Here is a 57,671-nt window from a genome sequence, read left to right on the forward strand (position 1 = left end):
GGTGCAGCCTTTGCCCTCGGCCACCATGGCGGCGTCCTCGGCCAGCACACCCACCACCTTGTTCAAGTCAATGGGCGTTGGGCACAGCTCGAACTTGCCCGCTTCGGCCTTGGAGAAATCGAGGATATCGTTCACCCGGTTCATCAAGCGCAATGCGTTGCGTTGGGCGCGGTCGATTTGCACATGCCAGTCCGCCGGCGGGGTGGGCGCCGCCGAGAGCTGCTCCAGGGGGGCGAGAATGAGGGTCAGGGGGGTGCGCAGTTCGTGGCTGACCGTGGCCACGAAATCGCTCTTTGCCTGGTTAGCCGTCTCGGCCTGGTTGCGCGCCTGAATGAGTTCGATGGCCTGCGCCTCCAGCACCTCGGTCTGGTGGTGCAGCGCGTCGGTCCGTTCGGCGACCATTCTTTCCAAAGAGGCCTGGACTTGCTGTCGCTCGGCCTCGGCCTCGGCCTCCAACACCCGGATGCGCAGGGCATTCTCCTGGAACACCCGTACGGCGCGGGTCATGATTCCAATCTCGTCGCCGCGTCCGGCGCTGGCGATCTCGGCGTTCAGGTCGCCAGCCGCAAGCCGGCGCATGACCGAAGCCAGGGCCACGATGGGCTGCGCGACAAATCGCGACGTGCTCCAGGCGATGGCGCCGGCCAGCAGGATGGCGACGGTCCCTGCAACTATGGTCGCAAGCATGCCGCGATCATTGTGGACCACAGCGTCGGAACGCGCTTGACCTGCGAAGCGCGCCACCAACAGGCCGGCGCTCCGAGCCTCGTTGCGAACCTGGTCGCGCGCGTCGCTCAAGGCGTTGCTCGCCTGATGGAATCTGGCGAATGCCGCCCGGTAGCCGGCAATCTGCTCGCTGACCGTCAGAGGCGTAGCCTTGGCCTGCAGCCCCACGGACGCCGGGAGAACCCGAGAGAGCCGGGAGAGCTCGTCCAGGATGTGGCCGACAGAGCCGGCAACCTCGGCCGACGGAGACAGGCGAAACGACAAGGTCTGCGCCTCCAGCGTGGCAACACGCTCGGCGAAACGCTTGGACAACGCGGCGGCATTTCGCAGCAGACCGGTTGCTGCCTGAATGTCGCTGGCGTCATGGGCAACGTGTTGTTCCACTTCACCCAACATTGCCTCGAGGCGCTCGGCCGTATCCCCGACGGCGGCGAGATACCGCAAAGCCTCGCCTCCCCGGAGCTTGGGCGCCTCGCCAAGATGCTCGACCGCCACGCTGGCAGCGTCGAGCGCCGCGGCCAACTGGTCCAGGGCCTCTCTCTCCTGCGGTGCTCCCATCAACTCGCGCAATTGTTCGACCACGGGCCGGAGTGCCAAGCTTGCGTTCCGCGCCGCAGTGGCGGCCGTCCCGTCACCGGTCACCAGCATCCTGGCCACGTTGGTGGTGATGATCCGTTCGCCGTTGCGCAGGATATCCAGGATGCGATGGGCACTTTCAATGTCGCTCACCCGCGCCTCGTGCTCAGCGGTACGGGACTCAAGCCCCTTCAACCCAGCGGCGATGCCCTGTTCAACGAAGATCGTCGCCTCTCGCATCCGACCGTAGTGGGCTGTCATGTTCTCTGTTTCGCCATCCATGGTCAGGCTCGCCGCCCGCAAGGCGGCGATCGCCGTGGCGAGCCTTTCCAGACTGCCCTTGAGCGATTGCGCCTCTGCCACCGCAATGGCGGAGAGGCCGGCGATAGCCGTCGCCACCATGCCTTCGGCCTGGGACAGACTTTCCTGGTCACGGGTGGCGATGAAGTTCTCTACCCGCCCGGTGGCCCCGTTGACCGAGGCCAGGATTTCCGCGGAATGGCTGGCGGAATCCACCGCACGTACCATGCCGCGCAGGCCGTAGAGATTCACCAGCGACACCGCTAGCATCAGGAACACCAGCGCGGCGACCGCCAGGCCAATCCTGACGGCAATGGGCCTGTCCGTGGCGGGTCTGAATGTCGACATGGCGCCGCGCCCCCCGTCCGCCATTACTGCGTCGTCACCTCCGGCAAAGGCGTCGGCGGGGCCGTATTGTTGATGGCCGCGTCGATCATCGCCACCACGGAAGCCTGGTCATAGGAAGGATTGGCGGCACCGCCCACCGGCATAGTGGCGAGCCAGGCGTCCAGGTCTTTCCCATCGATACGCACCAGCGGCACTTCGACGAACTTCGGCACCTGCTTGCCCGCCAGAATCTGCTGTGCCACCCAGAAACCCACCTGGGAGACGCTTGGGGAGGCGGAGACCGAGACGGTCTCGTAGCCATTGGCATCGCGCTCCTGTTTCCACAGGGCAAGTTCGTCCTGACGATTTCCCATCACGATGATCGGCAAAGGGCGTCCTGCCGCCTTGAACGCCATGGCCGCGCCATAACCGTCGCCCCCTTGAGTCGCGACGGCATCGATGCTGGGCAGCGACGGCAGCGCCAGCGCCACCTCCTTGCGTGCCACGGAAGCGGTCCAGTTGCCGTAGACGGTCTTGGCGAATTTCAGGCCCGGATAATCACTGGCGGCCTTGCGAATGCCGTCGCTGATGTTTTTATCGGTGGCATCGCCGGCTATGCCGCGGATCTCCAGCAGCGTTCCGTTCCCTTTGAGGCGCTCGGCGATATAATCCATTTCCACGCGGCCCATGGCGGACCAGTTGTAATCCACGGTATAGGCGCAGCTTTCGGTGACGAGGCTGGCCATGACCACCACCACGATGCCGGCGTTGCAGGCGTCGCGGATCACCCCGTTGAGGGCCGTGTCGGACGCGGCCAGGATGACGATGGCGTTCACGCCCTTGACGACCAGGTCCTGGATATGGGCCGCTTGTTCCGACGCCGAGTTGTTCGCGCTGACCACCGGAGCCTCGCGAATCAAGCCATCTTTTTGCGCCTGGGCCGCAATCTCCTGCCAGTTGCGCACCATCACCTTGCGAAAATCGCTGCCCGCGTAGGAATTGCTGAAAGCAATGCTATAGCTTGCGGTAGGGGCGCGGGCGACGCCGCCATCGGCTGCGTGGACTGGACTGGTGGCAACCATCGCCAGCCCGGTCACGCAGCCAGCGAAGCGCCACAAGATTTTGTGGATCGGTTTGGTGTTCATGTTGTTCTCCATCGTGCTTGGGATTTACCAAACGTAATCCACCTGCACCTGCCGACAGCCTGGATCGACTGTTTGATCTGGTTTGGAGAAGTCGGCCTGCAGATTGGAGATCGTCGTCCCTGTGAAATTGGAGCGGGTATTCAACTTGAGCTCGTAGTCGAGCGGCCTTTAGCGGCCAGACCAAAAGTCTCACGCAAATGCTCACGAACTGACGATGGGTCGCCCAGGGATCAAAATGCGCCGATGGACACCTGCTGCCAGATTGCTCATTCGGTCATTCCAACAATGGAACCGGACATGTAGAACCAGACACATACAGACTCCTTCCCTTGGCGGCCGATCACTGAAACCCATACATTGCCTGCAGTGGCAATGAGCATAGTCGCAACGAGCCCGCTTCGCTCGCGACCGTGGAGGATTTCAGCCAACTGAGCGCCTCACAAGGTCACCCGGGCTACAACGCCCGGGTGGACGAGCGCGGCATCAAGCTTGATTTCGGATAGCTTCCCAGAGAAGGACTGGGTTGATCGCCTCAGGGGCAGGTAGCCAGGGGCCAACCGATGCGCGCTGCACGCAGGAGGCTGGCCCTGACAACCAAACGGTGAAATGGGGCAATAACGAAGATGTAGGCCCGGCCGAGCCGGTTGTGGCACTGGACCACGGTTGAAAAAACCAGTTGGCGACTGCCTTCTGGCTCTGTCTCTCCAGCACATAGGATCGATAGCCGGAAGTCGAGGTGCTTGTCGTCCTCCCCCAACACGATTTCAGTCTGGTTGGTGCTGTAGACCTTGAAGGGTCCAATCCGATGAGCCAGTGATGCCAGATGTCTGGCTGTCTTGAGACCAAAACAAGCAACGGCAATGTCTCGGACTTTCATCAGCCAACCGATCCAGGATGGCTGGTGAGAGAGGATGAAGCGAGCCAGCAAATCCGGATCGCTGGATGTGCCCGCAGGGAGCCGAATCGCAAAAGCGTCCGCCAGGTCCATCGACTTGTAAAGGTGGGTGATGCCGGACCTTGAGGGGACTGGCACGGACATTATGAGCTCAAACTCTCGGTGCATCGGGGATCTCTCCTGAGTGCTGACGACTGATTGGACGACATGCCATGTCACGTTTCTGGTTGCGATGGTTTGTCGTGAAACGCTCCTTGTCGCCCTGTGGGTGCGTGCCTGGTTTAGAAGTGGCTGGATGTTGTTGAGGCGCCCACTTTTCCTTGCCGGATACTGAGATCGATCAAGGCATCATAGAGCGCTTGCTGTCCAGCGGGCAGAACAGGGCACAACGTCGCACGGCGCTTGGCAACATCGAACCAGGACTCAACCAACCACCCCACCAGATGGAGCGCCGAAAGGCATCCGCCCGCGGTTGCAATGTTTCCCTGGCATACAAGAGGCTGGTCCACGGGCTCGAGCCCCAGTGCTTGCAAGCTTGATCGTGCATCCGGGTGTGTAGTTGCCTGGCCGCTGAGCAGCCCGAGCCGTTCGAGAATGAAAGCGCCGGCACATATGGAGCCGATCCGCTGGCGCCTGGCGTCAAGTTCAAACGACGGCAGGAAATCCGGGGCGGCAAGTGCAGCGGGTACCCCTTCCTTGCCGCTGACGAACAATACCGCGTCGGCACTATTGGCCTCGGAAAGCGGACCGTGCACCGAAACAGGCAGACCGTGCGCCGACCGCACGACAGCACTGGAAGCCAATATCCGGACGTGCCAGTCCTCAGTGTTTCGGCCTAGAATGTCCCACATCAGGAACAGGTCGATATCCGTGAATTGGTCGAAAGCAACCAGAACGATTTTCTTCAAGGCGAGCTCCATGGAAAGTGCTGGCGTGCTAAACGCAACGGCCATCTTTGCGGGTGTTCGCAGCGTATCAACCGGTTGCGCACCATACACAGTCTGTATGGCACTCACTTTGGAGCGAAATAACGGGTGAAAAAACTAACTCGTCACCATTGGATCGCGGCTGGTTTTGAGGCCCTCGACCAAATAGGGCATGTTGGCGTTTCCGCCGAGAGCCTATCGCGCCGATTGAATGTGACCCGCGGATCGTTCTATCACCATTTCCGCAATCGCGAAGACTTTGTCCGCACCTTGCTGACCGCTTGGGAAAAAGACTACACGGAACGCATGCTCGCTTACGCGGCCCAGGGTCGCAGCGCGGGCGAAATCTTGAAACGCTACTTGAGCATTGCCGCAGAGAAACAACCTGGGCGGGAAGTTTCCATCCGAGTCTGGTCGCTGCACGATCCGTTGGTAAGCGAGTTTCAGCAGCGCGTGGACACAAGACGACTGGACTTCGCGATACAGTCGTGTCGCCGCTTGGTGCCTATGGGCGAAGCAGAAGTGATTGGTCAACTGGCTCATCTGTGCCTGATTGGTGGTCAACAGGCAGGGCTGCGGCGTGATGCCGCTCGCTTCAACGGTTTCCTGCATCGAGCCTTTTCACTTTTCGAAGGGACTCTTGCACCGTGGCGGGCCGATTCCCGCCCTCAAGCCGTCGATGACATTTAAGAACCCATCGACATGCAGTGCGGCATTCGGCTCAAGCCGGATTGGAAACAGCCAACTTGAGCCCAAACGCGACAAAAACACCGCCCGTGAGCCGGTCAAGCGCCTTCAGGGCCGCCGGGCGCTTCAGGAAATTGCTCAGTGGCACCGTAGCCGCTACCAGAATGCCGAACCAGGCCAGCGTCAACAGCACGTGTAACACCGCAAGGAAGAAGGAGTAACTGGCCACGCTCGCGCCACTCGGGACAAACTGGGGGAGGAACGTGATGTAGAAGACACCTATCTTGGGGTTCAGCAGGTTCGTCAGTAAACCGCGAACAAAGGCGCCACGCGCAGAGGCCGCCATGTTCTCGTCCCCCTGCCCTTGCAGCGTCGTCCTGGGTCGCAGCAACAGTTTTACACCCAACCAGACGAGATACGCTGCACCGACAATTTTCAACGTAAGGTAAGCCCACTCCGAAGCTTGCAACAGGGCACCGAGGCCCAGTGACACCGCGGCTCCCCACACCAGACACCCGAGCACGATACCGATAGCAGCCATCACAGCCGACCGTCGACCGCCGGTCGCTGTAGCGCGAAGCACCATGGCGGTGTCCACGCCGGGGGTCACCGTGAGCACTGACGCGGCAGCGATGAAGGCAAGCAGCAGGGATAGGTCGTTCATTTGGATGTCCAGGGCAGTCGGCAGCCGTACGGTTATCCACTCTAGTTAGCCACTTGGCGTTCGGTCAAACGTTCTATGTAGTCGGCCGAAGACATGTACACCAGGAACATCCCGACAGCTCGTCGTTTTAGAACACTCAAACCACGGCAGGTCGTACGTGAGCTGTTTTGGCGTTCAATTGTCTGCGAGGTTTTCCCGAGCCCACTGCTCGGCGGTGGTGACTTGAATCGATTGCTGCTCGTTGAACGTGGCAGCTTTAGGCCACGCCACACCTCTGCCTTGTGCAAACACAGCGCGGTACTTTTTGATGTGATGGGTGAGGTCTTTCTCCAACTCCTGGATCAGGTACGGAACAGTCCACACGTTACGTTTGAATGGGCGTCCCAGGACCCGTTCAAGGATGCTCGCAACCTGCCCATACGTCACAGTGTCGCCAGAAAGGTAGACGATTTGATTGCGCAAGCGAGGTTCGAAGAAAACGGTTTCCGCTGTCAGCGTACCGATGTCGTCTGGTGTCGTGAGCGTCACGCTGTTCTCGAGGCTGCCCAGGGCGTTCACTGTGTCGTTTTCGAAGTCAACAACCTCAAATACAGGCTCGAAAAGGAAGCTGGTGAACATACCCGTCGAGATGATGACCCATTCAGTTCTGTCTTGGGCGCGAAGCAGCTCGCGCACATCGAGCTGAGCATCGAATAGATCCTGAGGACTGCCCCGACCAATCACCTCGAAATCGACACCAAACTGCCAAGGGAAGTAGCGTTTCACGCCGGACTTGAGCGCTGCCGTAGCCAACTTCATCGGGGTTTCTCGACCCGCGACCATGCCTGCGCAGCCTATTACGGTATCGAATCGTGCGAAGACTTCAGCAAGCTGATCGATTGAATCATTCACCAAGTCTGCAGCAACCATTTGGATACCCAGGCTACGAAGCTCATCGATTTCAGCCTTTTTCCCGGGCACCTGAGTGTTGATGGTCGAACCCCTGAGCAAAACGCTGATTCTGGAGCCGGGCGCGCGCTTCGCCACCCGCGCAAGATTGCGCAAAACCGGCAGGCCAAGTTCACCGGCGCCTAGGACGAGAATCGATTGGGGGGGAAGCTGGGTCGCTTCGGTCATAATGTCTCCTGAGACCTGTTGCCTGAAAGATGAGCAAATGCTTGCACGATTCGGCAGCGCTCGTAAGAAGGCACACGCGTGATACCAGGGGGGAGAAATGACCGATCATGAAACTCTCAGCCAGGTAGCCATTGCCGCTTCGGCCAGTGCTGCTCCAATCGCGTTGCCTCAGCACGCTCAGCGAAACGACACAACATAGAGTCCGACCGTTAGATTGGCTCACGGCCATTTGGACAGTCTCCGCACTTTGCCGGGCCTGCTCGTATTGATCGCAGCAAAGATCACCACTGGCTGCCCATGGTCGTTTCGTGACTCAAGCTAAAGCGCCATGGACAACCTCATCCCGTCATAAATCGCGGCGTGAATATCCCGGCTGTTCACCGCGTCGCCAATCCTGAACAGCTGAAACCCAGGACCACCCTCCCCCAGCAATTGGGGTTTTATGTCGATAAAGGCTTGATGATCCAGTTCGCCACGATTGCGCGACAGCGCCTTGAGTTCGAAGTACAAATCGTCCAGCGGCAGGATACCGTGTTCAACCACGACCTGGTCCACCACCCGTTCGCTGGTGATATCCGCGTATCTGTTGCGCAAGGTCGCCACCAATCTGCCGTTTTCACGCCGCACACCCGTTAGTTGATGGCTCAAGGTCTGTTGCACGCCATGTTCGGCAAAGGCCTTCAGATAAGGCGGCGTGTTCAAACCACCAATGTCAGGGCCGAGCATGCGTTCGGGCGTAACGATTTCCAGCTCGCGGCAATGATCAAGCATGAACTCCGCAGCGGTCAGCGCCTGATGGCCGCCGTTATAGTCAAACACCAGTGCCGATTCTGCCGGCTTGACGTCGCCAGCAAGGATATCCCAAGTACTGACGACCCATTCGTTGCCGTACTCAAGAACCTCGGTATTCGGCAATCCTCCGGTGGCAATGATCACTACGTCCGGTGACAGCGCCAACACCTCCTCTTTCCCGGCATAGCAGTTGTAGCGAAATTGCACGCCCAAGCGCTCGCATTCACTGACGCGCCAGCCCACCACGCCGATCAATTCGCGACGGCGCAATGGCACGGATGCCAAACGGACCTGCCCGCCTGCCCGGCTGTTGGCCTCAATCACCGTCACCTGATGTCCGCGTTCGGCAGATACCCGTGCCGCCTCCAGTCCGGCAGGACCGGCACCGACGATCAGTACCTTGCGAACGGGGCCGCCCGACGGGGTGACCTCATGAGGCAACTTGCTCTCTCGCCCAATCGCCGGGTTATGCAGGCAGTGAGCCTGGCCGGAGATATAGATCTGGTCCATGCAATAACTGGCCCCCACGCAGGGACGAATCCTCTCTTCGTGGCCGGCCAAGACTTTGGCAATCAAGTGCGGGTCGGCGATCTGCGGACGGGTTAGCCCCACCAGATCCACCAGCCCTTCACGTAGGGCGTGACGGGCTGTGGCGACATCGCTGATCCGTGCCGCCTGCATCACCGGCACCGACACCGCACGTCTCACGGCACCCGCCAATTCCAAGTGCGGTCCGGCAGGGGTGCCCATACCGGGAATCACTTTGGCTATGCCGACATCGTTGTCGATACGCCCCTTGATGACGCTGATGAAGTCGATGCCGTGATCGACCAGGGTCTGCGCGATGGTCAAGCCCTCCTCACGGCCCAGCCCGCCGGGCATATCATCCTCGACCACCATGCGAATGCCGACGATGAACTCAGTGCCCACAACCTTGCGGATCGCCCGCAACACCTCCAGCGAGAAATGCATGCGTCCTTCCAGACTGCCCCCCCACCCATCGTCACGTTGGTTTGCCGGAAGCCAGAACGAATCCATCAAATGGCCGTAGGCTTCCAGTTCGATGCCGTCCAATCCCCCCGCCTTGCAGCGTTCGGCGGCGTCGGCGTAATGCTGAATGATTCGCGCCAGATCCCAGTCTTCGGCTTTTTTGGTGAAACTGCGGTGGGTCGGTTCACGTCCATGGCCAGGCCACACCAGCGGCAGCCAGTCAGCGTGAAAATTACTGCCTCGCCAGCCAAGATGGGTGAGCTGGCACATGACCGCGCTGCCATGCTGATGCCCGCCATCACAGAGCTCGCGCAACCAGGGCACGATTTCGTCGCGGTACATCTCAAGGTTGCCGAAGGCCGGTGGACTGTCCGGTGCCACGATGGAGGAACCTCCGATCATGGTCAGTGCGACACCGCCCTTGGCCTTCTCTTCGTGATAGAGCCGGTAGCGCTGTCGTGGCATGCCCTGGTCGGTATACGCGGGTTCATGTGACGTGCTGACGACGCGATTGCGCAACTGCAGATGCTTGATGGCGAAGGGTTGCAGCAGCGGATCATTACTGGACATGGCGGTGCTCATACTGGAATCCGAGATGGCCGAAGCCTTGAGGCTTGGGCTTGTAGACGAAGGCCCCATCAGGCGATCACTGCGCGGCGGCTGTCGCCTGGGGCGCAAACATCGCATCGAACGTCGGCTTGTTGGTCGCGTAATAAGCTTTTACCGCGGCGTCGGCCGAGCTGTCCTTGGCTTGCAATAACAGCGCTTCAAGCTGCGGCAGCGGTAATTTGAAGTTTTTCAGGAAGGCTGCGACGGCCGGCTCCGCTTCGCGCAAACCTGGGCGACCGATGACATGCACCTGCTCGGTGCTGCCGAAAACGCCTTTGGGGTCATCCAGATAGCGCAGCTTCCATTTGGCGAACATCCAATGCGGGTTCCAGCCATTGAGCAGACTCCAACGCCCGCGCTCGATTTCCCGGGCGAACTGCGCCACTTCCGCTGCGCCGGACGACGACACCAACTTGTAGCCAGTGATGCCATAGACATCCATGGCCTTTTGCGACAACGTCGATTGGCCAGTGCCTGGTTCCGGCCCGAGAATCGTGCCGCGCAAATTCTCACGTACTTCTGGCTTGTTCAGGTCGGCAATGCTGCTCAGGGTTTCGCGGGGGATGGAATCAGGAATGGTCCATCCTATGCGCCCTTCGTAGAGCACACCGAGGTCTTCCAGCTTGTCCTGGTATTTGTCCCAATATCCCTTGTGCGTGGTGGGCAGCCATACCATTGGAATGAAATCGATGTCGCCACTTTCCATGGCCTTGAATTGGATTCCGATATCGGCCATCACCAGTTTCACGGGGCGCTGCAATTGCTGTTCGATGGCGTAAGCCGCGAGCTTGGCGCTGATTTCAGCATCGGGCCAGGCCACCCAGCCAATACGGATCGGTTGCGGCTCGGCTGACCAAGCGGTGCCGCTTAGCAGGCAGCCTGCGACTGCCATTACTTTCAGGCCGTGCGTAAGTCCTTTCATCAGTGCGCTCATAGTGACCTCTGACGGTATCGGTTTTGCAAGGTTGACGAATAGGCCAAGCCCTGAAGGCTTGGCAGGCCTGCTCGGTACGCGTCAATCAAGCCAGACGACGTCAAGCGGCTCAAACGATTTAAAGTCAGGTTGCTGGATAACCTTTTGTAATGTGAATGCCGAGTCATTCGGTAACAGCCGTTGAGGACGTTATTGATGGAAAAGCTACGTCGTCGCTTGCCACCGCTCACTGGCTTGGTGATTTTCGAAGCGGCCGCACGCCTGCTGAGTTTCACTTCGGCAGCGCGGGAAATGTGTGTGACCCAGGCCGCAGTGAGCCGGCAGATCCGGGTACTGGAGGAGTCATTGGGGCAGCCGCTGTTCGTGCGCGGCCATCGCAATATCAGCCTGACCTCGGCCGGCCGACGTCTGTATGCCACGGTGGACCAAAGCCTGGAGCGCATTGCCGACACCGTGCACGATCTGCGCAACGGTGTTTCCGGAGTCATTACCTTCGCGGCCACCATCGGCTTTTCGACGTACTGGCTACGCCCTCGCCTTCAAGCCTTTCAACGAGCGCATCCGGACATTGGCATGCGCCTGCTGGCACTGGATCGCGATTTTGATCTGGTGGGCGAAAACATCGATATCGGCTTCACCACCGGCAGTGAAGGACAGGGCCCCGGGGTCAGGCTGGATCGGCTTTTCGATGAAACAATACTCGCCGTCTGCTCCCCTTCCTATCTGGGCGATCGCCAACTGCATGAGCCGCAACAATTGCTGGAAGAACGCTTGCTTCACCTGGACCGTGAACACTGGCGCTGGATTCGCTGGCCCGTGGTGGACTGGCCTGTCTGGCTGCAACAGATGGGCGTCACCTATGCACCGCCTACGCCCGCGCTGTCGTTCAACAACTCTGCGTTGTTGTTTCAAGCGGCATTGGAAGGCGAAGGCATCGCGCTGGGATGGGGCGCGATGATTGACGACCTGCTGGAATCCGGCGCCCTCGTTCGGGTACTGCCCCATGAGTACCGTACCAGCCGCGGGTATTACCTGGCGCTGAACCCTACCAGCGTCGGTGTTTCGGAAGCCGAGGTGTTTCGTGAATGGTTGTTGGCGGACATGGCTCGACGCTGATCCAGTTGCGGGCGAGAGTGTGTATGGTTTTCGGGCGAGGCCAAACACCCGTCTGAACAGATGATGCCAACCTGCCTGTACATTTTTTGAGCGTCCGTTGAAACCCTTTGCCTACTTGGCATCAGCGCGGTTATCCACAGACATACTCACGGATTTCTTGGATAACTGGAGCGCTCCTGCCGTAGCGAATCTCTGGAGTCGAGCCCGCCTCTACCGCACACCGTCATCAAAGCATCCAGCCGGGAGCTGACCGACCGCGGGCCTTGCATACAGATAGCCTTGCATCAGTTCGATCCCCATGCCTAGCAGCGTCGAGCTTTCTTCACGGGTCTCGACACCTTCGGCGATGACCAGGATATCCAGGCGCCTGGCGACCAGGATGATGCCTTCGACGATCGCTTGTTTGACCGAGTCTTGATCGATGTCTCGGGTCAGTGCCATGTCAATCTTCAGCACCTGCGGCTGGAACATGGCCAGCAGGTTAAGGCCCGAATAGCCCGCGCCAAAATCGTCGACGGCGGTCATGAAACCCTGACGCTCGTACTCCACGAAAATCGATTTGAGGTGCTCGGGGTCTACCACCTTCTCGCCTTCGGTCACTTCGAACATGAGCCTCTCTGGCGGGAAATGGGTCAGGCGCGCCGCTTCCAGGGTGGCCCGGATACACGTCTCTGGCCGGTAAACGGCGTTGGGCAGGAAATTGATGCTCAGCAAACAATCGGGAATGTCCAACAGCCCCAGCCTTGCAGCTTCTTCGATGGCCTTCACCCGACAAGCCTGGTCGAATCGGTAGCGGTTGCTGTCGTTCACGAGCCCCAGGACGTAGCCAGCCGATTCGCCATTGATGCCCCTGACCAATGCCTCATATGCAAACGCAGCGCGTGTCCGGACGTTGAAAATAGGCTGGAAAGCCATGGTGAAATCAAACCCCAACGCCTCATGGTTGCGGCATTCGGCGCAGCCGAGCGATTGGAACGGAGGGCGTTTCGTCATGATTAATATTCCGTAGCGGTCTTGATACATCCCTGCGGGTACAAGGAACTGTAGCCGACACCACCTGAATCGGCAGGGGCCGAAGTTTCTGAATGCACCGTGGTGCCTATTACGGTATCGAAACGTGCGAAGACTTCAGCCAACGGCTCATCGAATCGTTCACTAGGTCTGCAGCGGCCGAGTTCTCCGGCGCTCAGAACGAGGGATCGATTGGGCGCAAAGATGAGTCACTTCGGCCATGATTACTCCTGAAACCAGTTGCCTATAAGATGAGCGAATGCTTGCTCGATTAGGCTGCGCTCGAAAAAGCCACACATGTGATCCAGGGGGAGAAATGACCGATCATGAAACTCTTAGCCAGGCAGAAGCTATCTGCCAAACGCTTAGAGAAGATGATGACGGAGTCAGGCGCGAAGTCCTTGCTCACGCAGGTAGCCGCTGGTCGTTGGGCATCCTGCATGCCTTGGGTGTGTACGGCAGGATGCGCCATGCAGAGATAAAAAGGCAGATGGCCGGTGTGACACAGCGAATGCTGACCAAGACGCTACGCTCTCTGGAGCGTGATGGTCTATTGATTCGGCAGGTGTTCGACGAGATTCCGCCCCGTGTCGAGTATGAGCTGACTCCATTGGGCATGGGGCTGTTGATCCGCATGTCCCCTATTTGGACTTGGGTAGTCGAAAACGTCGACGACTTCCGCAAGGCGCGCCGCACGTTCGACAGCCAGGATGGCCATAAACCTTCATGGCAAATTCCCACGCCGACTCCAGCAGATCCAGAAGCGCCGGAGTAATCGTCAGCGTTGAACAGCGTTGGTCGTTAGGTCCGGGGGCAGTTTAACCAGCATACCTGGCCTTTTCGGCCAAAACGCGTAGGCTCCACCACCCGCCAGGGCACATTCGTGAGGCCGCGTAAAACCGCGCAACCTCTCAGCGGATAAACAATCTTTTGACCGTCGAACGGTTTTAGCGTGATACACCTACGCCATTAACCTTACTCGCCGATAAAGATGTGAATCCCATTGGAGCTGACGATGCCCCATCGCACACCCAGACTTCTCCTCGCAGCAGCTACTGCCACATTGGTCATGTCCGTCACGGCCGCAGTAGGTCCGTTTACCCTGTTCTGGACGAATGAGACGCGTAACGAACGCAACCTGGTAGAAAAGCAGCTGGACAACATTCGCACGGTGCAAAGTTTGCTCGTGGATGCGGAGACGGGCGAGCGCGGATATGCATTAACGGGGATGGAGACATTTCTGCGGCCTTATTACCTCGCCACGTCGCAGCTTCCCGGCGCGATCAAGCAGCTTCGTGAGAACTATCGAAACGATTCATCCGCTGAGATTGCCAAGGTGGAGGGCTTCATCGAGAAGTCCGCACGCAAGCTGGACCACCTGGACATGGTGATCAATTTGCGCAGCACCCAAGGTGCTGCTGCGACGGTGGCCGAAATCGCTTCGGGTAACGGCAAGCACCTCATGGACCAGGTCCGCGACCTGGGAGGCGAGCTGATTCAAGCAGAAGTCGAGGAAGTGGCTGTTCTGGACAACCAACTTAACGCCAACTTGCGTTGGGCCGTCGCCGTTTCCATCGCAAGCTTCCTGCTAACGCTTGTACTGGGCCGTTTCATTTACGTGTCCATGCGTCAGACCATAAAGCGCCAAGCCGAATCGACGGCTAGCGCGCTTTCTTCAAGCACCCAACTGGGCAAAAGCCTGAAAAACCTTAAGCGGCGCAATGCAGAAATAGGCTTGCTCGCAGAAATGGCTCGCCTGCTGCAGACTGAGATGAGCCAAGAGGAGACGCTCCAGCTGGTCAGCACTTACTGCCAACAGTTGCTGGAAGGCAGTAGTGGAACGCTGTACCTGTACCGCAATTCGGCTGATGCTTTGCAACCGGCCGCAAGCTGGGGCCACGTCGAGGCTCAATCAGATGTCCTCATCGGCCCTAAAGACTGTTGGGCCATACGTCGAGGCCATGCCCATGTGGTTGAACATCGTCATGAGCTGCGCTGCGCCCATTATTCAGAAAAATCAGAGTTCGACGATGGCGAAATTCACTGGTGCCTGCCGCTGATAGCCTACGGAGAAACACTGGGGCTCTTGCACATCCAGCATGCTGGCGGAAATAGCGATAAGGAAATCAGCCGCCAGTTTGCGGAAGCTGCCGCGGAGCAAACCGCGCTAGCGCTGGCGAACGGCAGGATGCGCCAGGTCCTGCAAGTCCAGTCGATTAAAGATCCGCTGACGGGTCTGTATAACCGTCGTTTCATGGAGGAGACGCTCAAGCGCGAACTCTCCAAAGCCACTCGAGACGCAGCGGACCTGAGCGTCATCATGCTCGACCTGGACAACTTCAAAAAACTGAACGACATCCATGGTCATGCTGCGGGTGACGCGGTGTTGCGCAGCACGGCATCCTTGATCATGAAGTCAATCAGAGCCACCGATGTCGCCTGCCGCTTTGGTGGAGAAGAGCTGATCGTCATATTGCCGGATTGCGCCATTGAAGACGCCCTCCTGCGAGCCGAATCCATCCGGGATTCGCTGGAAAGCATGAGCCCTACGGATGGAATGCAGACGTTCAGCGTTACCGCATCCTTTGGCGTGGCCTCGACGACGCGTAACGGGACCGATCAAGCCCTATTGCTGCAAGCAGCGGACGCCGCGCTGTATAAGGCCAAGCGCGGGGGGAAAAACCGCGTAGCTTCGTAATCGGTCATAGGGGGGAAGCCGCCTCAGAAGCGGCGGCCCTTCTTTCTCCAATCGCCGTCGCAACGCCTATATGCCCTTAGGCAAAGCGCCCCTGATGCCCTCACCTCGCCCCCTAAAAAATCTCATTAAAAAACAATAACTTATACAAAGCTTGAATTTATTCTTAAAAAATATCTTGCGCGCAAACATTTTAAGCGATAACTTTATCGCAACTGTTTAGCGCGCAAATAGTTACCGCGCAGCACAGAAGCCCAACCTGGCAACCGCCCTTTTCTTCTCTTACAGGTAGTTACTCATGAAAAAGATTCTTTCTGGCCTGGCCTTCGCCACCGCTTTCGCAGCCAGTGGTTTTGCAAACGCAGCTGACGTCAAACCCACTGTGGTCTTGGTCCATGGCGCTTTCGCCGACTCGTCGAGCTGGAACGGCGTGGTCAAGATTCTGGAAAAGGACGGCTATCCGGTCATCGCGGCGGCGAACCCGCTGCGTGGCGTCAGCAGTGATGCACAATCGGTGGCAAGCATCGTCAAGAACATCAAGACACCGGTGGTTCTGGTCGGCCACTCCTATGGCGGTGCGGTGATCAGCGAGGCGGCGTACGGCAATCAGAACGTGAAGGGCTTGGTGTATGTAGCGGCGTTCACCCCGGAAACTGGCGAGACTGCGGCAGAACTGTCTGGACGATTCCCGGGCGGCACCCTGGCCTCGGCCTTGTCGGCCCCGGTCGAGTTGGCCGATGGTGGCAAGGATCTCTACATCCAGCAGGATAAATTCCACGACCAGTTCGCGGCCGATGTGCCTGAGGCTGAAGCTCGCCTGATGGCGGCCGGCCAACGCCCCATCACCGTCGCCGCGCTGAACGAAGCCGCCAAGGATCCTGCCTGGAAAACCATTCCGTCCTGGTTCGTATACGGCGACAAGGATAAGAACATTCCCCCTCAGGCCATGGCGTTCATGGCCGAGCGTGCACACGCCAAGCAGACCGTCGTGGTGAAAGGCGCCTCCCATGTGGTGATGGTTTCCAACCCGAAAGTGGTGGCCAACCTGATCGAGAAAGCTGCGCAATAAATGCAATTGGCAACACGAGGCCCGCGCATGCGGGCCTTTTGCCGTTGCGTAGGTCACATTGAGCTTTTCGCCGGCCGGTCACAATACTCATCGCCCGGAGAAAAAAGCCTCCAGTGCGCAAGCCAACTCGTCCGGCGCCTCCTCGGCGATGTGATGACCACTGTCAATGCCGGCGCCAGTGACTTTCTGTTCTGCCCACGGCGCCCAAACCGCAAGCACATCGCCATAGAGTTCTTCCAGATCATCCTGCAACGACCAAATAACATGGAGCGGGCATTGAAGCTTACGGCCAGCCTGGCGGTCTTCCCTGTCATGCAGGTGGTCCAGTTCGATTCCTGCGCGGTAATCACCGAGCATCCCGATCACGGTTTCGGGGTCGTGAATCGCGGCCTGAAAGTCCTCATAATTTTCTCGCCCCATGGCCTCTGCGTCTCCTCCGTACCACGCTTTTGGATTCGCGAGAATGGCCCTTTCTGGCTTGTCAGGTTGGGCATAGAAAAACCAGTGCCACCATTTGGACGTGAACCGTGCCTCACATCGTTCAAGCGCTTCCAAGATGGGCACGCCATCCAGAATGGCCAACTTCAGCACCCGTGACGGATGGTCTAGCGCTGTGCGGAAAGCAGCGTAACTGCCTCGGTCATGGCCCGCTAAGTAGAACTTATCGAACCCAAAGCTCTCCATGAGCGCCACACAGTCCCGGCCCTTCGCTCGCTTCGAAAAAGCTTCGTAGCCATGAGGGTTCGTCGGCTTACTGGACCTGCCAAACCCTCTCAAGTCCGGGCAGACCACCGTAAAAGATCTGGCCAGCAACGGTGCAACCTTATGCCAGGTGGTGTGGGTACGGGGGTGACCATGAAGCAACAATAACGGCGGGCCAGAGCCACCGTAACGAACGCGCAAAGTCGCCTCGGGCAAGCTGATCATTTCCAGCTGGAAACCTTCGAACATAATCACCCCGTGATGAGTGCTTTTCACTACACACAATAGATCAAGGTAGTGTTCGGGTACCGTTTACGCAGTTATCTCCGCGTTTCGTCCCAAGGGTGAGCCTGACTTTGCTGTCAGCCTGACACTCGCTAAGATCGCAGAAAGGCAAGAACAGACATGCGGAGGAGAATCACCCCATGACCTCGAACCTCGCCGATCTTTATAGCGACTACATCGCCTGCCTGAACGCGCAGGACTGGGAAAACCTGGGTCATTTCGTGCACCCGGATGTGGTTCACAACGCGAGACCATTAGGGTTGCACGGCTATCGAAGCATGCTGGAAGCGGATTATCGGGCCATCCCTGACTTGCGCTTTGCAATTGAATTCCTGGTGGTCGACCCACCTAAATTGGCGGCTCGCCTGGCCTTCAATTGCACGCCGGTTGGGCAATTCCTGGGCCTGGCGGTGAACGGAGCACGCATCTGCTTCGCCGAAAACGTCTTCTACGGGTTCGAGGACTGCAGGATCCGCGAGGTCTGGTCGGTCATCGACAAGGCAGCGATCGAAGCTCAGCTCCGAGCAGCGTAGCGGATGCCTCAAGGCTGCGGTTATCCAGGTCTGCTCCCCATGGGTGAAGGAGCAGAGCATAGACAAAGCCTTGACTAAGTCTGACCAGATCTTATGGCATGGCTGGGTGGTTGAGCAATCAACCACCTCGCTTTCCCAAGCCCTAGATCATTGGTGAGCTGCTCACCACCCGTAGCGCCAACCCCTCGAACGCATCCAGCGTAATGGTGAATTCGCCCTCAGGCGTAAGGTCGCCTTCGACCCGCTCATTGATGATGTCGACCACCGGCCCCGGTGCGATATTGGGCAGGTGCAGGGTTTCAGTGATCGGGGTCGAACCGAAGTTCAGCGCGGTGATTTGCGTACCTTTGCCTGCCGGCAATTCGTGAACCATGATCAGCAGTCCCGGATGCTCGACGTCTGGAATCAGTATCTGGCGACTGGCGGCGATGTCATAGGCACGGCGCGCAGCGAGGATCTTGCGCAACTGCGAGACGAACGAATCCGGATCTTTCAACTGGTTTGGCAAGCTGCCGTACAGGGTCTTCGGACGCGGCATCTGGCCGGCCGACAATGCCGCGTCAGGGTTGAGGTCCACCAGATCGTAGGCACCACGATGAATCCAACGGGTGTCGCCGTCGCCCATCAAATGCTCGACCTGTTCCGCCGGCAACGGCAACGCGCCGACCAGGTCCCAGCCAGACAATGCGAACACGCCGGGTTGCATGGCGTTGTACATCACCAACAGCAGATGAACCTGGCGAATCTGCTGGATATCCGCCGTCGTGATGGCGTCGAGATCGCGAATCCCCAACGCCGCCGTGATGATGCTCGCGGTGGTGCAGGACACGCCATTGGTGACGAATTTCAGGTTGTAGGGCGCATGCTCGCCAGTGAGGCGCTCGTACATCTGCTCGCGGATGTGCTCGCGCAGGATGCTGCCAGGAAAGGTCTGGCCCTGATAGAGGTAAGTATCGTGCGCGTGCAGGGTCCAGAAGTGCACCAATTCCAGGGTCAATTCATCATGATTCTGCAACGCATGAATCAGCGAACCCGGATCGATGCCGAGGGTGTGCATCTGCCGCAGCATCAAGCGCAGGAATTCGGCATCGCCCATCAGCAAGGCGTGCTGGTAGGCGGGTCGGGTGATGAAGTCGTAGGAGAGATCCGCCCCTCCGTGGGACATGGCGGCGATATCGTCTACGGTCAGGTTCAGCTCCTGGAAACTGAAGCCGCCGGCCTTGCGAATCGCTCCAGCGAGCAACTGGTTTCCGGTGATCGATAGCGGATGGCTTTCGGACCAGGCGGTACCCTCGAGTTTGCGCTCGACGCCAAGAAATCCGTTGGCGTCCAGACGCAGGATTTTCGCCCCCGAGACATCGATGGCATGCAGCGCGTCCCCGATGACCATCTGCTGAGCGGCAAAGGTCGGGTCCAGCCAGTTCAGCGAAGGTTGCCCTTCCTTGAAGTAATGCAGGTAGACCCAACGGCGCGGCTTGCCGTCAACGCCCATCACCACCGGTGTCGCACTCCAATCGGTTTCCTTGACCCCTGGTTCGAAGAAGATCACCCGTTGCAACTGCCCGACGATGTAGTGCTTATCCCGCAGGATGTCGACCTGCTGCGGGGTGAGGTTCTGCGCATCGCGCCCCTCGGCAATGTCGGGCAGCAGCGGCCAATCTTCCTCGCGGATTTCCACCATGTGGTAGAGCCCCGGATAATCTTCATACGCCATCTCGGCCAAACGAAAATCCGCGCCTTTGCCGGTATGGGACGGGATGACATCCTCGATGACGACCGCATTGTGCGCGGCGGCCATTCGGGTCAATGCTTGCAACTGCGCCTCGGTGCCCAATTGCGGGTCGAGCTCGAAACTGATGCGGTCGAAATTGCCGTCAATCGTAGGTGTGTAGTCAGTGCCCGAAAGGCCACCGGACCTTTTCAAAGGGCCATTGTGGATGCCCTGGATACCGATTCTCGACAGCGCATGCCATAAGGTTTCATCCCCCAGCGCTTCAAGCACAGTGCCATTTTCGCGGGTAACGATGGAGGCCGGATACGCGGTGAACCACACCGAAGCCAATGCCGAGGCATCGCGAGGCCGAGTATGGGCATAGGGCTGCTGCCACATTCGGCCCTGGCCCGAGTAGAGCTTGGCGCGCTTCCTCGCAGCATTGAGCATCGATTGTTCGACCAGCCAGTCGACATGATTTTTCTCGGCTGCCGTCATGGACACAATCACCTCCGTCATGGAAAAAACCGCAGTCACCCCTCTCCAACCGAGGCGCCGCTCGTTTTCATATGAGGCCACCACGCGACATTCGTTGCATCGAATCAGGAGAAAGCCTGCGAGGCACAATCGACTGCAAAACCACCAGCGGGGTTTCGGACAAAACATCGAGACGGAGGATCATAGATAGCCAGGATTCACCCGCATAGACTCCGGTTCGAATTGAACAACAACGCGTCCAAGGGATGCGTTGTCGTGTGTGATTCCACTGCAACCTCTTTTATCCCTGCGCAGCGGATGCGGAGCCACGTCTCCCATGTCGGCGGGATTGATCGCCTCGTCAAGCGTGCGATAGACGTTCCGCTACAGGACATGGGATTTGACGAGGTGCTGCCTCCCTGATGCAGCCCCTCCTCTCTGTGCCCGACATCCATCATTGGAGAATGACATGAATAATTCGACGTCCCATCAAGGACGCCTTAGATCCTTGCGCGCGGCCGCCGTGGGAAATGCCCTTGAGTGGTTCGACTGGACGCTCTATGCAACTTTCTCTGTTTACCTGGCCCGCAATCTGTTCGACAAGACCGATCCCCACTCCGCGATGCTCGCCACTCTTGCAGTGTTCGCGGCTGGATTCATAGCCCGGCCTCTGGGCGGTTTTTTCTTTGGACGCCTCAGCGATGTCCTTGGACGCCGGGCCATCATGGTCATCACCATGATGCTGCTGGCGGCCAGTAGCCTGGGTATCGCCCTCATTCCGAACTATCAGGACATTGGCCTCTACGCTTCGTCGGCCCTGCTCATCTTTAGACTCATACAAGGCCTTGCCCACGGGGGCGAAACGGGCGTTTCCTACACTTATGTCGCGGAGATTGCCCCTGCCAAGCACCGTGGCTTGTGGTCAAGTTCGGTGTACGTAGGCGTCACGTTGGGCGTCATGGGTGCGACGGCAATCGCCGCCGCCCTGACCTGGTTACTGGGTGCCCAGGCCATGGGAGACTATGGCTGGCGTATCGGTTTCGCCATCGGCGGCGTACTGGGTATTTATGCGCTGTTCCTGCGCCGCAGCGCCCAGGAGTCGCATGTATTCGAGCAGCAACGACAGCAGGCTCAGCCACCCCGCAAGTTATCCAAGGGCGAAGTGCTGCGGATGACTCGCAACATCGTGATGCTGGCTGCGGCCGCTAACGTGACCTATTACGCCTGGGTGACTTTTGGTGCTGCCTCGGCCATCGCCCAGGGCATGGATGCGACCGGCGCCTACATCGCCAGCCTGCTCGCCCAAGTCATCTGCGTGTGCTGGTTGCCAGTTTGCGGAATGCTCTCTGATCGGGTGGGGCGCAAACCCATGGTGATCGCCTGGGGGGTTGGAGTGGTCGTGCTGACCTACCCCATCTCCATCATCGTCACCACCGAACCTTACACCTTGTTTCTTGCACAAGCGCTGGCGCTGCTCGCCTGGGCTTCGATTGCAGCGATCTTTCCCGCCGTGCTTTCGGAACAAGTGCCGACCCAAGCGCGTGCACAAAGTGTCGGGTTTGTCTCATCGGTTTCGGTGGCTATTTTCGGCGGCACCGCGCCCTATCTGCACAGCTATCTGGTGGGCGCCCATCTTGAGTCTCTGTACATCGGCTACCTGATAAGCCTGGGCCTGGTCACGGTCGCGGCAGGTTATTTCATCGAAGAAACCGCAGGGATGGATCTCGCTGAAATCCAGGCCCCCGGCGCCAGCTCAACGGCGCTCTAGAGGAACCAACCCTATGCATAAGGGCACTTTATGAACGCCAATGATTCCAAGCCAACGGCCGCTCGCGGCGAACGTCCCGGTGCGGATTTAACCGCCACCGTGACCTCAGGCACACGTCAGGGCGCGCGGGAGATCTGGGTTGAAGTTCCCAGTGAGAAAGGCTCGGCAGCCGCATGGTGCTATTCCGACCGCCGCGCCTACAGCCCAGGCGAAACAGTCAACCTGCACCTGTCCTCGAACAGCCCCTGGGTTACGTTGAAAATCTATCGTGACGGCGCGCTGCCTCATACCGTTCACCAAACCGCCCCCCTCGCGGCAAGCTTTCATCCATTGCCCGAACGCGTCTACGAGGTCGGCTGCCAATGGCCAGTGTTCGCGCCATGGCCAATACCCTTGGACGCCAAGCCAGGTGCCTATGTGCTGGAAATGCGGGATGGTGCCGATGCCGTGCTCGGTCATCATCTCTTTATCGTCAGGGCGCTGCGCAAATGCGCCGACGCACTGGTGCTGGTAGCGGCGACTTCCACTTGGGCCGCCTACAACGACTGGGGCGGCGCCAACCATTACTTCGGCATCCATCCCGGCACACCCCGCGGCCGCTCGCCGCTACTGTCAGCGCAACGCCCTTGGGCGCGCGGGCAAGTCTGGCTGCCTGAAGACGCACCGCGCTCGATCAATGCTTCGAGGCCGGGCAAACCGGGGCCGGCGCGCTATGAATTCATCGAGTGGGCCTCTCTGTACGGCTTCAGCAAGTACTACGCCCTGGCCGGCTGGGCATCCTATGAACGTCCGTTCGTAGTTTGGGCCGAAGAACAAGGCTATACGGTCGACATCCTGACTCAGGATGATCTGCATCACGACCCCGAGGTCTTGGACGGGTACGCCTGCGCGGTCTTTGTCGGTCACGATGAGTACTGGACCCGTGAAATGCGCGACAACGTCGAGGCATTTGTTGAAGCAGGGGGAAATGTTGCGCGCTTCGCCGGTAACTTCATGTGGCAGATTCGTCTGGAGAATCGCGGCGAACGTCAAGTGGCCTACAAATACGACGCCGCTGAGCTGGATCCCGTTGCGACCAGTAATGACATCACGCTCACGAGCGCCTGGGAGGATCCACGAGTGGGTCGGCCTGGGGCCAGCACCTTTGGCGTCAATGCACTGCGCGGGATTTACGGTAGCTTCGGGGGCATGGCCTCGCGTGGCCCAAGGGGGTTTACCGTGTTCCGGCCACAGCATTGGGCTCTGGCCGATACCGGGCTGGGCTACGCTGATCTGTTCGGCGATACGGCTAACATCTTCGGTTACGAGGTGGATGGCTTGGACTACACCTTCATCGACGGCCTTCCAGAACCTCTCGGCACGGATGGCGCACCGCCAGGGCTACAGATCCTTGCCATGGGCTGGGCGACCATCGCCGAGCACGGCCGGCCGCAGGATGCGTACTCATTCATGCTGGGCGATGCCGATGCCAGGTTTCGGGCGTCACTGCTGGCGCCCGACATGAGTGATACCAGCGTAAGCCTGCACAGCCGGGGGACTGGCATGCTCGTGCATTTTCAGAAAGGCCAAGGTGAGGTGTTCACCGCTGCGTCCTGCGAGTGGGTGAATGGACTCAAGCTCGACGAGTACTCCACCGTGACCATCACCCGTAATGTGCTGGATCGTTTCTTACCAGCAAAGGCGTGATCTTGGCGGGCTCATCGTAGATGCCGTTGCAGTTCGGCCGGAACTGCCGGGTGCCATTCACTCCACAGGCTCAGTGCTTCGACGTGCCTGTCGACTGGCCCCTGGTGGCTGGCCATTGATGCGCTTGAATGCTCGGCTGAATGCCGCTTGTGAGGTATAGCCCAAGCGTTGCGCGACGGCATCGATCGACAGGTTGTCCTGCGTCAGCCATTGGCTGGCGATCCGCATCCGCAGCTCGGTGGCGTATCGCAATGGAGGTACGCCAATGGTGGCCTGGAACCGTTGGGCGAACACGGAGCGCGAAACATGAGATTCGGCCGCCAGCTCGGCCACCGTCCACTCGCGCCCGGGTTGGCGATGCAACGCAAGGATAGAGCGTGCCAGGCGCGGATCTCGCAGCGCAGCCATGAGCCCTTGCGCACTTTCCGAACCATGCTCGACCCAACCCCGTACGAACAAAGAGGCAGCGACTTCCGCAAGCCGAGCCATGATCCCGGCATACCCGATGCGCCCGGCGCATATCTCACCCTTGATCGAATCAAGTATCGCTCCCAGCCCTGGATAACGTTGACCACCGGTGTCCGCCACCATGACATTCGGCATCAGCTTGCCCAACGCCCGCATGCCGCCAAGGTCGAACTCCATGCAGCCATAGAACAGGATCGCACTGGGCGTGGAAAGTGTGCTCGGACAAGTGTTCACACCGCTGACAGCCTCGCCCAAGGGGGCGGCATCAAGTTGGTCGATGGGCTGGACTGTGACATCCAGGGCGGATAGCAGTTCGTGCCTATGGCCTTGCGGCACCAAGACCGCGTCACCTGCCGAGAGGTGATGTATCGCGCCATCGCCTGTACGCAGGATGGCCGTACCCACCGCCAGATAATGAAAGTAGGCATGGGCCGATTTGTGTTCGAAACCCAAGCCAAAGCTCGGCCCCGTTTGAATACGGCGGTACTGGACACCGCGCAGCCGCATCCCCGTGAGCAGTTCGCTAATCAGCTCAGAAGACAGAGCGAATTGTCCTGATTCCGTCATGTTAGGTGTTTCGATCAAAAGACTAAGAGCCAGCATCATAGATCATCCTGACGCTCAGCCCTAGAGTGTGTCTCACAATCACTTTCCAAGGATTCTTGAGATGAGTAGCGATGTTCTTGACGCTGCACCTGGCAGCGTTGCTGGAGTAGAGCCGGCCACCCCGGCATGGACGGCGGTTTTCTCCCTGACCATGGGGGTCTTCGGCCTGCTGACGGCCGAATACCTTCCTGCCAGCTTGCTAACCCCCATGGCCTCTGATTTGAACGTGTCCGAAGCGCTGGCCGGACAAGCCGTGACCGTCACCGCCGTGGTTGCGTTGTTTTCCGGGCTCTTGGTGCCAGGTCTTACTCGCAAGCTTGACCGGCGCACCGTCTTGCTCGGTTTCTCCGCGCTGATGATTGCCTCCAACTTGCTGGTGGCCATGTCATCGAACCTGGTGGTCCTGTTGTTGATGCGAGTGCTGCTTGGCATTGCGTTGGGTGGGTTCTGGAGTATGGCGGCGGCCGTGGCCATGCGACTGGTACCGGCCAAGTTCGTACCTCGCGCGCTGTCCATCATCTTCAGTGGCATCGCCGTGGGAACAGTGGTTTCCGTGCCGCTGGGCAGTTATCTGGGCGGTCTCCTCGGCTGGCGCAGTGCCTTTTACGCGGCCGCGACGGTCGGCGTGCTGACGTTGATCTTCCAGTGGTTCACCCTACCCGGCATGGCACCTCGGAAAATGGCACGCACCGCCTCCGTGCTGGAATTGCTCCGTCGTCCTGGCATTGCCATCGGTATGATCGGCTGCGTGCTCGCACACACAGGTCAATACGCACTGTTCACCTACATCCGTCCCGCACTTGAAAGCGTCGTACCCATCGACACCGATGGCCTGGCTTTAATGCTGTTGGGCTTCGGCGTCGCCAATTTCGTTGGCACACTCGTGGCGGGTTGGCTGCTGGAGCGTAGCTTGCGCCTGACTTTGATCCTTATGCCTGCCCTGGTAGCCGTGACCGCGTTTGCCATGATCTCGCTTCCTATCCAGGCACCGGGACTGGCAGTCGCAGTCGCCCTCTGGGGCCTGGCTTTCGGCGGGGTGCCGGTTGCCTGGTCAAACTGGGTGGCACGCGCGGTTCCGGATCAAGCCGAAACCGCAGGTGGGATGGTCGTCGCTGCGGTGCAGTCGTCAATCGCCGCGGGCGCTGCACTCGGCGGGTTGGTCTTCGGCTTTGGCGGCGTAATGGGCGTGTTCATCATCGCAGGGGCGGTGATGCTGCTGGCCGCCCTGATGATTGCGCTTCGTGTTCGAGTGGAATTGCCGAAGCCTGCTGGAGGCGAACTATCAGGACATTCCCGACTCGCGCTTTGAAGCCGGATTTCTGCGAGTGCGGCATTTCGGGGCCGGATGCCGCAAACCAGAGGAGCGCGCAACCTTCGCGTACTGCTCCAACAGCCAAGCCAAGTCCTGGTAACAGAACGCTAGATGATGTGCCCCGAGTCTGCTCATCGACCTTGATGTGCGCCGGGCGCATGATGGATAAAATCGTCAATGACGAAGCCCGGCTAGCAGCGCTGACAGCCAGGACTCCAGAAGGACGCCTGGCATCCGCCAGGGAAGTCGCGGAGGCCATCTGCTGGTTGCTTTCACCGGGCGCAAGTTACGTCAACGGTACGACCCTCACGGTCGATGGCGGTGAAACAGCCGGCTTGCTCTCGCCTGAATCCTGATCGTTTCCATCCTCAGTGACGGTCGATGTCAGACCGTCGCTGTTTGGCCGCACGATGGCCAAGCAGGCTCGGGAGACCATGGCGACTGACAGCCACTCACGCAACCGCCGTTGCGGCCGCTCTGGAACGCCAGGCAAAAGCCAATACCATCAGCAGCCCCAGACCCGCCATCGCCGCTCCGGCCAGGGAAATTGCTGGATAACCCAGCCCGGCATTGATCACCGCTCCGCCCAGCGCCGCCCCTATCGCGTTGCCAAGGTTGAAGGCACCGATGTTCACTGCCGAGGCCAGGTTGGGCGCGTCCTTGGCGGCTTCCATGACGCGCATCTGTAGCGGCGGCACCAGGGCGAAGCTGGCGATACCCCATATCAGGATGGCCACGGAGGCCGGCAGTGGCCAACGCATCAGGACGGTAAACGCCAGCAGGACCACAATCAGCACGCTCAGCGAAACGATCAGGGTGCGGTCTATCGAGCGGTCGGCAGCCTTGCCACCCCACATGTTGCCCAGCGTCAACCCCACACCGAACAGAACCAGCATGGCGGTGATGTAAGCGGTGGACCCGTGAGTCTCGTTGCTGAGGATCGGCGCGATGTAGGTAAAGACCGTAAACATCGCACCCGAGCCGACTACGGTCAGGGCCAACGCACCCAGCACCGGGCCACGGCCCAGTACCCGGATTTCAGCCAGCACACCGACGCCTTGCGGCATTTTCAGGTTGGGCAAGGCGAACCACAACGCGGCCATGGTCAGCCCGCCGAGGCCGGTGATACCCCAGAATGCCGTGCGCCAGCCGAACAGTTCGCCAAACCAGGTGGCCAGCGGCACGCCGCCGATGGTCGCCAGGGTCAGGCCCATGAACATGGCCGCGACCGCCCCGGCACGTTTCTCCGGGGCGACCACGCTGGCGGCGATGATGGAGCCCACGCCGAAGAACGCACCGTGGTTCAGTGACGTCACCACCCTGGCGACCATGAGGCTGTAGTAATCGGTCGCCAGGGCTGACATCAGATTACCCAGGGTGAAAATCGCCATGAGCCCGATCAGCAGATAGCGCCGGGGGATCCTGCCGGTGGTCAGGGTCATCAGCGGCGCGCCGAGCAGTACGCCCAGGGCGTAGGCACTGACCAACAGTCCGGCGGCAGGAATGGAAACACCGAGATCCGCAGCGATGCCCGGCAACATGCCCATGGGGGCGAACTCGGTGACGCCGATGCCAAAGGCACCGATGGCGAGTGCGACAAGTGGTGGATTGATACGCATGGTAGGCTCCTTATCTATGCCGCCAATGCTACGATCCAGTCTTTTCAGGCGGTAGATAGCATTTTTGGCAATCACCTTTGCGTAAGAGGCACAAATGGACTTCAACGGCAGGTCAGGTGAGATGAGCGTGTTCGCCACCGTGGCGCAGGAAGGCAGCCTGTCAGCCGCCGCGCGAGCATTGGGGCTGACACCCTCGGCGGTCAGTCGGATCATCGCGCGTACCGAACAACGCCTGGGTACCCGCCTGCTGTTGCGCACCACCCGGGCGATCACCTTCACCGCCGAGGGCGAGGCCTTCCTGCGCGGCGCCCGGCGTATCCTGGCCGACATGGACGAGGTCGAAGAATCCATCGCCGACCAGGGCGTACCCAGGGGCCGATTGCGGGTCAGCGCCGCCCTTGGGCACGGGCGGCAGGCCATCGTTCCTTTGGTGGCAGCCTTCAGCGCCCGCTACCCGAACATCGTCGTCGACCTCACTCTCGGCGACGAAGTCGTCGATATTCTCGGCGGCCAGGCCGATGTGGCGGTACGCTTCGGCCATCTGCCGGACAGCCCGCTGACCGCGCGCAGGATCGGCGACACCGGCCAGGTGGTGGTGGCATCGCCCGAGTACCTGCAGCGCCACGGCATCCCCCAGGAGCCCGAAGACCTGCTACGACACAACTGCCTACGCTTCAACTTCCGGCGTGCCGAACCCAACTGGCCGTTCATCCGCGACGCAAGGGAGTTTTCCCTGAAGGTCAGTGGCAACATCGAATGCAGCAGTGGTGAAGCACTGGCACAATTCGCGCGAGTAGGTGCCGGCATTGCCCGTATCGGCGAATTCACCGTGAGCGAGGATTTACAGCGCGGTGACCTGATACCGCTGCTGGAAGCCTGGAACCCAGGCGACCGAGAACCGATTCACGTGGTGTTCGTAGGGGGCTCGGCAATGCCAGCGCGGGTGCGGGTGTTCGTGGATTTCTTGCTGGAACATCACAGAATGTGAGCGGTGGCATCACCGAAAGCGACCGTGATCACACGCGTACCTTTCCATCTGGCAAGCTGCGCCGCTAGGTGCCGTATCACTCTGCAGCCAGGAGCCTCTTCACCTCGGCGACAATCGAGTCTATGTCGAATGGCTTGGGCAGCACGGCATCAAACAAATCCGATCTCTTCATACCCAGGTGAGCCTGGGCACCGCTCATCAAGATGATCGGCAAACCCTTGACGGACGGCAGGGCTCGCACGGCCGTGGCGAATTCAAGACCATCCATGACCGGCATCATGAAGTCAGTGATGATCAGGGCTGGACGTTCTCTTTCCAGCACTTCCAGTCCCTTTTGACCATTGCTGGCTTTTACGACCATGAAGCCCTCGTCCTCTAGTGCAAAACTGAGGATGTCAGCGATCAAATACTCGTCGTCGACGACCAGGATGGTGGTCATGTTAATTCAACCCGCTCAAAGACTTATGATATTGAACCAGGCAATGACTCAGCTGAGGCTGAAGGTTCATTTCTCAAAGCCTTTTCAAGGAAAACATCTTGATCTCGGATGACCACCTCGAATCGCGACGGGTCATAAGAGCTATCACGTACCTTAAGAATGGACAGCGTCCTTCTTAGTTCAGCGTGATCCTCAAGGAAGCGCATGAGCATCAGGTTGTCGACAATGCTGGACAGGTCCGAGTTCGGTGAGCTGACCTCGGAACCGAATAGATCTCGCATCTCCCAGGAGGCAAACACCGTAACGCCCCGGGATCGCAGCTCGTTCATCAGCGCACTGTAGAAGTCGGTAATCCGCGCGGGATTTGTCGAAGTCCGTGTCATGCCGCTCAGGCTATCGATGAACAGGCGCTTGATACCCTTTTCCTTGACGATGTTCAGCAGTCGTGCGCCGAGTCCATCCAGCAAGCCTTCGGTGGTGGGCTGCCAGGCGATGCTCAACGCACCGCTTTTTTCCATATCTTCGATATCGATGCCCAGGGAGAGGCCTTTGAGGCGCAGTCGCTGCGGGCTTTCATAGAATCCGAAATGCAAGCCAGGGGCATCTGCCGTCGACTTGGCGAGGAATTTGAGCCCCAGCGTCGTTTTCCCGATCCCGGAAGGACCAATGACCAGGGACACGCTGGAGCTGTGCAAGCCCCCGCCCAATATCTCATCCAGGGAATCGATCCCGCTGGCAATACGCGTCATGTCGGCGCTGTCGGGCGCGGATGGACGACTGTAGAGGCTTTCCAGGCGCGGATAGACAACCAAGCCATCGTCGTTGATTTCACATTCGTGAAGACCGGTCAACGCGCTGCTGCCGCGGGTCTTGCGCAGTTGAATACGCCGTACCGAACGCGTGCCGAACAGCTCTTCTCCCATTTCGATGACACCATCCACCATCGTGTGCTCGGGGCTCCCGTCGTCGAGCCGCGAACTGGTGAGGAACAACACGGTGCAACCGGCGAAAGCGGCATGTCCCTGCAGCTCTGAGATGAATTTCTTGGTATCGATAGGCGAGTCGGCCTTGGAGCGTGCATTGAGCAAACCATCGACCACCATCACGGTAGCCTTTTGCCGGCTGATCTCCCGTCGAAGCAGTTTCACGACTTCATCCAGGCATTCGTTTTCCAATGTGTCGAATGCGCTGACAAATTGGATTTCGGCACCGACTTTGGATGAGTCGAAAAAGCTCAGCGTAGAAAGAAACTGGAAAAGTCGATCATGTGATTCGGCCAACAGCGTGGCGACTAAAACACGACCGCCACCGCGGGCATGATGGAATCCAAGTTGGTTCGCGAGGATCGTCTTGCCTGAACCTGGGCGTCCTTGGATTATGTATGAAGCACCCGCGACCAGCCCCCCCTGGAGCAGCGCGTCGAGTCCTTCGATTCCGCTTTGAAGGCGTTTTAGCTTTTCCACAATGCGACCCTGATCTGAAAACAGGCTGTTTAAGCCCAATGGATGGGATGCTAACGCCATTTCCACTTCGGAGCCATTCAGGTTGAATGGAAAGTTGGCCTGGGAGTCGCTCGCCTTGGGCCGATACGACGCCACCGACAACGCCCAAGCGGTGCCCGCTGCCTCTTCAACAAGCGCTTAAAACAAGGCATCCAATACCCGGTAATAACTGATCCCGGCCGCAAGATAAAGCCGCTGCAACGCGTGAAACGGAATTCGCCGCAGTGGCATCACCGGGAACGGGAAGTCCTGCGTCGCCCCTGAGAGCTTCGCGGCCAGATGCTTGCCTAACGCCGTGGACAGGGCGATGCCGCGGCCGTTGTAGCCGAGCAAGACTGACAGCCCCGGTGCCGGATCATGCACATGGGGAAGAAAGCTTTGCGTCAGGGCGACCCGGCCACTCCAGCGATACTCGACAGGCACATCCGCCACTTGCGCAAACAGCGTCCCCAGCGAACGCTCCAGGTGCGCCCAGTCACGCTGCCGGGAAGGCTCCGAGAACGGCCCTCGCCCTCCCAGAAGCAAACGCCCCTGGGCATCCAGCTTGAAGTACAGCAGCAAACGGCGTGAGTCCGAACAGACCTCGCCACCGGGCAGGATGGTCTTGCGGATCGCCAGCGGGAGCGGACGGGTCGCGATGATGAAGCTGTTGGCCGCGACGACGGTCTGGCGCAACCCGGGCCACAGGTCGTCGGTGTAGCCATCGGTGGCCAACAACACCCGTTGCGCACTGACCTTGAAGCCTTGCGCGGTGGACAATAGCCAGCCTGACCGCTGCCGCTGCAGCCCCGTGACGCGGCTGTGGCCATGGATCATTGCACCCTGCCCCACGGCGGCCTTCGCCAGGCCACGGGCGTAACTCAACGGATGCAAGCTGCCGGCCCGAGGATCGACCCACCCCCCCAGGTAATGCTCGGTACCGATACGTCGGCTGACCGCGGCCCGGTCCAACAGCTCCACCTTGACGCCTCGGCGTTGCCATTGCGCGGCGCGCTGCTCGATGGTCTTCATGGCGGTGGTTGAACAGGCCGGTTGAATCCAGCCTTTCTGGGTGGCATCACACTCGATCCCGTACTGGTGAATCAGCGCAAACACTTCGTCAGCGGCTGACCCGGCCGCCTCGATCATCGCTTCGGCACGGGCCGGGCCAAACTTGGCGTGCAATTGATCCGGGTCGAACTTCAGCCCTGGAATCACCTGCCCGCCGTTGCGCCCCGAGGCGCCCCAGCCTGGCTCCCCTGTATCCAGCACACAGACGCTGACACCCGCTTCGGCCAAGCGTAAAGCCGTCACCAAACCGGTATAGCCAGCCCCTACGATGGCCACATCCACTTGCTTGTCTTCGGCCAAGGCCGGCGTTTCCACCGCCGGTGTCGCAGTCGCGGCCCAGAGCGAGGCCGGCAGTTGCGGGGCGAAAGGTGCATTCATGCCGGCACCTCCCCGCTGTGGTTGAGCAGTCGGCGAAGAAAGTCCTGTGTGCGAGGATGCGTCGGCGTACTCAGTACTTCCCCGGCGGGTCCTGATTCGACGATCTTGCCGCTGTGAAGAAAACAGACCTTGTCGGCGACGTCTCGAGCGAAGGCCATTTCGTGGGTCACCACGATCATGGTCATGCCCTCATCGGCCAGATTGCGCATCACCGCCAACACTTCGCCGACCAACTCCGGATCGAGGGCCGAGGTCGGTTCGTCGAAGAGAATCGCCTGGGGGTTCATCGCCAACGCCCGGGCAATGGCGACACGTTGCTGCTGCCCCCCGGACAGTTCATCCGGGTAGGCATTCATCCGATGGGACAAGCCGACCTTTTCCATCAGCGCCTCGGCATTCCTGCGGGCCGCCTGAGGGTTCTCCTTCTTTACGTAGATCGGCCCTTCCATGACATTTTCCAGGGCCGTGCGGTGCGGGAACAGATTGAAGCGCTGGAAGACCATCGCCACCCGAGTGCGAATGTCGTGGATGCTCCTGGCATTGCGATCGACACGTTCATCGCCGACCAGGACCTCGCCTCGGTCATAACTTTCCAAGCCGTTGATGCAACGCAGCAACGTGGACTTCCCCGACCCCGAAGGGCCAATCAGGCACACCACTTCACCACTCTTGACCTGCAAATCGATGCCTTCGAGGACCGGCACGCTGCCGTAACGCTTGTGGATGCCCTTGATCTCGATCATGACGTTCTCCGGGTGCTGAAGCGTGCTTCCAAACGACGCAGCGCAAAGGACAGCGGCAGGCTCATCGCCAGGTAGAGCAATGCCACCAGGGTGTAGACCGTCATGTTCTCGAAGGTCGAAGAGGCGATCAGTTGCCCCGCCCGAGTCATCTCGGCCACGGTGATGGTGGAGACCAGCGACGAGTCCTTGAGCATCATGACCAGGGTGTTGCCATAAGGCGGCAAGGCAATGCGGAATGCCTGGGGCAGCACCACTCGCCGCATCACCATCGCACCGCGCATACCCAAGGATTCCGCCGCCTCGATCTGTCCTTGCTGGATCGCCTGGATACCGGCCCGGAAGTTCTCCGCCTGATAGGCCGAATAAGCGATTCCCAGGCCGATGACACCGGCCTGCATGGCCGTCAGTTGAATGCCGAATTCCGGCAGGACGAAATAGATATAAAACAGCTGCACAATGATCGGCAGCCCCCGGATGATGTTCACCACGCTGATGGCGAACAACGCGATCGTACGTATTTTCGAGACCATCATCAGGGCCAGGAGCAGGCCGATCAGCGAGCTGAGTACAAACGACCCGGCCGTCACTTGAAGAGTGACCACCGCCCCCTTGAGCAAGATAGGGAGGAAGTCCAACGCATTCTGGAGAATCATAAAAGCTACCCACGAAACGATGAGTGGACCCGCCCGCTACCGCAGGCGGTCGACAAAACCATCAGTTGAGTTTCCACTTCTCGATGATCCGTTCGAGGGAACCATCAGCCTTGATCGCAGCGATGCCTTTGTTGACCTGCTCCAGTGTTGCGTTGTCGCCCTTGCGCACGATCAGGCAAACGTCCCCCATCACCACCGGCTGATAGCTCTGCACCAGGTGCACCTTGTTCTGCGTGCCCTGGGCCAATTGGTAGGCGACGATCGGGCGATCGGCGAAACCCGCCTTGATACGGCCGAGGGCCAGGTCGCGCATGAGATCCGGGATCGAGTCATAGCCACGGACTTCCTTGAAGACACCCCGCTTGTTCAGCTCATCGATGAACACGGTGCCGACCTGGGCGCCGACAACCTCGCCGGCAAAATCCTCCATGCGGGTGTACGCGGTCTGGTCGTCGGCCTTGACGATCAGGCCCTCGCCATAGGTGAAGACCGGATCGGAATACTGCACCACCTTTTCCCGCGCTGGCGTGCGGAGCATGGCGGCAGAAATCAGATCGATCTTGTTTGACGTCAGTGACGGGATCAGCGAAGCGAAGGTGGTCTGCTGGATCTCCACCTCAAAGCCGCCAGCCTTGGCCACCGCCTGCGCGGCGTCGATCATCATGCCCTGGATACTCTGGCTCTTGACGTCGAGAAAGGTGAAGGGAATCCCCGTTGCGGTTGCGCCGACCTTGTAGACGGGCTCGGCGACGGCGTTGGCTGAAGCGATGCCAGCAGCCAGGGCAACAACGAACGTGAGTGCACGAAAGCGAGTAAGCATGGCGTATCTCCCATTGGACGCTTTTATTGTCTTAAGTCCGGTAAGGGTTGCCCCATAGGAATGGCAGGAGGCTCAAAATGACTGTAAAGCGATTTACAAAAATCGTAAAGAGATTTACAAGTATCGAATATCGATATCCAAAGCGCAGAATATAAGGATTTCCATGAGCGATAACCCTCATCCGCTGTTCAATCAGTCATTGGAAAAAGGCCTGGCGGTGTTGCGGGCGTTCAACGCAGCCCGGCGCACGATGAACCTGGCGGATATCGCCCAAGCTGCAGACATCAACAAAAGCTCGGCGCAACGCATGATCCATACCCTCGAAGAGCTGGGTTATGTGCGCAAGCATCCGCAGACCAAGCGCTTCCAGTTGACCCCGAAGGTCATGGAGATCGGCTACAACTACCTGGCCGCCGACACATTGGTGGACGTGGCCAACCCGTTCCTTGCCGAGTTGGCACAGGCTACCGGGGAAACGACCAACCTGACCGAGCCCGACGGGCTGGACATGGTGTACGTGGCACGCTTCGTGGCGCCGAAATTCATCCCTATCCACATGCCCATCGGCAGCCGGATCCCGATGTACTGCACCGGTTCCGGACGGGCCTTCCTGAGCGCCCTGCCCGATGACGAACTCGTTGCCGCGCTGCAAGCCAGCGAGCGCAAACGCCATACTCAGTACACCCTGACCGCGGTCGACGACATCATCGAGCAGATCGAGACCACTCGGCACAGGGGCTACGCCACGAACAAGGAAGAATTGTTCCTCGGCGACATGGCCATCGCCGCGCCGATCATTGGCAGCCAGGGCCTGCCAGTCGCAGCCGTGCATGTGGTGGTGCCAACGAGTCGCTGGAGCATGGAGGAAGCCGAGCGCAAGCTGGCGCCTGCGGTGATTGAATGTGCACGGGCGATTCGTTCGTCAATACGAACCCTTTAGCAGATTGCTCCAGTGGACAGACATCCTCCCCCTTGCACAAATCCAATTATTACCCCCGTCACTTAGAGGGGGGACTGCGCATACTGGACGGGGCGATTTGAACCCTAGGCTAGTTCAACTGGGCGCCCTTCCAACGGAACACGCCGGAGCAGGTAGCGGTGTTTGAACGAGAACAGCGCCAACGGTGTGATGGTGCAACTTACCTATCACTCCGGTTGCCGCCAAGGTTCGTGAGCGACTCACACATAAAGATTAAACCGAAGCCTTCAGATCCACCCCCAGCGCCCGCGCAAAGGCCTTGACCAAGGGACTGCGCACAGTGTTGTGGCGCAGTATCAGACTGAACGGCGTGACGATGTTGATCAGGTCTGGACGCACTGCGCGCAACTCTCCCCGCGCCACCATCGACGCGGCGTAATGCTGAGGCAGAAACCCGAGAAAACGCCCCGTCTTGATCAGCAACGCCACGGCTTCCACTTGGGTGGCGGAGGCGGAAAAGCTGTCGTAGTGCGCAAATTTCAGTTTATCGCGATGAATCGCGTAGCGATGGTTGACGCATTCGTACTCCTTGAGTACATGCTCCCCCATGTTCTCGTCCGCCATGGAGAACAACGGGTGGCCAAGTGCGCAATAGACCTGCGAACGTTCTTCATAAAGTTCGTAGTAATCGAACTCTTCGCGTTTTTGATAAATCGGTACGATCCCCGCTACCAACCGCCCTTCGACGACACCTCTTTCGACTTCATCGAGTTGTGAAGCCTGAAGTTGAAACCGGACCTTGGGCGACTGTTCATTCATTTGCCTGAGCGCAGCAACTAACGGAGAATTATCATCCGAGATAGTATTATCAATAACCCCCACACCAAGATCACCGACAAGTTCGTTTTGCGCTGAACTAAGGCGATCACGAAAGTTGTCAACCGAGGCAAATAAGTCTATCGACGCCTGATACACCAGACGCCCTTCTTCCGTCAGGTGAAAGCCCTCGCGCCCGCGTGTGCAAAGGCGCATCCCGATACGGATTTCCAAGTCGGAAATCTGTTTGCTGATGGCTGCCAGCCCCACATTCAGCTCATTTTGTGCGGCACTGAAGCCTCCCGCCTCGACCACGGCCTTGAATACTTTGAGCAATTTGAAGTCCAGCCCGCTGAGGGCCAACGGTGCCCTTTGCGGGGTTCTTGGCGGCGGGTTTCCGGAATTGGAAAGTGGGGTTTCCATAATGCTTATTTACCTCTGGCGCTCTATTCAACAACCTGTGCCCAACAACAAGAACAAGCTGGCCCAATAATAATGACCACAGAAAACCAAGCTTGGCAACCGCCAATAAATTCCGAACATCAGCGCCTAAACGCTGGTCGCGAAACATCAAAAGCTGACAGTTCGATCAGCGCTCGCACCGATGCAACTGCCCTCTTGAAAACTGCTCTGGCCTGACTTCGCTCGCTGATTTTCGTAGCGACGTCTTGGCCTGGAGTACCCGTTTCAGTTCGCGTAACCGACGAGGAAAACAACAATGTCTCAAACCACCGACCGACTCTGGGGTGCTCGCTTCAAATGCGGCCCTTCCGAAGCCTTGGCGGCCCTGTCCCGTTGCCCTGAGCGCTACTTCCGGCTCACCCCGTACGACCTCGCCGGCTCCAAGGCCCATGCCCGGGAATTGCAGCGCGCCGGACTGCTGACCGAACAAGAAACCCAGACCATGCTCGAGGCCCTGGAACGCATCGGCGCGGACTATCGCGCCGGCAGCATCGCCCCGACCGTGGATGATGAAGACGTCCACACGTTCATTGAGCGCCTGCTGACCGAACGGCTTGGCGCCCTGGGTGGCAAGCTGCGGGCCGGCCGTTCGCGCAACGACCAGACCGCCAACGACCTGCGGCTGTTCCTGCGTGACCACGTACGCACCGTGGCCGTTGAAGTATTGGGCCTGCAGCAGGCGCTGGTGGAACAGGCCGAGCAACACATCGAAAGCATCTGCCCTGGCTTCACTCACCTGCAACAAGCGCAACCGATCGTGTTCGCTCACCATCTGCTGGCCCACGCCCAGTCGATGCTACGCGACGTACAGCGGCTGGTGGACTGGGACGCACGGACGTCGCTGTCACCACTCGGTGCGGCGGCCATGGCGGGTTCGGCGATCGCTCGCCTACCTCAGCAATCGGCAAAGGAGATGGGCTACAGCGGCGTTTGCGAAAACTCCATCGACGCCGTGGCCAGCCGCGATCATGTCGCAGAGTTCCTGTTCATCGCCAGCATGCTCGGCATCAATATCTCGCGCCTTGCCGAAGAGTTCTGCCTGTGGTCGTCGCGGCAATTTCGCTGGATCGCACTGGACGATGCCTACGCCACCGGCAGCTCGATCATGCCGCAGAAGAAGAATCCAGACATCGCCGAACTGGCGCGAGGCAAGGCCGGTCGCCTGATCGGCAACCTGACCGGCCTGCTCTCCACGCTTAAATCCTTGCCACTGTCCTACAACCGTGACTTGAGCGAAGACAAGAACGGTGTGCTCGACAGCGTCGATACGCTGCTACTGGTGCTGCCCGCCATGGCGGGCATGGTGGCGACCATGAAAGTCAATGTCGAGGAATTGCGCCGCCAGGCACCGCTGGGCTTCACCCTCGCCACCGAAGTTGCCGATTGGCTAGCGGTGCGCGGCGTGCCGTTCAAGGAAGCTCACGAAATCACCGGTGCGTTGGTCCAGGCGTGCGAGAAACACGACATCGAACTGTGGGAGGCCTCCCCCGCTCTGCTGGCGGAAATCGATCCGCGCCTCACCCCAGAGGTACGCGAAAGCCTGACCCTCGAAGCCGCCATCGCTGCACGCAATGGCTGGGGCGGGACCGCGCCACAACAGGTACGCGAACAGATCGGGCGCTTGAAAACCGCCCTCGCCACCCAGCAGCAATGGACCGAGGACTATCAGGGCTTCCGCCTCTGAGCAACACACCGAACCTGTGGGAGCGAGCTTGCTCCCACCGCGATAGCGCCGAAACCGAGTACGGAGAAACAACATGAGCCAGACACAGGCAGAACGACTCCAGGCGGAGCGCAAGCTGGCAGAAAACCAGTTTGACATTACCCAGTACGATCATGTGCCCCGGCGCTACTACGGGCGGATCTTCTTCGCCACGCTGATCGTTATCGCCCTTGTTGGCCTGGTGCGCGCCTTCGCAGAAGGCAAGATCGAATGGTCGTACATCGGCCAGTTCCTGACCTCCGAGGCGATCATGTGGGGCTTGCTCAACACCATCGTCATGGCCGTATTGGCCATGGCGCTGGGCATCGTGTTCGGCGTGATCACTGCGATCATGCGCATGTCGGCCAACCCGATCCTGCGCTATGTGGCCGTGACCTATACCTGGCTGTTTCGCGGCACGCCGCTGATCCTGCAACTGCTCCTGTGGTTCAACCTGGCACTGATCTTCCCCACCATCGGCATTCCCGGCCTGTTCGAAATGGACACCGTGAGCCTGATGACCCCGTTCGCGGCGGCCTTGCTGGGCTTGAGCATTAACCAGGGTGCCTACACCGCCGAAGTGGTGCGCGCCGGCCTGCTCTCGGTGGACACCGGGCAATATGAGGCTGCCAAATCGATCGGCATGCCACGTCTGCAAGCGCTGCGCCGGATCATTCTGCCCCAGGCCATGCGGATCATTATTCCGCCGGTAGGCAACGAGTTCATCGGCATGGTGAAGATGACCTCGCTGGCGAGCGTCATCCAATACTCGGAATTGCTCTACAACGCCCAGAACATCTACTACGCCAACGCCCGTGTGATGGAGCTGCTGATCGTCGCCGGCATCTGGTACCTGGCCACCGTCACCGTCCTGTCCTTTGGTCAGAGTCGCCTGGAGCGTCGTTTCGCCCGCGGCGCCGGCAAGCGTTCCTGAGGAGTTCCACATGAGAAGCATCGTCAAGGCCGTGAGCCTGAATAAATATTACGACCAGTTCCACGCGCTCAAGGACATCAACATCGAAGTCGAGCAAGGCGAAGTGCTGTGCATCATCGGCCCGTCCGGCTCGGGAAAAAGCACCTTGCTGCGCTGCGTCAACCAGTTGGAAAAAATCGACAAGGGCGGCCTGTGGGTCGACGGCGAACTGGTGGGTTATCGGATCGTCGGCAACAAGCTGCACGAACTCAACGAAACCCAGATCGCCCGCCAGCGGCTGTCCACCGGCATGGTGTTCCAACGGTTCAACCTGTTCCCGCACATGACCGTGTTGCAGAACATCATCGAAGGCCCGTGCCAAGTGCTCAAGCGCTCCCCCAAAGAGGCGAATGAGGAGGCCTTGGAATTGCTCGCTCGTGTCGGTCTGGCGGACAAGCGCAACAGCTACCCGATCGAGCTTTCGGGCGGCCAGCAGCAACGCGTGGCCATCGCTCGCGCATTGGCCATGCGTCCCAAGCTGATGCTGTTCGATGAACCCACTTCGGCACTCGACCCGGAACTGGTCGGTGAGGTGCTGTCGGTGATGCGCGATCTTGCGCAGACCGGCATGACCATGATCGTCGTCACCCATGAACTGGGCTTCGCTCGCGAAGTTTCCAATCGCATGGTGTTCATGGACGGCGGGCAGATCGTGGAGGCTGGAAGCCCCGAAGAAATACTAATAAGTCCGCAAAACCCTCGCACCCAAAGCTTCATTTCTGCCGTTCGAACCTAAGCGTCCGTTGACGCTCACAACACTCATAAGAGAACGACCATGAAGAACTTCTTTATCCCCGCAGTACTCGCAGGCGTCATGGCATCCGGCTTTACCGTCGCAGCCGAATTGCCGGCAAGCATCAAGGCCAAGGGCGAAATCGTCGTGGCGATCATGCCGAACTACCCACCGATGGACTTCAAGGACCCGGCCACCAACACCCTCACCGGCTTTGACTATGACCTGGGCAATGCCCTGGCCGAGCGCCTGGGTGTGAAGATCAAATGGCAGGAAACCGGCTTCGAACAAATGATCAACGCCCTGACCACCGACCGCGTGGACATGGTGCTGTCGGGCATGACCGACACCGTAGAACGTCAGGCCAGCGTGACCTTCATCGACTACTTCACCAGTGGTCCGCAGTTCTACACCTTGCAGAAAAACAAGGACACCAACGAGATCCTCGACCTGTGCGGCAAGAAAGTCGGCACCAGCCGCCGCACCACCTTTCCAGCGGAAATCGCCGAGTGGAGCAAGGCCAACTGTGAGGCCGCCGGCAAGCCGGGGATCAACGTGGTCGGCACCGAAGGCTCGGCCGATGCCCGGGCGCAACTGCGTCAGAGCCGCATCGATGCAGCCATGCAGGGCAGCGAAACCCTGCCTTACCTCAAGACCCAGGAAAAGGACATGTACAAGACCGTGGGCCTGCCGATCTCCGAGCAGTACACCGGCATGGGCGTGAGCAAGAAGAAACCTGAGCTCAGCGAAGCGGTGAAGGTTGCGCTGCAAAGCATGATCGATGACGGCAGCTACCAGGCGATCCTGAAGAAATGGGACCTTGAACTAGGGGCGATCAAAACCGTGACCATCAACGCCGGAAAGTGATCCCACAGGCCATTCGATTGCGATATGGCAACGGGCTTGCTTGCGAGTGGTTCAACGTCAATGTGGCCTGACTCGACGCCATCGCAAGCAAGCCCGCTTCCACAACAGCGTCTGGTGTCTACGAATAAAGATGGAGCACTACCGATGCCCTCTTCACCCACCTGGCCCGCGCCGCACAAGGCTTGCCTGGCCCTCGCCTTCGATCTCGATGGCCCGACCGGTGATGCCATGCTCAACGGCTCGATCTGGCGCAAACCCGAGTACTTCGGGTTTGGTGGCTATGGCCCTTACCGGGCCCTACCGCGCCTGCTCGATGTGCTCGACGAGTTCCGGATCCCGACGACATTCTTCGTCCCCGCCTGGGTCGTGGAGAACTGGCCGAGACAATGCCAGGCGATTGTCGAGCGTGGGCATGAAGTCGCTTATCACGGCTACAAACACGAATCCTTTTATGCCCTGACACTGGATCGGCAAAAGGAGGTGATGCGGATCTCCCGCGAGGTGTTCTGGAAAAACCTGCACATTCGCGCCGAAGGTTTTCGCACGCCATCCGGCGACTGGCGCGCCGAAACCCCTGCCATGCTGGTGGAAGCCGGCGTGACCTATTCCAGCAGCATGCGCGGCGATGACCGACCGTACCTGGTGGACGTACCGGGTTTCGATACGCCGCTGGTGGAAATTCCAGGCCGATGGGAAATGGACGATTACGCGTCCCTCGCCTACACCCGCGCGCCGAACTTTCCTTCCGGATTGGACCGTACGGCCAGTTACGCGCTGACCCTGGACAACTGGTGCCGCGAATATGACGGCGCGATGGACGAAGGGTTGTGCCTGACCACCCTCTTCCACCCAAAGATCATTGGTAAACCGGGACGCATCCTGCTGCTGGAACAGCTTTTCGAGCACATGCGTCGGCGCGATGACGTGTGGTTCGCCACCTGCCGCGACGTCGCCCACTTCTGGTTGAAGGAGCATCGCCATGGCTGATTCCCCCATCTGGCCGGAAGGCTATCGCTGCGCTGTGGTACTGACCGTCGATTACAACGACATCCACGGCATCCTCACGCAAGCCCCTGAAGTTGCCGGGCGTGACAAAACCTTGTCGGTATGGCGCTACGGTACCCAACGTGGCGTGGCACGCTTGCTCGGCCTATTCAAGGAACTCGGGGTCTGCAGCAGTTGGTTCGTCCCCGGCATCGTGGCCGAGGAAAACCCAGCACTCATCCAGGCGATCCAGGGCGACGGTCATGAGATCGCCTGCACCGGTTACCGTCATCAGGATTACGACGCGCTAGACCTGGACGCCCAGGGCGAAGATGTCGCCAGGGGCTGCGAGACCCTGGCCAGGCTGACCGGCAAGCGCCCGGTCGGTTTTCGAATCCCGGCAGGCAATGGTGCGCCGGGATTCATCGGCGCGTTGAAGGATCAAGGCATCCGCTGGTCCTCCTCATGGCGCGGCGACGACTTGCCATTCGCTCACCCGACCGCGCCCGGTGTCATTGAAGTGCCGCTGCATTATGAGCTGGAAGACGAGCCTTACTTCGCCTTCAACTTGAGCCCGGCGGTGCCACCGGCACAATCACGGATCGCCTCCTACAGCCACACCCTGGGCAACCTGCAAATGGATTTCGCCGGTTTTCACCGATTTGGCCTGTGCTACGTGCTTCGCCTGCACCCGGAAATCATCGCCACGCCGGGACGGATAGGCGTGTTGCGCGCGCTGATCGAGGGCATTCAACAGCACGATGACGTGTGGATCACCACCGGCGCCGAGGTCGCGCAATGGTGGGCGAATAGCGCGGCGCCGGCGGCTGAGGATCATCCCGCCTCGGTGTACGAGCGCCATTACCGGGATTACGTCTCATGAGCGAACGTTTGCAACGGTTGGCGCAATTCTGTGTCGACCTGCGGTTTGAAGATCTATCGCCTGGGTTGGTAGCGCAAGCCAAGCGACACATTCTCGATACGTTCGGCGCAACGTTGGCCGGCGCCCAGAGCGATGTCGCCAAACAGGCACACAAGGTGTTCGCCGGTGAAGCGGGCGAGGTTCCGGTTTGGGGAACCGATCTGCAGGTCTGCGCGGGCCCGGCAGCGATGCTGAACGGGATTGCCGCCCATGCGCTGGAACTGGACGACACCGGTGGTTGCGACCACTCCGGGGCCGTCGTGCTGCCAGCGGCGATGGCGGCGGTTTCGCTGCGCGCACGGCCCGTGAGTGGGCGTGAATTCATCAGCGCCGTCGTGATCGGCTATGAGGTTGGCCGTCGAGTGCTCGAAGCCTGCGGCGGCTATAGCGCCCACAATGGCGCCGGCTGGCACTCCACCGCGACCTGTGGGGTGTTCGGCGCAGCCGCCGCCAGTGCGCGCATCCTGGGTCTGGATACGCGGCAAACCCTCGCGGCACTGGGCATTGCCGGCAGCTTCAGCGGTGGCCTGTGGGCCTTCATTCACGACGGCTCGCACAGCAAGAAACTGCACAGCGGGCGCGCCGCAGAAGGGGGGCTGTTGGCTGCGCGGTTCACCCAACAAGGCATCAGCGGGCCGACGCAGTTATTCGATGACGTCTGGGGCGGCTTTCTGAACACCCTTGCCCCAGCGACTTCAAGGCCCGAGGCGCTGGATGCAGAGCTCGGCGTGACCTGGAAGCTCGCCCGCTGCTCAATCAAACCCCATGCTTCCTGTCGTGGCACCCATTCGGCCATCGATGCCCTCGGCCAGTTGTGGGAGCAATTGCAGGTACCCGTCGACCAGGTCGAAAACGTGCACGTTCGGCTGAGCGCTTTTCTTCACGGCATGTGTGGCGGCCGGGATGTCACCCGCCTCGCAGCGACGCAAATGAGCCTGCCATATGCCCTCGCCGCGCGGTTGGTGCATGGGCATTGCCGACTGCACGCTTATGACGATCGGCAACGCAATGATCCGCTGGTGATTCAGTGCATGTCGCGCATCCAGCTTGAAGTGGACCCGCGACTGGATGAGGATGGCGAGCCTGTGGTGACGCTGCGGACCGTGGACGGCCGGCAGGCAAGCCTGTGTGTGGAAGTGCCCTTGGGAGCGCCGGGCAATCCACTTGCCGATGAGGCCCTGGATGAGAAGTTCTTCAGTTTGACGACGCGGGTAATGCCGCAGGAACGGGCTGCGGAACTGCTGAAGCAACTGCGACGCATGGAAGACCTGGAATCGATACGTACGCTGGAACGGTGGCTGGATTGATCATGGTATTGACGGCTCGGGCGTCATCGCGGTGTACGCCAACAATCTGAATAAGGACATTTGCCCCCGTGGCCACTTACTCCCTCGTTATTCGGCGCTTGATGATCGCTTCGCTGACCATCGTGGTCAGCCGCGCCATTACCAGCCCTTTGCTCACGTTGTTCCTGAGCAACAAGCTGGGCCTCAATCAACAAGATGTCGGCTTGCTGCTGGGCATCGCGGTGTTCATCGCCACCCTGCTGGCCCTGTACGGCGGCTACATCATCGATCGCCTGGAAAAGCGCCGACTGCTGATCCTGGCGATGCTCTCCAGCGCCGTGGGTTTCGTCCTGCTGACCTTTGCCGAAAACCTCTACCTGACCACCCTGACCGTGGTGATCACCGAGACCGCATCGGCCCTGTTTCTGATCGGTTCCAAAGCGATCCTCAGCGAAAACCTGCCCATCGGCCAGCGCGCCAAAGCGTTTTCCCTGCGCTACACCCTGACCAACATCGGCTACGCCACCGGCCCCATGCTCGGCGTGGTGATTGCGGGGGTCTACCCAATCGCGCCATTCCTGATCGCCGCGGGCATCGCGTTCTTCAGCATCTTTCTGATGATGGGCATCCCCGGCGATGGAGCGCCGACAGCAGCCATGGGTCCACCGCCCAGTTTTCTCAAGACGCTGAAGACCCTGAAAAGCGATCGCACTCTGATCATGTTCACCTGCGGCTGCCTGCTCAGCACCGTGGTGCACGGACGCTTCACGCTGTATCTGTCGCAATACCTGCTGGTCACCCACGACGCCAAGCGTGCACTGGAGATCATGGCTGCCCTGCTCGCCTGCAACGCCATTACTGTCATCCTGCTGCAATACCAGATCGGTCGGTTCCTCGATCGCCAGAAGCTGCGCTACTGGATCGCTGCGGGCACCAGCCTGTTCATGCTTGGCCTGATCGGATTCAGCCTGGCGGACGACATGCTGAGCTGGTGCGTGGCGATGTTCATTTTCACGCTCGGTGAAATGATCATCTACCCGGCCGAATTTCTCTTCGTCGATACCCTGGCCCCGGAAGAACTGCGCGGCAGCTACTACGGTGCCCAAAACCTGGCCGCCCTCGGCGGCGCCCTGAGTCCGGTGATCTGCGGATACCTGCTGATACAGACCCCGGCACCGACGATGTTCTATGCCTTGAGCGCCTTGACTGCGATGGGTGGGCTGCTGTGTTTCATGAGCGGGCGCCGGATGGCGGTCGTGCAGAAGTGATTCATGGAACGGCATCTTAACTGCAAGACGACTCGGCAGTTGGTCAACGCGCCAGGTTCCGGAGCACCGGATCGATGACTGACGATCAAGGCCGCGGCCAGTGGTCAATAGTTTAGAAATCTCTGAACTATCTTTTTGCGCTTCCCTATTCTTCCCGCCAACCGCCCCTCCCTACTATTGACGGCAACAAAGGAGCCTTTCCATAGAGATGCGGCCCGAAGATTGCTTTTTCTGATTGTCACTGCCGTTCGTTGTGCGTTTCGGTTCGCGCCGCAACGTCGCCGTGTCAATCATGCGAAGGAACCTTTGGAGCAGCTCGATGAAACTGGAAGTATTCCGAACGTTGTGGGGCTACACCGCGAGCAAGGCACAAGCCCTCGATGAGTTGCTTGAAGCCGGGTTCGATGGCATGGAAGCCCGCCTGCCCATGACCGCCAGCGAACGTGCCGAGTTCGCAGCCTTCCTACGCATCAACAAAGCCAGCTATATCAGCACCGTCTTCAGCGCCTACGACGTTCTGCCGGAACAGTCGGCAACCGTCGACGAACACCTTCTGGACCTCGACAAGAAACTCGGCTGGGCGGCTGAGTTGGCGCCGCGCTTCGTCAATCTGCTGGCTGGCAACGACCGCTGGCCCCTGGCACAGCAAGTCGACTTCTTTGGCCGGGCTATGGACCTCGCGGGCAAGCATGGCCAGGTGTGCGCCTTTGAAACCCATCGCGCTCGCTCGTTATTCAACCCCTGGGTCACCCTCGAACTGATTCGTCAATTGCCGGACCTGCGCTTCACCAGCGACATCAGTCATTGGGTCGTCACCTGCGAGCGCCTGCTCAACGATCCGGAAGACGACCTCAGCGCCTTCGTCGAACGCGTTCACCATATTCAAGCCCGAGTCGGTTATGACCAGGGACCGCAAGTTCCCCACCCCGCCGCCCCCGAGTACAGCCAAGCGCTTGCCTTCCATCAGCAGCATTGGGAGGCCATCTGGCGATCCCAGGAAAAACGCGGGTATCAGGTCAGCACGCTGACACCGGAGTTCGGCGCCGACGGCTATCTGCATCACCTGCCCTTCACCAACGTGCCGGTGGCCGACCTGTGGTCGCTGAACGTGTGGATGGCAAACACCGAACGCGAGCATTTTCGGCGTTTCGCCCGCACCTCAACCCGATAAGGAGTGCTCCCTCATGCCTGACAAAGTGCCCACGACCGCCAACTTCAATCGCATTCCGGTGGTGGATATCGCCGGGCTGTACAGCGACGACATCACCCAGCGCCAGGCAGTGGCCGAAGAACTGGGTAACGCCGCCCGCGCAGTCGGTTTCCTGTACATCAAGAACCACGGCATCGAGTCGTCACTGATCGACAGCTTGCGTCAAGCGGCGAAGGACCTGTTCGCACAATCGCTTGAGTACAAGATGCAGCATTACATCGGCACTTCACGCAGCCACAAGGGTTTTGTGCCTGAAGGTGAAGAGGTCTATGCCAAAGGTAAACCGGATCACAAGGAGGCTTTCGATATCGGTTTCGAAGTGAGCGAAGACGATCCACTGGTCATTGCCGGGACTCCATTGATCGGGGCCAACGAATGGCCAGACCTGCCGGGTTTCCGTCCGGCCGTCGAAGCTTACTACGCCGCGGTGTTTGCATTAGGTCGTCGCTTGTTCAAGGGTTTCGCCCTCGCTTTGGGCCTGGAGGAAGACTATTTCGAGGCACTGGTGACTCGCCCACCGTCGAAGCTGCGCCTGATTCATTACCCGTTTGACCTGGCGGCTCAAGACGCGCCCGGCATTGGCGCGCATACCGACTACGAATGCTTCACCATTTTGCTTGCCGACAAGCCAGGCCTCGAGGTGATGAACGATCAGGGGCAATGGATCGATGCGCCGCCCATGGACGGTGCTTTTGTGGTCAACATCGGCGACATGCTGGAGGTCATGACCGCAGGTGCATTCGTCGCGACGGCTCACCGAGTGCGAACCGTCAGCGAAGAGCGCTACTCGTTCCCACTTTTCTATGCGTGCGACTTCCATACGCAGATCAAGCCACTGCCACAGTTTCTTGAAGGCGGTAAGGATTACGAGGAAATCACCATCGGTGAGCACATGTTCGGCCAAGCGCTGCAAACCTATCAATACCTGCGCCGCAAAGTCGAACGCGGCGAACTCAAACTGTACGAGCGCGCGCGCAAGCCATCGAGCTTCGGCCACTTGAAGCGCCAGACGCAGGAAGCGTCCTGATGCACCCCCCGACCCGTTTCAAAACAGCCCTGTTTCAAAACCAGCCCAATCCTACTTTTTCGACGTGGAGTCACCGATGATGCGCAATCCAATGAATATTGCTGTCCGCTTGTCCCTGCTGGCCTTCGCGATCCTCGGTGCGGCAGGAGCCCACGCAGCCACGACGGTGTCACCCGGCGTCCTCAAGGTCGGCATGGAAATCACCTATCCGCCCTTCGAATCATACGACGAACAAAAAAATGTCGTCGGCTCCGACCCCGAACTGGCGCGGTTACTCGCCAAACATCTGGACCTCAAGGCTGACTTCGTTGACACCAAATTTTCCAACCTGCTGCTGAGCCTGAACGCCGGTCACTATGACGCGATCATCTCGGGCATGTACATCACGCCCCAACGGCAGACCCAAGCGCAAACCATCCCATACGCCAAGACCGGCGCAGCGATCATGGTGCTGAAGGACAGCCCGCTGAAACCGAAAGTACCGGAAGACCTCTGCGGCCTGAAAGTCGGCCTGGAAAAAGGCACCACTTGGGTGACGCAATTCAACAAACTCTCGACCGATTACTGCGTCCCGAATAACAAGGGCGCGATCATGGTCAGCGAATTCCCGTCCGCACCTGAAGTGACCCAGGCGCTGCTCTCCGGCAACGTGCAGGCTCAGGTGGAGATCGACGGTGCCGCCGGCATGATCGCAGAACGCACCAAAGGCCGGGTTGTGATCAGCACCGAGCACTCGATCTATCAACAGACACTGGGTATCTACGTCAAGAAGGACAACGACGCGCTCTATCAGGCGCTGCTCAAGGCTTTTGACGCGACGAAAGCGTCGGGTGAATACGCCGCCCTGTTGAAGAAATACAACCTGGAAGAACCGACTAACTGACTCAGTGCAGCCCTGTGGGAGCGAGGCCGCTCCCACAATCGGCGGCTTTCGCTTGACTGCCCGGCATAGGTAAAGCCTCCGTCGACGCCAGCAGTTGGAGGTACACATGCAATTTGAATGGCCCTACTTTTTTTCTATGTTTTCGGTCTCGGACTTCTGGAAAGCCTGCATTACGGTGGTGGAACTCAGCACGCTGGCCTGGTTTATCGGCATGCTGCTGGGCTTCCTGCTGGCTTCGGCCAAGCTTTCGGCCACGCGTTGGGTGAGCGTGCCGGCATCGGTTTATATCTGGTTCTTTCGCAGCGTACCGCTGCTCGTACTGGTGGTGTTCGTCTATAACCTGCCGCAGATGTTCCCGGTCACCCGTGGAGTATTGTCCAATCCTTTCTATTCCGGCCTGTTGGCACTGGTGGTGACCGAGGCGGCGTACATGGCGGAAATTCATCGTGGCGGCTTGATATCCGTTGCCAAAGGCCAGAAAGAAGCCGGCCGTGCACTGGGCATCGGCCTGATCGGTCTGCAGCGCCTGATCGTGATCCCACAGGCGTTCCGCATTTCCCTGCCGACATTGATCAACGAATACATCACCGTGGTGAAACTGACCTCGCTGGTCTCGGTGATTTCCTTGACCGAACTGCTGACCGTGGGCCAGCGTCTTTACGCGCAAAACTTCCTGGTCATGGAAACCCTGTCGGCTGTGGCGGTGTATTACGTGCTGATCGTGACCGTGCTCGGCTGGCTGTTTCATTGGCTGGAGCAACACCTGGAGCTCAACAACCGCAAACCACAAACGCTGGATGACATCAGCCTGCGGCGTCTACGCGCGTCACGGGCAGCGCCCTCTCCGGCAGACGCTCGTACAGCATCAGGGCCTGGCTCGGCCCCCGCACTGCAACTGATCAACATTCACAAGCGCTACGGCCAGCACACCGTGCTCAAGGGCATCAACCTTGATGTCAACGTGGGTCAGGTGATTTCCATTATCGGTCCGTCGGGATCGGGAAAAACCTCGCTGATTCGGACCGTCAACGCCTTGGAAAGCATCGACCAGGGCGAGATCATTCTATTCGGCGAAAGTTATATCCACGCCGGTGACAACACCAACACACAACAAGTACGCCACGGGGTACAACGCATCGGCATGGTATTCCAGAGTTTCAATCTGTTTCCCCATCGCACCATTCTCGACAACGTCACCCTCGCGCCGCGTTATCACGGCCGCGACAAGTCCATCAGCGAGCAGCGCGCCTACGCGCTGCTGGACAAGGTCGGGCTGCTGGCGCACGCGCAAAAGTATCCGCATCAGTTGTCAGGCGGTCAGCAACAACGCGTGGCAATCGCCCGCGCATTGGCGATGGATCCTCAAATCATGCTGTTCGATGAGCCTACTTCAGCCCTTGACCCGGAACTGGTAGGCGATGTGCTCAAGGTAATCAGCGACCTGGCAAAAGAAGGCATGACCATGTTGATCGTGACCCATGAAATGGACTTCGCCATGTCAATTTCCGACAGGGTAGTTTTCATGGAGGACGGCCTGGTCAAACTGGATGCGGCGCCTGGGATGATCCGAGCTGATCAGTGCGGCGAAAGAATCAAAAAATTCATGAGGGTTTGAACTCGGTGTGATTGGGTCCTGACACTCGAGATGGGATATCCGTCAAGCACGCTGGTTTTCCCACCACGTTATGCGTTGCGAAGCGGCTGGCGAGTCATTCTGATGGGGACTCATCAAGATCGTCGTCAAGGCTCGCAATGCATGCGTCGAGCAATTCGTGCAATACCGCCACGCGCTCCACGCCGAGTAGACCATTGAGTGCGCGCTGTGCCTCCTTCCAGGCCCGCTGGCCTTCGGCTTGCTTTACGCGTCCAGCCTCGGTCACTTCGACAAGGCGACTGCGGGCATCGCCTCCTGCACCAATCTCCAGCCACCCCTGAGCGGTCAGGGACTGCATGTTTCGAGTCAAGGTCGAATTATCCATCTGCATTTGCCTGGCCAGGTCACTCGGGCGGATAGGCCCCAGCCCGACCACATGGGACAACAATGCGTACTGCGTGTTCTTCAGGCCGAACTCGGCGACGTAGCGGTCGTAATGACGCGTCACCATGCGATTGAGCTGGCGGAGTTTCAGATTGGTGCAGCCCTGTGGCTTGATAGCGTTTTTCATACGGTCTATTGTACCTGCAATATTTGCATATACAATTTTCTTTGCACCGACACTACCTGAAAAGATCGTTCCGACTTGATCAATGGTGAAAACATGAAATATGCATCCTTCGGCAAAACAGGACTGAGTGTGTCCCAGGTCGTGCTTGGGACGGGCAACTTTGGCACAGGCTGGGGCCACGGTGCGGATCCCGATGTCAGCACGGCAATCTTTAACGCCTACGCGGAGGCCGGCGGCAACTTCATCGATGGCGCAGATATCTACCAGTTCGGAGAGTCCGAGGAACTGCTCGGTACCCTGCTGAAGGGCCGACGCGAGAGTTTCGTCCTGGCGACCAAGTACACCCAAGGCGCGCAGCCAAATGCCAATCGCCTCGTCACTGGCAATAGTCGTAAAGCCATGGTGGCCTCGGTAGAGGCGAGCCTGAAGCGACTCAAAACCGATCGCATCGATCTCTACTGGGTGCATTGGCCGGATAATGTCACGCCCATCGAAGAAATTGTCCGTGGGTTCGAGGATCTCGCCCGCGCGGGCAAGATTCTTTATGCCGGCCTCTCCAACTTTCCTGCTTGGCGGCTATCGCGAGCAGTCACCCTCGCCGAACTCACCCACTCGGTGCCGATCGCCGCGGCGCAATTCGAGCATAGCCTGGTCCACCGCGACCCCGAGGTTGATCTGTTCCCGGCTTCGCATGCGTTGGGATTGGGTATCGTCACTTGGTCGCCACTCGGCGGAGGCATGCTGACCGGTAAGTACCGCAAGGGCGAGAAAGGACGCGCCGAGGGCCTCGGTGGCAAGGTGTTCCAGGCGGAGAATAGCGAGCAGCGTACACAGGTCCTCGACACGGTCATCGCCATCGCCAACGAACTGGGCGTCAGCCCCGGTCAGGTCGCCATCGCCTGGTCCGGCACGCACGGGTCGTTGCCCATCATCGGCCCGCGCTCGCTTGAGCAATTGACCGACAACCTCGCAGCCCTGTCGGTCGAACTGTCAGCCGAGCAGATTCATCGACTCGACACCGTTAGCAGCTTGTCTCCTTCGATGCCAGCAAGGACAGCGACCCCTTGGGCTTGCGGAGCAGCGCAGATCGTGGCTTGAACGTGGGTGGGTGATGCAAGCCGACGACAAGAAGGCCAGACTCAACTGTATCCATCACCCGCCCTGCCCCCTTTATCGCCTGACATGTTCCTGTCAGCCTCCCGTCACCCTGACGTCAGATCGTTGCGCCTAAAGTAACGCCAGGCTTGCTCCTGCGGCGCCAGCGTGAACCCGCGGGAGCAAGCCTGCTCGCTCCCGCAGGAACTTGGCTTAACCAGAGATTCTGCACCCGAGGTTGCCTTTTGCTGGAGCTCTTGTCATCAGCCGGAAGGAGAAACGCAGATGAACCACCCTGAGGGGCACGACGGCGCGCTTGATCAATTCATCTGGCCATCGCCAGACGGTATCCTGGACCGTAAAGACCTGTTGCTTCGCCTGCGCGCCGAACAGCGATTCATGGCCGAACAGGACCCTGCATGCAGGCTCGATCAACGAGACTACCTGCTTTCCTTGATCGATTCGGCATCAACACGGGCCGACGGCGCCGCGCGACGCTCAGGTTTCGATGCCCGGCGAATGCGTAGCGTCATCACCGAAGCGGCCACGCGAAGCCATTGGGGCAAGCCTTCAGGCGGACGCCGAACCCAGGGCATCGCCGCACATTGCGATGCGCAGACTTGCATGGCCGCGGTACTCGATGTCGAGCTGAGCGACGAGGGCCGCTTGATTGTGCATGACACGGTGTTTGTCGCTGACCTGGGCGCTATAGAGAACCCCGGTCGCCTGCGCGCCCAGCTTGAAGGCGCGTGCCTGATGGGGGTCGCATTCGTGGCATCTGCTGAATTTGGTGTGACGGCGGCTGATCTGTGCCCGACGATCGCCCAACGACCCCGTTGGCCACTCGTCTCATGGTTGCCAGGGCATATCGCGGTACATTTGATCAACCCTACGGGTGCGCTCCAGGCCTGCCAGCCCAGCCAGCTGAGCTACGTACCCATCGTCCGGGCCTTGTGCAATGCGATTCGCAAAGCCTCGGACAAGCGTACCAGCGATTTGCCGCTCAAAAGCCAATCGCTCGAAAGAATGGGCGGACGTTAAGTCACTGCCGGCTTCAAATCAAACCCAGCGTCAGGGCTTTCAGCGTCGCCGTCGCACGGGTAATGCACTGCCATTTGGCAATCCGATAGCCACGAAAGCAGGGTAAATTATCTCTTCCAAATAAATGAGGTTTCGCGCCATGCCGTCAACTCCCTGTGTCCCGTCCAGCATCCGTGGGCAACGCGGCGCGGACCTGCTCGTAGAAGTACTGCGCAGCGAAGGCGTTCGCCATGTCTTCGGCAATCCGGGAACAACGGAGCTGCCTTTGCTCGATGCGCTCTCGGGCGTCTGCGATATTCACTACGTGCTCGGTCTCCAGGAGGCCTCCGTCGTGGCGATGGCCGACGGTTATGCCCAGGCATCCGGCCGCCCCGGTTTCGTGAACCTTCATACAGCAGGAGGCCTTGGCAATGCGATGGGCGCCATCCTGAATGCGAAGATGGCGAACACGCCGCTGGTGATCACCGCGGGCCAACAGGATACCCGCCACGGCGTGACCGACCCGCTGCTTCATGGTGATCTGGTCAGCCTGGCCCGACCGAGCGTCAAATGGGCGGAGGAAATCCAGCACCCCGAACATATCCCGATGCTGCTGCGTCGCGCTCTTCAGGACTGCCGCACAGGGCCGACCGGCCCGGTTTTCCTTTCGCTGCCGATCAACGTGATGGAGCAGCACACCGATGCCGATGCTGGCCAGCCGTCGCGAATCGAACGAGGTGCGGTGACCGCAGCGATTGACCCGTTGGCCGACGCCTTAGCGACGGTTGCTCCCGGCCGCCTGGCGATTATCGTCGGGGAGGAAGTCTTCCAGTCGAATGCGCAAGTGGAAGTGGTGAGACTCGCTGAAGCACTCGGCGCGCCGGTCTTCGGGCCATCCTGGCCCGGGCATATCCCCTTCCCCACCGCTCATCCTCAATGGCGCGGAGCCTTGTCGCCCAAAGCTGCCGATATCCGCGAAACGTTCGCTGACTTCGATGCGATCTTGCTTCTCGGCGGCCACTCGCTGATCAGTTACCAATACTCGCAAGGCCCGGCGATTCCCCCTCATTGCCGTCTCATTCAATTGACCGGCGATGGCCACCAACTGGGCAGAGTGCATGGAACGGCGCTGGGATTGATAGGCGACATCAAGTTGTCCTTGCAATTGTTGCTGCCGTTACTGGATCGGATGCTGGCCCCACACAGCCAGGCCATCGCGACGCTGCGAAATGTCGCTGCGCACGAACGCGGTACCCGACGAATCGAAGTGGCCGAGCGCGCGAAGCGCGAATTCCATACGCCCGTGACAACGCCTTTCGTTGCGGCCCATGAAGCTGTCCGGGCAATCGGCCCTGACGTGTGGATCGTCGACGAAGCGCCGGTTACCATTCCTCATGTGCGTGCTTGCCTGGATTCGCATTCGGCTCGCCAGTACCTGTTTACGCGGAGCGCCATCCTCGGCTGGGGCATGCCGGCGGCTGTCGGTACATCCCTTGGCCTGGACCGCGCCCCAGTGGTCTGCCTGGTCGGCGATGGCTCGGCGATGTATTCACCCCAGGCGCTTTGGACAGCGGCACACGAGCGTTTGCCCGTCACCTTTGTGGTCATGAACAATGGCGAATACAACATCCTGAAAAACTACGCGCGTAGCCAGGCGCACTACCGAAGTGCCGGTACGAACCGGTTCATCGGCATGGACATCCGGGACCCGGCCATCGACTTCCAGGCCCTCGCCTCCTCCCTGGGGGTTGCTTCGCGCAGGGTCGAGCGCGCCAGGGATATTACTGAAGCGGTCGAGGATGGCATTCGCTCAGGCCGCCCCAACCTCATCGAATTACCGATCATGGCTTGAAGCTAACGGGCGTTCACCTTTGGCGGGCTCAGGTATGAGGCGGCTGTATTTGTTCAGTGAGCCACTGCAGGGCTAGACTGGCGCTAGCCCCAGTCGTCACGCCGGTCAGCCAATGCCGCTCCTTCCGCCAGATACCGCCGAACAGACAACGTTGACCCTCGAAGTGGTGCTGCGCTACCACATGGCGTGGAAACGCCGCGACTTGGAGGCGATTCTCGCGATTTATCACCCGCAAGTGCAGTACAACGATTTCTTCCAGAACCGCAGCATGGGCCTGACCGAGTTGCGCGCTTATATCACCAGCACGTTACCGCGCCATCCCGACGAGTATCTTGAACACAACGACCGCATCCGTGCAGATGGCTGTACCGCATTCATCCAGTACCAGACAGCTCTGAAAGGCAGTGGCGAGCGGGTGGTTTTTCGCACCAGTGAAGCCATCACGGTATGTGATGGCCTGATCCTTCGTATAAACGAATATGCCTCACTGGTGCGCGACAGCGAGCCCCAGACTGGGCGCCATGCCCCCGCCATCAGTAAACTGGGTCTCTCGGCGCGTCAGCTGACTTTCATGGCGCGAGACTTGGCCGACTATTTCACGCGCCAGCAGCCCTTCCTCGACCCGGATCTGGACCTTGCACGGATTGCCGGCGCCACCGGGTACAGTCGCAATCAGCTGTCTTACCTGCTGAATCAAGTGCTGGGACAAAGTTTCTATCGCTACGTGACCCAAGCCCGGTTGGCCTATCTGCTTGAGCGCCTGCCAAATCACGGTGAAAACGCGCCCATCGATGCCCTTGCGACGAGTGCCGGATTCAATTCCACCTCGGCGTTCTACAAAGCCTTCCGTAGTCATACCGGCTGCACACCCAAGGCGTGGTTGAAAGCCAATTGCGCGCGTGCCCGCAGATAACACAGCCCCCGTCGCAGCGCATTAATCTCTGTCGGCAATCAACCGATGGAGCATGGGATGTCTGGCTGGGGTGGTGTGAGTTTGTGGATGGAGCAACTCGGCGAGGCGCTGACACCGCGCCCGGCGTTGTATCAGGATCTGCAAGCAGACGTTGTGATTATCGGCGCCGGTTACAGTGGCCTCTGGACGGCCTATTACCTTAAACAGCAAGCACCGCACCTGAACATCGTCATCGTTGAAGCACAGATTGCCGGCTTCGGCGCCTCCGGTCGCAATGGCGGCTGGTTGATGGGCAACCTGCTGGGCGAAGACCGGCTCCTGGGCCCGTTACCTGCCGCGCAACGTCACGCGGGCTACCAACTGCTGCATGCAATCCCCGACGAAGTGGCGCGAGTGTGCCACCTCGAAGGCATCGATTGCGAGCTGCGCAAAGGCGGCGTGCTGTACTGCGCGGCGCGTTATCCCGAGCAAGAACGGCGCCTGCGCGAACAACTCGATGCTGTCCGTGCGCAAGGCCTGGGTGAAGACGACTACCGCTGGTTGAGCCCTCAGGCGTTGCATGAACAGTTAAATGTGGCCCAGGCGTACGGCGCCCTGTATTCACCTCACTGCGCGACCATCCAGCCTGCACGGTTGGTACGGGGGCTGGCCGAAGCCGTCGAACGGATGGGTGTGCGCATTTACGAGCAAAGCGCGGTGCTCGACTGGAAGCCAGGCCAGGTCCGAACCGAGCACGGTCGGGTGAGCGCCGATTGGGTGGTACCGGCTGTCGAAGGGTATGCCAGCACCCTGCCCCCGTTGAACAAACATCAACTGGCCGCGCAAAGCCTGATCGTCGCGACTGAGCCGCTCCCGGCCGATGTATGGGCCGAAATCGGCCTGACCCGTGGCCAGGCTTTCAGCGAAAACAGCCGACAAGTCACTTACGGTCAGCGCAGCCGAGACGATCGCCTGGTGTTTGGCGCCCGCGGTGGTTATCGCTTTGGCGGTCGCCTGCGCAGTGACTTCAACCTCACTCAGGCCGAACGAACATTGCGGCAGCACCTGTTTAGTGAACTCTTTCCGATCTTGCGCAATGTGCGCCTGACCCATGCCTGGGGCGGCAATCTGGGGGTTGCCCGGTCCTTTCACCCGCACATGCTCGCCGACCGTCGCCAGCGGATCGCACTGGCGGGTGGCTACGGAGGTGAAGGTGTAGGCGCCAGCAATCTGGGCGGCCGAACCGTGGCGGCGTTGATTCTTGGCCAAGACAACGAGCTGACTCGCCAACCCTGGGTTCTGGACGATCGTCCCCTGGCCTCGTTGCCACGATGGGAGCCCGAGCCTCTGCGCTGGCTGGGTTACAACGCCATTATCCAGAGCTTCGTTCACGAGGATCAGGTTTTGGCCAACCTCCATGCGCCACGCTGGCGTCGCCGGATGGCTGAAGGGCTGGCCGGTTGCATGGAACGTCTGATGAAGTCCAAGGAGCCGTTTGCATGAAGATCGATCATTTTCGCGACACCGCCCGTTTGCCGCTCGGTGAGCCTGGCGCTGTTGGTGTACCGCTGGGCGAGCCGCTTTCACAGGTTGCCACGGCATGCGTCGAACGCGACGACGGCGTCGAGGCCGGCGTGTGGGAATGCACCCCCGGCCGCTGGCGGCGCCAGATCGTGCAACAGGAGTTCTGCCATTTCATCCAGGGCCGTTGCACCTTCACCCCGGACGGTGGCGAGCCCCTTCATATCCAGGCCGGCGACGCGTTGATGTTCCCTGCGAACACGACGGGAATCTGGGATGTACAAGAAACCGTTCGCAAGAGCTACGTGCTGATTTTCTGAACTGCCTTCATCCATAACGCCTAGAACAAAGGTTGAGGTCTCGCATGTTGAAGTCGATCGTTCCGTTACTGTTGATCGCGTCTACCGCTCAAGCAGCAGACACCGTCAGGATCTACAACTGGAGCAGCTACATCGCACCCGATACCCTGCAAAACTTTACCACCCAGACCGGGCACCAGACTCAATATGACCTGTACGACAGCAACGAGGTGCTCGACGCCAAACTGATGGCCGGCCATTCAGGGTATGACGTGGTGTTTCCGTCCAACCACTTCATGGCCCGGCAGATCACGGCCGGCGCACTCAAACCGCTGGACCGCGGCAAACTCCCGAACTGGCACAACCTCAACCCAACGCTGATGAAGGTACTGGAGGCCAATGACCCTGGTAACCGCTACGGATTTCCCTACCTGTGGGGCAGCACCGGCATCGGCTA

General features: G+C 59.6%; 51 protein-coding genes and 1 pseudogene (2 of these 52 running past the window's edge). 31 read left to right on the forward strand and 21 right to left on the reverse strand.

The window, feature by feature from the left end; all coding sequences use genetic code 11:
* The 4 genes and pseudogenes from BT125_RS29920 to BT125_RS02835 form a co-directional block, all read right to left on the reverse strand.
* Positions 1-1,974, reverse strand: a pseudogene (locus BT125_RS29920) (ATP-binding protein); its annotated part reaches 366 nt to the left of the window's first position; the annotation flags it as partial.
* Positions 1,974-3,074: an ABC transporter substrate-binding protein gene (locus BT125_RS02825; RefSeq protein ID WP_139271667.1), complete on the reverse strand. Its 1,101-nt coding sequence runs from the start codon at positions 3,072-3,074 to the stop codon at positions 1,974-1,976. The pseudogene BT125_RS29920 and the gene BT125_RS02825, both read right to left, overlap by 1 nt.
* A gap of 532 nt (positions 3,075-3,606) precedes the next feature.
* Positions 3,607-4,137, reverse strand: coding sequence for a DUF2867 domain-containing protein (locus BT125_RS02830; protein ID WP_072405085.1), 531 nt, complete (start codon positions 4,135-4,137; stop codon positions 3,607-3,609).
* A 113-nt stretch (positions 4,138-4,250) separates the two neighbouring features.
* Entirely contained in the window at positions 4,251-4,877 is a 627-nt protein-coding gene (locus BT125_RS02835) for a DJ-1/PfpI family protein (protein WP_072405377.1), read from the reverse strand.
* 126 nt (positions 4,878-5,003) lie between these two features.
* Between BT125_RS02835 and BT125_RS02840 the strand changes: the two genes are divergently transcribed.
* Positions 5,004-5,585 (forward strand): TetR/AcrR family transcriptional regulator, encoded by a 582-nt coding sequence (locus BT125_RS02840; RefSeq protein ID WP_072405086.1) that lies wholly within the window; start codon positions 5,004-5,006, stop codon positions 5,583-5,585.
* Between the two features lie 31 nt (positions 5,586-5,616).
* On the opposite strand, the gene BT125_RS02845 is transcribed toward BT125_RS02840, so the two are convergent.
* From BT125_RS02845 to BT125_RS02860, 4 genes are all read right to left on the reverse strand, one after another.
* Entirely contained in the window at positions 5,617-6,246 is a 630-nt protein-coding gene (locus BT125_RS02845) for a LysE family translocator (protein ID WP_072405087.1), read from the reverse strand.
* A gap of 174 nt (positions 6,247-6,420) precedes the next feature.
* Positions 6,421-7,362: an aromatic alcohol reductase gene (locus BT125_RS02850; protein WP_072405088.1), complete on the reverse strand. Its 942-nt coding sequence runs from the start codon at positions 7,360-7,362 to the stop codon at positions 6,421-6,423.
* 318 nt (positions 7,363-7,680) lie between these two features.
* Positions 7,681-9,714 carry an NADH:flavin oxidoreductase gene (locus tag BT125_RS02855; RefSeq protein ID WP_072405378.1) on the reverse strand — a complete coding sequence of 678 codons (2,034 nt, stop codon included), beginning with the start codon at positions 9,712-9,714 and terminating at the stop codon, positions 7,681-7,683.
* A gap of 76 nt (positions 9,715-9,790) precedes the next feature.
* The gene (locus BT125_RS02860) at positions 9,791-10,675 is read right to left on the reverse strand and encodes a glycine betaine ABC transporter substrate-binding protein (protein WP_256573698.1); all 885 of its coding nucleotides are present in this window, start codon (positions 10,673-10,675) and stop codon (positions 9,791-9,793) included.
* Positions 10,676-10,882: 207 nt separating this feature from the next.
* Between BT125_RS02860 and BT125_RS02865 the strand changes: the two genes are divergently transcribed.
* Positions 10,883-11,803 (forward strand): LysR substrate-binding domain-containing protein, encoded by a 921-nt coding sequence (locus BT125_RS02865; protein ID WP_072405090.1) that lies wholly within the window; start codon positions 10,883-10,885, stop codon positions 11,801-11,803.
* 210 nt (positions 11,804-12,013) lie between these two features.
* Here the strand turns inward: BT125_RS02865 and BT125_RS02870 are convergent, their stop codons facing one another.
* Positions 12,014-12,796: an EAL domain-containing protein gene (locus tag BT125_RS02870; RefSeq protein WP_072405091.1), complete on the reverse strand. Its 783-nt coding sequence runs from the start codon at positions 12,794-12,796 to the stop codon at positions 12,014-12,016.
* Between the two features lie 334 nt (positions 12,797-13,130).
* Between BT125_RS02870 and BT125_RS02875 the strand changes: the two genes are divergently transcribed.
* The 3 genes from BT125_RS02875 (at position 13,131) to BT125_RS02885 (ending at position 16,578) form a co-directional block, all read left to right on the forward strand.
* Positions 13,131-13,589, forward strand: coding sequence for a winged helix-turn-helix transcriptional regulator (locus tag BT125_RS02875; protein ID WP_072405092.1), 459 nt, complete (start codon positions 13,131-13,133; stop codon positions 13,587-13,589).
* 240 nt (positions 13,590-13,829) lie between these two features.
* Entirely contained in the window at positions 13,830-15,512 is a 1,683-nt protein-coding gene (locus BT125_RS02880) for a diguanylate cyclase (protein ID WP_072405093.1), read from the forward strand.
* 295 nt (positions 15,513-15,807) lie between these two features.
* Complete coding sequence (locus tag BT125_RS02885; RefSeq protein ID WP_072405094.1) at positions 15,808-16,578, forward strand: alpha/beta fold hydrolase; 771 nt, start codon at positions 15,808-15,810, stop codon at positions 16,576-16,578.
* A gap of 87 nt (positions 16,579-16,665) precedes the next feature.
* Here BT125_RS02885 and BT125_RS02890 read toward each other — a convergent pair whose 3' ends face one another.
* Positions 16,666-17,529 (reverse strand): alpha/beta fold hydrolase, encoded by an 864-nt coding sequence (locus BT125_RS02890; RefSeq protein ID WP_072405095.1) that lies wholly within the window; start codon positions 17,527-17,529, stop codon positions 16,666-16,668.
* A 176-nt stretch (positions 17,530-17,705) separates the two neighbouring features.
* Here BT125_RS02890 and BT125_RS02895 point away from each other — a divergent pair, with 176 nt between their 5' ends.
* A complete protein-coding gene (locus BT125_RS02895; RefSeq protein ID WP_072405096.1) occupies positions 17,706-18,098 on the forward strand; it encodes an ester cyclase in 393 nt (130 codons plus the stop codon).
* A gap of 142 nt (positions 18,099-18,240) precedes the next feature.
* Here the strand turns inward: BT125_RS02895 and treS are convergent, their stop codons facing one another.
* Positions 18,241-20,307, reverse strand: coding sequence for a maltose alpha-D-glucosyltransferase (treS, locus tag BT125_RS02900; RefSeq protein ID WP_072405379.1), 2,067 nt, complete (start codon positions 20,305-20,307; stop codon positions 18,241-18,243).
* A 448-nt stretch (positions 20,308-20,755) separates the two neighbouring features.
* Between treS and BT125_RS02905 the strand changes: the two genes are divergently transcribed.
* Both BT125_RS02905 and BT125_RS02910 read left to right on the forward strand, forming a co-directional pair.
* Positions 20,756-22,054, forward strand: a complete 1,299-nt coding sequence (locus BT125_RS02905) for an MFS transporter (RefSeq protein ID WP_072405097.1) — start codon at positions 20,756-20,758, stop codon at positions 22,052-22,054.
* A 30-nt stretch (positions 22,055-22,084) separates the two neighbouring features.
* Positions 22,085-23,740, forward strand: coding sequence for a N,N-dimethylformamidase beta subunit family domain-containing protein (locus BT125_RS02910; protein ID WP_072405098.1), 1,656 nt, complete (start codon positions 22,085-22,087; stop codon positions 23,738-23,740).
* A gap of 57 nt (positions 23,741-23,797) precedes the next feature.
* Here BT125_RS02910 and BT125_RS02915 read toward each other — a convergent pair whose 3' ends face one another.
* Positions 23,798-24,811, reverse strand: coding sequence for an AraC family transcriptional regulator (locus BT125_RS02915; protein WP_371857787.1), 1,014 nt, complete (start codon positions 24,809-24,811; stop codon positions 23,798-23,800).
* A gap of 64 nt (positions 24,812-24,875) precedes the next feature.
* On the opposite strand from BT125_RS02915, the gene BT125_RS02920 reads away from it, so the two are divergent.
* Complete coding sequence (locus tag BT125_RS02920; RefSeq protein WP_072405100.1) at positions 24,876-26,123, forward strand: MFS transporter; 1,248 nt, start codon at positions 24,876-24,878, stop codon at positions 26,121-26,123.
* A gap of 164 nt (positions 26,124-26,287) precedes the next feature.
* A complete protein-coding gene (locus tag BT125_RS02925) occupies positions 26,288-26,482 on the forward strand; it encodes an SDR family oxidoreductase (RefSeq protein WP_256573707.1) in 195 nt (64 codons plus the stop codon).
* Positions 26,483-26,578: 96 nt separating this feature from the next.
* On the opposite strand, the gene BT125_RS02930 is transcribed toward BT125_RS02925, so the two are convergent.
* The gene (locus BT125_RS02930) at positions 26,579-27,745 is read right to left on the reverse strand and encodes an MFS transporter (protein WP_072405101.1); all 1,167 of its coding nucleotides are present in this window, start codon (positions 27,743-27,745) and stop codon (positions 26,579-26,581) included.
* 94 nt (positions 27,746-27,839) lie between these two features.
* Between BT125_RS02930 and BT125_RS02935 the strand changes: the two genes are divergently transcribed.
* Positions 27,840-28,733 carry a LysR family transcriptional regulator gene (locus tag BT125_RS02935; RefSeq protein WP_072405102.1) on the forward strand — a complete coding sequence of 298 codons (894 nt, stop codon included), beginning with the start codon at positions 27,840-27,842 and terminating at the stop codon, positions 28,731-28,733.
* Positions 28,734-28,809: 76 nt separating this feature from the next.
* Here BT125_RS02935 and BT125_RS02940 read toward each other — a convergent pair whose 3' ends face one another.
* The 6 genes from BT125_RS02940 to BT125_RS02965 all read right to left on the reverse strand — a co-directional run bounded on the left by BT125_RS02940 (position 28,810) and on the right by BT125_RS02965 (position 34,318).
* On the reverse strand, positions 28,810-29,172 hold the full coding sequence (locus BT125_RS02940; RefSeq protein ID WP_072405103.1) for a response regulator: 363 nt from the start codon (positions 29,170-29,172) through the stop codon (positions 28,810-28,812).
* Positions 29,173-29,195: 23 nt separating this feature from the next.
* Entirely contained in the window at positions 29,196-30,635 is a 1,440-nt protein-coding gene (locus BT125_RS02945; protein ID WP_072405380.1) for an ATPase domain-containing protein, read from the reverse strand.
* Between the two features lie 177 nt (positions 30,636-30,812).
* On the reverse strand, positions 30,813-32,102 hold the full coding sequence (locus tag BT125_RS02950; protein WP_072405104.1) for an NAD(P)/FAD-dependent oxidoreductase: 1,290 nt from the start codon (positions 32,100-32,102) through the stop codon (positions 30,813-30,815).
* Positions 32,099-32,845, reverse strand: a complete 747-nt coding sequence (locus BT125_RS02955) for an amino acid ABC transporter ATP-binding protein (protein ID WP_072405105.1) — start codon at positions 32,843-32,845, stop codon at positions 32,099-32,101. Before BT125_RS02955 ends, BT125_RS02950 begins: the two co-directional genes overlap by 4 nt.
* Positions 32,842-33,498 (reverse strand): amino acid ABC transporter permease, encoded by a 657-nt coding sequence (locus BT125_RS02960; RefSeq protein ID WP_072405106.1) that lies wholly within the window; start codon positions 33,496-33,498, stop codon positions 32,842-32,844. Before BT125_RS02960 ends, BT125_RS02955 begins: the two co-directional genes overlap by 4 nt.
* Positions 33,499-33,559: 61 nt before the next feature.
* A complete protein-coding gene (locus BT125_RS02965; RefSeq protein WP_072405107.1) occupies positions 33,560-34,318 on the reverse strand; it encodes an ABC transporter substrate-binding protein in 759 nt (252 codons plus the stop codon).
* Between the two features lie 163 nt (positions 34,319-34,481).
* Here BT125_RS02965 and BT125_RS02970 point away from each other — a divergent pair, with 163 nt between their 5' ends.
* The gene (locus BT125_RS02970; RefSeq protein ID WP_072405108.1) at positions 34,482-35,258 is read left to right on the forward strand and encodes an IclR family transcriptional regulator; all 777 of its coding nucleotides are present in this window, start codon (positions 34,482-34,484) and stop codon (positions 35,256-35,258) included.
* Positions 35,259-35,510: 252 nt separating this feature from the next.
* Here BT125_RS02970 and BT125_RS02975 read toward each other — a convergent pair whose 3' ends face one another.
* Positions 35,511-36,476 (reverse strand): LysR family transcriptional regulator, encoded by a 966-nt coding sequence (locus BT125_RS02975; RefSeq protein ID WP_072405109.1) that lies wholly within the window; start codon positions 36,474-36,476, stop codon positions 35,511-35,513.
* A gap of 295 nt (positions 36,477-36,771) precedes the next feature.
* Between BT125_RS02975 and argH the strand changes: the two genes are divergently transcribed.
* The 12 genes from argH (at position 36,772) to BT125_RS03035 (ending at position 49,985) form a co-directional block, all read left to right on the forward strand.
* Positions 36,772-38,199 (forward strand): argininosuccinate lyase, encoded by a 1,428-nt coding sequence (gene argH / locus BT125_RS02980; protein ID WP_072405110.1) that lies wholly within the window; start codon positions 36,772-36,774, stop codon positions 38,197-38,199.
* A 73-nt stretch (positions 38,200-38,272) separates the two neighbouring features.
* The gene (locus BT125_RS02985; RefSeq protein ID WP_060742901.1) at positions 38,273-39,151 is read left to right on the forward strand and encodes an amino acid ABC transporter permease; all 879 of its coding nucleotides are present in this window, start codon (positions 38,273-38,275) and stop codon (positions 39,149-39,151) included.
* A 10-nt stretch (positions 39,152-39,161) separates the two neighbouring features.
* Entirely contained in the window at positions 39,162-39,926 is a 765-nt protein-coding gene (locus BT125_RS02990; RefSeq protein WP_008001408.1) for an amino acid ABC transporter ATP-binding protein, read from the forward strand.
* Positions 39,927-39,965: 39 nt separating this feature from the next.
* Positions 39,966-40,790 carry an ABC transporter substrate-binding protein gene (locus tag BT125_RS02995; protein WP_072405111.1) on the forward strand — a complete coding sequence of 275 codons (825 nt, stop codon included), beginning with the start codon at positions 39,966-39,968 and terminating at the stop codon, positions 40,788-40,790.
* Positions 40,791-40,934: 144 nt separating this feature from the next.
* Positions 40,935-41,777: a polysaccharide deacetylase family protein gene (locus tag BT125_RS03000; protein ID WP_072405112.1), complete on the forward strand. Its 843-nt coding sequence runs from the start codon at positions 40,935-40,937 to the stop codon at positions 41,775-41,777.
* Entirely contained in the window at positions 41,770-42,657 is an 888-nt protein-coding gene (locus BT125_RS03005) for a polysaccharide deacetylase family protein (RefSeq protein ID WP_072405113.1), read from the forward strand. Before BT125_RS03000 ends, BT125_RS03005 begins: the two co-directional genes overlap by 8 nt.
* Complete coding sequence (locus BT125_RS03010) at positions 42,654-44,003, forward strand: MmgE/PrpD family protein (RefSeq protein WP_072405114.1); 1,350 nt, start codon at positions 42,654-42,656, stop codon at positions 44,001-44,003. The genes BT125_RS03005 and BT125_RS03010 overlap by 4 nt, the downstream gene beginning before the upstream one ends.
* A gap of 68 nt (positions 44,004-44,071) precedes the next feature.
* Positions 44,072-45,250 carry an MFS transporter gene (locus tag BT125_RS03015; protein ID WP_072405115.1) on the forward strand — a complete coding sequence of 393 codons (1,179 nt, stop codon included), beginning with the start codon at positions 44,072-44,074 and terminating at the stop codon, positions 45,248-45,250.
* Positions 45,251-45,569: 319 nt separating this feature from the next.
* Positions 45,570-46,421 carry a sugar phosphate isomerase/epimerase family protein gene (locus tag BT125_RS03020; RefSeq protein WP_072405116.1) on the forward strand — a complete coding sequence of 284 codons (852 nt, stop codon included), beginning with the start codon at positions 45,570-45,572 and terminating at the stop codon, positions 46,419-46,421.
* A gap of 13 nt (positions 46,422-46,434) precedes the next feature.
* The gene (locus BT125_RS03025) at positions 46,435-47,487 is read left to right on the forward strand and encodes an isopenicillin N synthase family dioxygenase (RefSeq protein ID WP_072405117.1); all 1,053 of its coding nucleotides are present in this window, start codon (positions 46,435-46,437) and stop codon (positions 47,485-47,487) included.
* 76 nt (positions 47,488-47,563) lie between these two features.
* A complete protein-coding gene (locus tag BT125_RS03030; protein WP_371857782.1) occupies positions 47,564-48,370 on the forward strand; it encodes an ABC transporter substrate-binding protein in 807 nt (268 codons plus the stop codon).
* A 106-nt stretch (positions 48,371-48,476) separates the two neighbouring features.
* Positions 48,477-49,985 carry an amino acid ABC transporter permease/ATP-binding protein gene (locus BT125_RS03035; protein WP_072405118.1) on the forward strand — a complete coding sequence of 503 codons (1,509 nt, stop codon included), beginning with the start codon at positions 48,477-48,479 and terminating at the stop codon, positions 49,983-49,985.
* 94 nt (positions 49,986-50,079) lie between these two features.
* Here BT125_RS03035 and BT125_RS03040 read toward each other — a convergent pair whose 3' ends face one another.
* A complete protein-coding gene (locus BT125_RS03040) occupies positions 50,080-50,535 on the reverse strand; it encodes a MarR family winged helix-turn-helix transcriptional regulator (protein ID WP_072405119.1) in 456 nt (151 codons plus the stop codon).
* A gap of 93 nt (positions 50,536-50,628) precedes the next feature.
* On the opposite strand from BT125_RS03040, the gene BT125_RS03045 reads away from it, so the two are divergent.
* The 7 genes from BT125_RS03045 to BT125_RS03075 all read left to right on the forward strand — a co-directional run.
* Positions 50,629-51,633, forward strand: coding sequence for an aldo/keto reductase (locus BT125_RS03045; RefSeq protein ID WP_072405382.1), 1,005 nt, complete (start codon positions 50,629-50,631; stop codon positions 51,631-51,633).
* A gap of 282 nt (positions 51,634-51,915) precedes the next feature.
* A complete protein-coding gene (locus BT125_RS03050) occupies positions 51,916-52,671 on the forward strand; it encodes an aldehyde dehydrogenase (RefSeq protein WP_072405120.1) in 756 nt (251 codons plus the stop codon).
* Positions 52,672-52,810: 139 nt separating this feature from the next.
* Positions 52,811-54,502, forward strand: coding sequence for a thiamine pyrophosphate-binding protein (locus tag BT125_RS03055; protein ID WP_072405121.1), 1,692 nt, complete (start codon positions 52,811-52,813; stop codon positions 54,500-54,502).
* Between the two features lie 112 nt (positions 54,503-54,614).
* Positions 54,615-55,415 (forward strand): helix-turn-helix domain-containing protein, encoded by an 801-nt coding sequence (locus tag BT125_RS03060; protein WP_072405122.1) that lies wholly within the window; start codon positions 54,615-54,617, stop codon positions 55,413-55,415.
* Positions 55,416-55,472: 57 nt separating this feature from the next.
* On the forward strand, positions 55,473-56,897 hold the full coding sequence (locus BT125_RS03065; RefSeq protein ID WP_072405123.1) for an NAD(P)/FAD-dependent oxidoreductase: 1,425 nt from the start codon (positions 55,473-55,475) through the stop codon (positions 56,895-56,897).
* Positions 56,894-57,235 (forward strand): cupin domain-containing protein, encoded by a 342-nt coding sequence (locus BT125_RS03070; RefSeq protein ID WP_072405124.1) that lies wholly within the window; start codon positions 56,894-56,896, stop codon positions 57,233-57,235. The genes BT125_RS03065 and BT125_RS03070 overlap by 4 nt, the downstream gene beginning before the upstream one ends.
* 44 nt (positions 57,236-57,279) lie before the next feature.
* Positions 57,280-57,671: the 5' end (the start) of a polyamine ABC transporter substrate-binding protein gene (locus BT125_RS03075; protein ID WP_139271668.1), read on the forward strand. Its footprint extends 682 nt past the window's final position; only the first 392 of its 1,074 coding nucleotides appear in the window; the start codon lies at positions 57,280-57,282; the stop codon falls past the right edge of the window.

The sequence above is a fragment of the Pseudomonas sp. NFACC04-2 genome (assembly GCF_900119265.1).
Taxonomy (GTDB): Bacteria; Pseudomonadota; Gammaproteobacteria; order Pseudomonadales; family Pseudomonadaceae; genus Aquipseudomonas; species Aquipseudomonas fluorescens_AA.

Bases quoted from the DNA above. Each gene is read 5' to 3' on its own strand.
- BT125_RS02825 (WP_139271667.1), bottom strand. From the start codon at position 3,074: ATGAACACCAAACCGATCCACAAAATCTTGTGGCGCTTCGCTGGCTGC.
- BT125_RS02830 (WP_072405085.1), bottom strand. From the start codon at position 4,137: ATGCACCGAGAGTTTGAGCTCATAATGTCCGTGCCAGTCCCCTCAAGG.
- BT125_RS02845 (WP_072405087.1), bottom strand. From the start codon at position 6,246: ATGAACGACCTATCCCTGCTGCTTGCCTTCATCGCTGCCGCGTCAGTG.
- BT125_RS02850 (WP_072405088.1), bottom strand. From the start codon at position 7,362: ATGACCGAAGCGACCCAGCTTCCCCCCCAATCGATTCTCGTCCTAGGC.
- BT125_RS02855 (WP_072405378.1), bottom strand. From the start codon at position 9,714: ATGTCCAGTAATGATCCGCTGCTGCAACCCTTCGCCATCAAGCATCTG.
- BT125_RS02860 (WP_256573698.1), bottom strand. From the start codon at position 10,675: ATGAAAGGACTTACGCACGGCCTGAAAGTAATGGCAGTCGCAGGCTGC.
- BT125_RS02865 (WP_072405090.1), top strand. From the start codon at position 10,883: ATGGAAAAGCTACGTCGTCGCTTGCCACCGCTCACTGGCTTGGTGATT.
- BT125_RS02870 (WP_072405091.1), bottom strand. From the start codon at position 12,796: ATGACGAAACGCCCTCCGTTCCAATCGCTCGGCTGCGCCGAATGCCGC.
- BT125_RS02875 (WP_072405092.1), top strand. From the start codon at position 13,131: ATGACCGATCATGAAACTCTTAGCCAGGCAGAAGCTATCTGCCAAACG.
- BT125_RS02880 (WP_072405093.1), top strand. From the start codon at position 13,830: ATGCCCCATCGCACACCCAGACTTCTCCTCGCAGCAGCTACTGCCACA.
- BT125_RS02885 (WP_072405094.1), top strand. From the start codon at position 15,808: ATGAAAAAGATTCTTTCTGGCCTGGCCTTCGCCACCGCTTTCGCAGCC.
- BT125_RS02890 (WP_072405095.1), bottom strand. From the start codon at position 17,529: ATGTTCGAAGGTTTCCAGCTGGAAATGATCAGCTTGCCCGAGGCGACT.
- BT125_RS02895 (WP_072405096.1), top strand. From the start codon at position 17,706: ATGACCTCGAACCTCGCCGATCTTTATAGCGACTACATCGCCTGCCTG.
- treS (WP_072405379.1), bottom strand. From the start codon at position 20,307: ATGACGGCAGCCGAGAAAAATCATGTCGACTGGCTGGTCGAACAATCG.
- BT125_RS02905 (WP_072405097.1), top strand. From the start codon at position 20,756: ATGAATAATTCGACGTCCCATCAAGGACGCCTTAGATCCTTGCGCGCG.
- BT125_RS02910 (WP_072405098.1), top strand. From the start codon at position 22,085: ATGAACGCCAATGATTCCAAGCCAACGGCCGCTCGCGGCGAACGTCCC.
- BT125_RS02915 (WP_371857787.1), bottom strand. From the start codon at position 24,811: ATGCTGGCTCTTAGTCTTTTGATCGAAACACCTAACATGACGGAATCA.
- BT125_RS02920 (WP_072405100.1), top strand. From the start codon at position 24,876: ATGAGTAGCGATGTTCTTGACGCTGCACCTGGCAGCGTTGCTGGAGTA.
- BT125_RS02925 (WP_256573707.1), top strand. From the start codon at position 26,288: ATGGATAAAATCGTCAATGACGAAGCCCGGCTAGCAGCGCTGACAGCC.
- BT125_RS02930 (WP_072405101.1), bottom strand. From the start codon at position 27,745: ATGCGTATCAATCCACCACTTGTCGCACTCGCCATCGGTGCCTTTGGC.
- BT125_RS02935 (WP_072405102.1), top strand. From the start codon at position 27,840: ATGGACTTCAACGGCAGGTCAGGTGAGATGAGCGTGTTCGCCACCGTG.
- BT125_RS02940 (WP_072405103.1), bottom strand. From the start codon at position 29,172: ATGACCACCATCCTGGTCGTCGACGACGAGTATTTGATCGCTGACATC.
- BT125_RS02950 (WP_072405104.1), bottom strand. From the start codon at position 32,102: ATGAATGCACCTTTCGCCCCGCAACTGCCGGCCTCGCTCTGGGCCGCG.
- BT125_RS02955 (WP_072405105.1), bottom strand. From the start codon at position 32,845: ATGATCGAGATCAAGGGCATCCACAAGCGTTACGGCAGCGTGCCGGTC.
- BT125_RS02960 (WP_072405106.1), bottom strand. From the start codon at position 33,498: ATGATTCTCCAGAATGCGTTGGACTTCCTCCCTATCTTGCTCAAGGGG.
- BT125_RS02965 (WP_072405107.1), bottom strand. From the start codon at position 34,318: ATGCTTACTCGCTTTCGTGCACTCACGTTCGTTGTTGCCCTGGCTGCT.
- BT125_RS02970 (WP_072405108.1), top strand. From the start codon at position 34,482: ATGAGCGATAACCCTCATCCGCTGTTCAATCAGTCATTGGAAAAAGGC.
- BT125_RS02975 (WP_072405109.1), bottom strand. From the start codon at position 36,476: ATGGAAACCCCACTTTCCAATTCCGGAAACCCGCCGCCAAGAACCCCG.
- argH (WP_072405110.1), top strand. From the start codon at position 36,772: ATGTCTCAAACCACCGACCGACTCTGGGGTGCTCGCTTCAAATGCGGC.
- BT125_RS02985 (WP_060742901.1), top strand. From the start codon at position 38,273: ATGAGCCAGACACAGGCAGAACGACTCCAGGCGGAGCGCAAGCTGGCA.
- BT125_RS02990 (WP_008001408.1), top strand. From the start codon at position 39,162: ATGAGAAGCATCGTCAAGGCCGTGAGCCTGAATAAATATTACGACCAG.
- BT125_RS02995 (WP_072405111.1), top strand. From the start codon at position 39,966: ATGAAGAACTTCTTTATCCCCGCAGTACTCGCAGGCGTCATGGCATCC.
- BT125_RS03000 (WP_072405112.1), top strand. From the start codon at position 40,935: ATGCCCTCTTCACCCACCTGGCCCGCGCCGCACAAGGCTTGCCTGGCC.
- BT125_RS03005 (WP_072405113.1), top strand. From the start codon at position 41,770: ATGGCTGATTCCCCCATCTGGCCGGAAGGCTATCGCTGCGCTGTGGTA.
- BT125_RS03010 (WP_072405114.1), top strand. From the start codon at position 42,654: ATGAGCGAACGTTTGCAACGGTTGGCGCAATTCTGTGTCGACCTGCGG.
- BT125_RS03020 (WP_072405116.1), top strand. From the start codon at position 45,570: ATGAAACTGGAAGTATTCCGAACGTTGTGGGGCTACACCGCGAGCAAG.
- BT125_RS03025 (WP_072405117.1), top strand. From the start codon at position 46,435: ATGCCTGACAAAGTGCCCACGACCGCCAACTTCAATCGCATTCCGGTG.
- BT125_RS03030 (WP_371857782.1), top strand. From the start codon at position 47,564: ATGATGCGCAATCCAATGAATATTGCTGTCCGCTTGTCCCTGCTGGCC.
- BT125_RS03035 (WP_072405118.1), top strand. From the start codon at position 48,477: ATGCAATTTGAATGGCCCTACTTTTTTTCTATGTTTTCGGTCTCGGAC.
- BT125_RS03040 (WP_072405119.1), bottom strand. From the start codon at position 50,535: ATGAAAAACGCTATCAAGCCACAGGGCTGCACCAATCTGAAACTCCGC.
- BT125_RS03045 (WP_072405382.1), top strand. From the start codon at position 50,629: ATGAAATATGCATCCTTCGGCAAAACAGGACTGAGTGTGTCCCAGGTC.
- BT125_RS03050 (WP_072405120.1), top strand. From the start codon at position 51,916: ATGAACCACCCTGAGGGGCACGACGGCGCGCTTGATCAATTCATCTGG.
- BT125_RS03055 (WP_072405121.1), top strand. From the start codon at position 52,811: ATGCCGTCAACTCCCTGTGTCCCGTCCAGCATCCGTGGGCAACGCGGC.
- BT125_RS03060 (WP_072405122.1), top strand. From the start codon at position 54,615: ATGCCGCTCCTTCCGCCAGATACCGCCGAACAGACAACGTTGACCCTC.
- BT125_RS03065 (WP_072405123.1), top strand. From the start codon at position 55,473: ATGTCTGGCTGGGGTGGTGTGAGTTTGTGGATGGAGCAACTCGGCGAG.
- BT125_RS03070 (WP_072405124.1), top strand. From the start codon at position 56,894: ATGAAGATCGATCATTTTCGCGACACCGCCCGTTTGCCGCTCGGTGAG.